This window comes from Pseudomonas sp. 06C 126, from assembly GCF_001855215.1.
GTDB lineage: Bacteria > Pseudomonadota > Gammaproteobacteria > Pseudomonadales > Pseudomonadaceae > Aquipseudomonas > Aquipseudomonas proteolytica.
This window is the reverse complement of sequence record NZ_MIFU01000002.1, coordinates 224,993-281,238: the sequence shown is the minus strand read 5'-3', so window position 1 is coordinate 281,238 and position 56,246 is coordinate 224,993. Positions and strand designations below refer to the sequence as shown.

At 60.9% G+C, this 56,246-nt stretch carries 54 protein-coding genes (1 of these 54 cut by a window edge); 27 read left to right on the top strand and 27 right to left on the bottom strand.

Features of this window, described 5'->3' with window-relative positions; translation table 11 throughout:
• A protein-coding gene (locus BHC62_RS03085; protein WP_070994180.1) for a YciC family protein crosses the window boundary here: on the bottom strand, positions 1 to 296 show its start. 367 nt of this gene lie to the left of the window's left edge; 296 of the gene's 663 nt are visible here — the first part of the coding sequence; it begins with the start codon at positions 294 to 296; its stop codon lies beyond the left edge, outside the window.
• Positions 297 to 465: 169 nt separating this feature from the next.
• Between BHC62_RS03085 and BHC62_RS03080 the strand changes: the two genes are divergently transcribed.
• From BHC62_RS03080 to BHC62_RS03070, 3 genes are all read left to right on the top strand, one after another.
• Positions 466 to 1,182 carry a DUF2076 domain-containing protein gene (locus BHC62_RS03080; protein ID WP_070994179.1) on the top strand — a complete coding sequence of 239 codons (717 nt, stop codon included), beginning with the start codon at positions 466 to 468 and terminating at the stop codon, positions 1,180 to 1,182.
• Positions 1,183 to 1,301: 119 nt separating this feature from the next.
• Positions 1,302 to 1,778 (top strand): NYN domain-containing protein, encoded by a 477-nt coding sequence (locus tag BHC62_RS03075; protein ID WP_029292193.1) that lies wholly within the window; start codon positions 1,302 to 1,304, stop codon positions 1,776 to 1,778.
• Between the two features lie 25 nt (positions 1,779 to 1,803).
• Positions 1,804 to 2,415, top strand: a complete 612-nt coding sequence (locus tag BHC62_RS03070) for a PolC-type DNA polymerase III (RefSeq protein WP_029292191.1) — start codon at positions 1,804 to 1,806, stop codon at positions 2,413 to 2,415.
• A 166-nt stretch (positions 2,416 to 2,581) separates the two neighbouring features.
• Here the strand turns inward: BHC62_RS03070 and BHC62_RS03065 are convergent, their stop codons facing one another.
• Positions 2,582 to 3,040: an Lrp/AsnC family transcriptional regulator gene (locus BHC62_RS03065; protein WP_029292189.1), complete on the bottom strand. Its 459-nt coding sequence runs from the start codon at positions 3,038 to 3,040 to the stop codon at positions 2,582 to 2,584.
• Between the two features lie 159 nt (positions 3,041 to 3,199).
• Here BHC62_RS03065 and yedA point away from each other — a divergent pair, with 159 nt between their 5' ends.
• The gene (gene yedA, locus BHC62_RS03060) at positions 3,200 to 4,096 is read left to right on the top strand and encodes a drug/metabolite exporter YedA (protein ID WP_029292188.1); all 897 of its coding nucleotides are present in this window, start codon (positions 3,200 to 3,202) and stop codon (positions 4,094 to 4,096) included.
• 48 nt (positions 4,097 to 4,144) lie between these two features.
• Complete coding sequence (locus tag BHC62_RS03055; protein ID WP_070994178.1) at positions 4,145 to 5,476, top strand: DEAD/DEAH box helicase; 1,332 nt, start codon at positions 4,145 to 4,147, stop codon at positions 5,474 to 5,476.
• Positions 5,477 to 5,594: 118 nt separating this feature from the next.
• Here the strand turns inward: BHC62_RS03055 and BHC62_RS03050 are convergent, their stop codons facing one another.
• A complete protein-coding gene (locus tag BHC62_RS03050; RefSeq protein WP_256324226.1) occupies positions 5,595 to 6,866 on the bottom strand; it encodes a TIGR03862 family flavoprotein in 1,272 nt (423 codons plus the stop codon).
• A 138-nt stretch (positions 6,867 to 7,004) separates the two neighbouring features.
• Complete coding sequence (locus BHC62_RS03045) at positions 7,005 to 7,925, bottom strand: histone deacetylase (RefSeq protein WP_029292181.1); 921 nt, start codon at positions 7,923 to 7,925, stop codon at positions 7,005 to 7,007.
• A gap of 75 nt (positions 7,926 to 8,000) precedes the next feature.
• Between BHC62_RS03045 and BHC62_RS03040 the strand changes: the two genes are divergently transcribed.
• The 3 genes from BHC62_RS03040 to BHC62_RS03030 all read left to right on the top strand — a co-directional run bounded on the left by BHC62_RS03040 (position 8,001) and on the right by BHC62_RS03030 (position 10,183).
• On the top strand, positions 8,001 to 8,570 hold the full coding sequence (locus BHC62_RS03040) for a GNAT family N-acetyltransferase (RefSeq protein WP_070994176.1): 570 nt from the start codon (positions 8,001 to 8,003) through the stop codon (positions 8,568 to 8,570).
• 159 nt (positions 8,571 to 8,729) lie between these two features.
• Positions 8,730 to 9,599, top strand: a complete 870-nt coding sequence (gene tesB / locus BHC62_RS03035; protein ID WP_029292178.1) for an acyl-CoA thioesterase II — start codon at positions 8,730 to 8,732, stop codon at positions 9,597 to 9,599.
• Entirely contained in the window at positions 9,596 to 10,183 is a 588-nt protein-coding gene (locus BHC62_RS03030; protein ID WP_070994175.1) for an HAD family hydrolase, read from the top strand. Before tesB ends, BHC62_RS03030 begins: the two co-directional genes overlap by 4 nt.
• A 136-nt stretch (positions 10,184 to 10,319) precedes the next feature.
• On the opposite strand, the gene BHC62_RS03025 is transcribed toward BHC62_RS03030, so the two are convergent.
• The 3 genes from BHC62_RS03025 to BHC62_RS03015 all read right to left on the bottom strand — a co-directional run bounded on the left by BHC62_RS03025 (position 10,320) and on the right by BHC62_RS03015 (position 12,756).
• Complete coding sequence (locus BHC62_RS03025; protein ID WP_070994174.1) at positions 10,320 to 11,297, bottom strand: hypothetical protein; 978 nt, start codon at positions 11,295 to 11,297, stop codon at positions 10,320 to 10,322.
• Positions 11,298 to 12,185: a neutral zinc metallopeptidase gene (locus tag BHC62_RS03020; protein WP_070994173.1), complete on the bottom strand. Its 888-nt coding sequence runs from the start codon at positions 12,183 to 12,185 to the stop codon at positions 11,298 to 11,300.
• Between the two features lie 157 nt (positions 12,186 to 12,342).
• Positions 12,343 to 12,756 (bottom strand): hypothetical protein, encoded by a 414-nt coding sequence (locus BHC62_RS03015; protein WP_070994172.1) that lies wholly within the window; start codon positions 12,754 to 12,756, stop codon positions 12,343 to 12,345.
• 193 nt (positions 12,757 to 12,949) lie between these two features.
• Between BHC62_RS03015 and BHC62_RS03010 the strand changes: the two genes are divergently transcribed.
• Positions 12,950 to 13,828, top strand: coding sequence for a DMT family transporter (locus BHC62_RS03010; protein ID WP_032861818.1), 879 nt, complete (start codon positions 12,950 to 12,952; stop codon positions 13,826 to 13,828).
• A 1-nt stretch (position 13,829) separates the two neighbouring features.
• Here BHC62_RS03010 and BHC62_RS03005 read toward each other — a convergent pair whose 3' ends face one another.
• Entirely contained in the window at positions 13,830 to 15,164 is a 1,335-nt protein-coding gene (locus tag BHC62_RS03005; protein WP_032861820.1) for an MFS transporter, read from the bottom strand.
• Between the two features lie 253 nt (positions 15,165 to 15,417).
• On the opposite strand from BHC62_RS03005, the gene quiC reads away from it, so the two are divergent.
• A complete protein-coding gene (gene quiC / locus BHC62_RS03000) occupies positions 15,418 to 17,313 on the top strand; it encodes a 3-dehydroshikimate dehydratase QuiC (RefSeq protein WP_070994171.1) in 1,896 nt (631 codons plus the stop codon).
• 71 nt (positions 17,314 to 17,384) lie between these two features.
• On the top strand, positions 17,385 to 18,050 hold the full coding sequence (locus tag BHC62_RS02995) for a TetR/AcrR family transcriptional regulator (RefSeq protein WP_029292164.1): 666 nt from the start codon (positions 17,385 to 17,387) through the stop codon (positions 18,048 to 18,050).
• 74 nt (positions 18,051 to 18,124) lie between these two features.
• Here BHC62_RS02995 and BHC62_RS02990 read toward each other — a convergent pair whose 3' ends face one another.
• Together BHC62_RS02990 and aroQ are read right to left on the bottom strand one after the other, a co-directional pair.
• The gene (locus BHC62_RS02990; protein ID WP_029292162.1) at positions 18,125 to 18,979 is read right to left on the bottom strand and encodes a shikimate dehydrogenase; all 855 of its coding nucleotides are present in this window, start codon (positions 18,977 to 18,979) and stop codon (positions 18,125 to 18,127) included.
• Positions 18,976 to 19,413 carry a type II 3-dehydroquinate dehydratase gene (gene aroQ, locus BHC62_RS02985; RefSeq protein ID WP_029292159.1) on the bottom strand — a complete coding sequence of 146 codons (438 nt, stop codon included), beginning with the start codon at positions 19,411 to 19,413 and terminating at the stop codon, positions 18,976 to 18,978. The genes BHC62_RS02990 and aroQ overlap by 4 nt, the downstream gene beginning before the upstream one ends.
• A gap of 216 nt (positions 19,414 to 19,629) precedes the next feature.
• Between aroQ and BHC62_RS02980 the strand changes: the two genes are divergently transcribed.
• The 5 genes from BHC62_RS02980 (at position 19,630) to BHC62_RS02960 (ending at position 25,226) form a co-directional block, all read left to right on the top strand.
• On the top strand, positions 19,630 to 20,151 hold the full coding sequence (locus tag BHC62_RS02980; RefSeq protein WP_029292158.1) for an RNA polymerase sigma factor: 522 nt from the start codon (positions 19,630 to 19,632) through the stop codon (positions 20,149 to 20,151).
• Between the two features lie 62 nt (positions 20,152 to 20,213).
• Entirely contained in the window at positions 20,214 to 21,200 is a 987-nt protein-coding gene (locus BHC62_RS02975; RefSeq protein WP_029292157.1) for a FecR family protein, read from the top strand.
• A gap of 250 nt (positions 21,201 to 21,450) precedes the next feature.
• Complete coding sequence (locus BHC62_RS02970) at positions 21,451 to 24,201, top strand: TonB-dependent receptor (RefSeq protein ID WP_070994170.1); 2,751 nt, start codon at positions 21,451 to 21,453, stop codon at positions 24,199 to 24,201.
• A 162-nt stretch (positions 24,202 to 24,363) separates the two neighbouring features.
• Positions 24,364 to 24,792 carry a DUF4160 domain-containing protein gene (locus tag BHC62_RS02965; protein WP_070994169.1) on the top strand — a complete coding sequence of 143 codons (429 nt, stop codon included), beginning with the start codon at positions 24,364 to 24,366 and terminating at the stop codon, positions 24,790 to 24,792.
• The gene (locus BHC62_RS02960) at positions 24,789 to 25,226 is read left to right on the top strand and encodes a DUF2442 domain-containing protein (RefSeq protein WP_029292151.1); all 438 of its coding nucleotides are present in this window, start codon (positions 24,789 to 24,791) and stop codon (positions 25,224 to 25,226) included. The genes BHC62_RS02965 and BHC62_RS02960 overlap by 4 nt, the downstream gene beginning before the upstream one ends.
• Before the next feature lie 139 nt (positions 25,227 to 25,365).
• Here the strand turns inward: BHC62_RS02960 and trmA are convergent, their stop codons facing one another.
• Together trmA and BHC62_RS02950 are read right to left on the bottom strand one after the other, a co-directional pair.
• On the bottom strand, positions 25,366 to 26,445 hold the full coding sequence (trmA, locus tag BHC62_RS02955) for a tRNA (uridine(54)-C5)-methyltransferase TrmA (protein WP_029292149.1): 1,080 nt from the start codon (positions 26,443 to 26,445) through the stop codon (positions 25,366 to 25,368).
• On the bottom strand, positions 26,442 to 27,737 hold the full coding sequence (locus tag BHC62_RS02950) for an NCS2 family permease (protein ID WP_029292147.1): 1,296 nt from the start codon (positions 27,735 to 27,737) through the stop codon (positions 26,442 to 26,444). The genes trmA and BHC62_RS02950 overlap by 4 nt, the downstream gene beginning before the upstream one ends.
• A 211-nt stretch (positions 27,738 to 27,948) precedes the next feature.
• On the opposite strand from BHC62_RS02950, the gene BHC62_RS02945 reads away from it, so the two are divergent.
• A complete protein-coding gene (locus BHC62_RS02945; RefSeq protein WP_070994168.1) occupies positions 27,949 to 28,395 on the top strand; it encodes a DUF4879 domain-containing protein in 447 nt (148 codons plus the stop codon).
• 39 nt (positions 28,396 to 28,434) lie between these two features.
• On the opposite strand, the gene BHC62_RS02940 is transcribed toward BHC62_RS02945, so the two are convergent.
• Positions 28,435 to 29,667 carry an MFS transporter gene (locus tag BHC62_RS02940; protein WP_070994167.1) on the bottom strand — a complete coding sequence of 411 codons (1,233 nt, stop codon included), beginning with the start codon at positions 29,665 to 29,667 and terminating at the stop codon, positions 28,435 to 28,437.
• 343 nt (positions 29,668 to 30,010) lie between these two features.
• Between BHC62_RS02940 and BHC62_RS02935 the strand changes: the two genes are divergently transcribed.
• The 3 genes from BHC62_RS02935 to BHC62_RS02925 are packed head-to-tail and all read left to right on the top strand — an operon-like array spanning position 30,011 to position 32,641.
• The gene (locus BHC62_RS02935; RefSeq protein WP_070994166.1) at positions 30,011 to 31,450 is read left to right on the top strand and encodes a cytochrome ubiquinol oxidase subunit I; all 1,440 of its coding nucleotides are present in this window, start codon (positions 30,011 to 30,013) and stop codon (positions 31,448 to 31,450) included.
• A 3-nt stretch (positions 31,451 to 31,453) separates the two neighbouring features.
• Entirely contained in the window at positions 31,454 to 32,461 is a 1,008-nt protein-coding gene (gene cydB / locus BHC62_RS02930) for a cytochrome d ubiquinol oxidase subunit II (protein WP_070994165.1), read from the top strand.
• A gap of 12 nt (positions 32,462 to 32,473) precedes the next feature.
• The gene (locus tag BHC62_RS02925; RefSeq protein ID WP_065942821.1) at positions 32,474 to 32,641 is read left to right on the top strand and encodes a DUF2474 domain-containing protein; all 168 of its coding nucleotides are present in this window, start codon (positions 32,474 to 32,476) and stop codon (positions 32,639 to 32,641) included.
• A 48-nt stretch (positions 32,642 to 32,689) separates the two neighbouring features.
• Here BHC62_RS02925 and BHC62_RS02920 read toward each other — a convergent pair whose 3' ends face one another.
• A complete protein-coding gene (locus BHC62_RS02920; RefSeq protein WP_070994164.1) occupies positions 32,690 to 33,814 on the bottom strand; it encodes a methyltransferase in 1,125 nt (374 codons plus the stop codon).
• Positions 33,815 to 33,979: 165 nt separating this feature from the next.
• Complete coding sequence (locus BHC62_RS02915) at positions 33,980 to 34,690, bottom strand: LuxR family transcriptional regulator (protein WP_070994163.1); 711 nt, start codon at positions 34,688 to 34,690, stop codon at positions 33,980 to 33,982.
• A gap of 429 nt (positions 34,691 to 35,119) precedes the next feature.
• Here BHC62_RS02915 and BHC62_RS02910 point away from each other — a divergent pair, with 429 nt between their 5' ends.
• On the top strand, positions 35,120 to 35,896 hold the full coding sequence (locus BHC62_RS02910) for a ferredoxin--NADP reductase (RefSeq protein ID WP_070994162.1): 777 nt from the start codon (positions 35,120 to 35,122) through the stop codon (positions 35,894 to 35,896).
• A 59-nt stretch (positions 35,897 to 35,955) separates the two neighbouring features.
• On the opposite strand, the gene mscL is transcribed toward BHC62_RS02910, so the two are convergent.
• Complete coding sequence (gene mscL, locus BHC62_RS02905; RefSeq protein ID WP_029292131.1) at positions 35,956 to 36,372, bottom strand: large-conductance mechanosensitive channel protein MscL; 417 nt, start codon at positions 36,370 to 36,372, stop codon at positions 35,956 to 35,958.
• Between the two features lie 287 nt (positions 36,373 to 36,659).
• On the opposite strand from mscL, the gene BHC62_RS02900 reads away from it, so the two are divergent.
• From BHC62_RS02900 to radA, 3 genes are all read left to right on the top strand, one after another.
• A complete protein-coding gene (locus BHC62_RS02900) occupies positions 36,660 to 38,201 on the top strand; it encodes a catalase (RefSeq protein WP_029292130.1) in 1,542 nt (513 codons plus the stop codon).
• A 137-nt stretch (positions 38,202 to 38,338) separates the two neighbouring features.
• Positions 38,339 to 38,869, top strand: a complete 531-nt coding sequence (locus BHC62_RS02895; protein WP_029292128.1) for an ankyrin repeat domain-containing protein — start codon at positions 38,339 to 38,341, stop codon at positions 38,867 to 38,869.
• Between the two features lie 35 nt (positions 38,870 to 38,904).
• The gene (radA, locus tag BHC62_RS02890; RefSeq protein ID WP_029292126.1) at positions 38,905 to 40,272 is read left to right on the top strand and encodes a DNA repair protein RadA; all 1,368 of its coding nucleotides are present in this window, start codon (positions 38,905 to 38,907) and stop codon (positions 40,270 to 40,272) included.
• Positions 40,273 to 40,361: 89 nt separating this feature from the next.
• On the opposite strand, the gene BHC62_RS02885 is transcribed toward radA, so the two are convergent.
• Positions 40,362 to 40,730, bottom strand: a complete 369-nt coding sequence (locus BHC62_RS02885; protein WP_029292124.1) for a PilZ domain-containing protein — start codon at positions 40,728 to 40,730, stop codon at positions 40,362 to 40,364.
• Between the two features lie 173 nt (positions 40,731 to 40,903).
• On the opposite strand from BHC62_RS02885, the gene BHC62_RS02880 reads away from it, so the two are divergent.
• From BHC62_RS02880 to yjiA, 3 genes are all read left to right on the top strand, one after another.
• Positions 40,904 to 42,970, top strand: coding sequence for a carbon starvation CstA family protein (locus BHC62_RS02880; protein WP_029292122.1), 2,067 nt, complete (start codon positions 40,904 to 40,906; stop codon positions 42,968 to 42,970).
• Positions 42,971 to 42,985: 15 nt separating this feature from the next.
• A complete protein-coding gene (locus BHC62_RS02875) occupies positions 42,986 to 43,183 on the top strand; it encodes a YbdD/YjiX family protein (RefSeq protein ID WP_029292120.1) in 198 nt (65 codons plus the stop codon).
• 150 nt (positions 43,184 to 43,333) lie between these two features.
• On the top strand, positions 43,334 to 44,293 hold the full coding sequence (gene yjiA, locus BHC62_RS02870) for a GTPase (RefSeq protein WP_070994161.1): 960 nt from the start codon (positions 43,334 to 43,336) through the stop codon (positions 44,291 to 44,293).
• A gap of 177 nt (positions 44,294 to 44,470) precedes the next feature.
• Here the strand turns inward: yjiA and glyA are convergent, their stop codons facing one another.
• The 10 genes from glyA to BHC62_RS02820 all read right to left on the bottom strand — a co-directional run bounded on the left by glyA (position 44,471) and on the right by BHC62_RS02820 (position 56,216).
• Positions 44,471 to 45,724, bottom strand: coding sequence for a serine hydroxymethyltransferase (gene glyA / locus BHC62_RS02865; protein WP_029292115.1), 1,254 nt, complete (start codon positions 45,722 to 45,724; stop codon positions 44,471 to 44,473).
• A gap of 224 nt (positions 45,725 to 45,948) precedes the next feature.
• Positions 45,949 to 49,800: a bifunctional diguanylate cyclase/phosphodiesterase gene (locus tag BHC62_RS02860; RefSeq protein ID WP_029292114.1), complete on the bottom strand. Its 3,852-nt coding sequence runs from the start codon at positions 49,798 to 49,800 to the stop codon at positions 45,949 to 45,951.
• Between the two features lie 115 nt (positions 49,801 to 49,915).
• Positions 49,916 to 50,527, bottom strand: coding sequence for a LysE family translocator (locus BHC62_RS02855; RefSeq protein WP_070994160.1), 612 nt, complete (start codon positions 50,525 to 50,527; stop codon positions 49,916 to 49,918).
• A 37-nt stretch (positions 50,528 to 50,564) separates the two neighbouring features.
• The gene (locus tag BHC62_RS02850; protein WP_070994159.1) at positions 50,565 to 51,203 is read right to left on the bottom strand and encodes an alanyl-tRNA editing protein; all 639 of its coding nucleotides are present in this window, start codon (positions 51,201 to 51,203) and stop codon (positions 50,565 to 50,567) included.
• Positions 51,204 to 51,208: 5 nt separating this feature from the next.
• On the bottom strand, positions 51,209 to 51,973 hold the full coding sequence (locus BHC62_RS02845) for a thioesterase II family protein (RefSeq protein WP_070994158.1): 765 nt from the start codon (positions 51,971 to 51,973) through the stop codon (positions 51,209 to 51,211).
• A gap of 10 nt (positions 51,974 to 51,983) precedes the next feature.
• Complete coding sequence (locus BHC62_RS02840) at positions 51,984 to 52,406, bottom strand: VOC family protein (protein ID WP_070994157.1); 423 nt, start codon at positions 52,404 to 52,406, stop codon at positions 51,984 to 51,986.
• Positions 52,407 to 52,418: 12 nt separating this feature from the next.
• Positions 52,419 to 53,345 carry a chlorinating enzyme gene (locus tag BHC62_RS02835; protein WP_070994156.1) on the bottom strand — a complete coding sequence of 309 codons (927 nt, stop codon included), beginning with the start codon at positions 53,343 to 53,345 and terminating at the stop codon, positions 52,419 to 52,421.
• Positions 53,346 to 53,353: 8 nt separating this feature from the next.
• A complete protein-coding gene (locus tag BHC62_RS02830) occupies positions 53,354 to 55,129 on the bottom strand; it encodes a non-ribosomal peptide synthetase (protein WP_143007474.1) in 1,776 nt (591 codons plus the stop codon).
• Complete coding sequence (locus BHC62_RS02825; protein ID WP_070994155.1) at positions 55,126 to 55,974, bottom strand: alpha/beta fold hydrolase; 849 nt, start codon at positions 55,972 to 55,974, stop codon at positions 55,126 to 55,128. Before BHC62_RS02825 ends, BHC62_RS02830 begins: the two co-directional genes overlap by 4 nt.
• A gap of 11 nt (positions 55,975 to 55,985) precedes the next feature.
• Entirely contained in the window at positions 55,986 to 56,216 is a 231-nt protein-coding gene (locus BHC62_RS02820; protein WP_070994154.1) for an acyl carrier protein, read from the bottom strand.
• Between the last annotated feature and the right edge of the window lie 30 nt (positions 56,217 to 56,246).

The window sequence follows — 56,246 nt, the reverse complement described above, 5'->3', positions numbered from 1 at the left end:
AGTAGCGCATAGCGAGGCCACAGGGTCAGCGCCATGGCCAGCACGTCGGCGGTGCGCGGCGACTCGCCACGGCTGCGGGCGTCGAGGAACAGGATCAACGCGGCGGTGTACAGCGGATACACCAGCAGCCCGACGATCATGCTGTAGCCGGTGAACGCCTCCGGGCCCAGCGTGCGATCGAGCACTTGTTGCAGTACGGCTTCCAGGATCACCAAGGGCAGGCACAACTGCACGATGGCGCCCAGGTTGCGCTGGAAGAAATAGAAAGAGTCGCGCAGAACGGTCAACGGATTCATCAAAGTCATCACAGGCCAAAAAAGCAGCAGACACTTTAACTGATCACCGACAAACGTAAACCTTGGGTAAAGACCATTGAAACGCCGCGGCCCAGCCCCATTACTGGTGGCGTACCTTGCCCATTGCGGGCGGGACGCAGATTTTTACCGGCAATCTAACGAGGTCGCCATGAACAGCGAAGAGCAAACCCTGATCGATGGACTGTTTTCACGGTTGCAGCAAGCCGAAACGGATTCAGCCCCCCGCGACGCCCAGGCAGAAGCGCGGATCAAGGAGCACATCACTCGCCAACCAGCCGCCGGGTACTTCATGACCCAGGCGATTCTGGTGCAGGAAGCCGCGATCAAGAGCCTGGATGCGCAGAACAAGCAGCAGGCGCAGCAAATTCAGCAGTTGCAGGATGAGTTGCAACGCACCCGGACAGCACCGCCGGCCGCGAGCGGTGGTGGTTTTCTGTCGAGCATCTTTGGTGGCAGCTCCCGCGAACCGCAGCCTGCGCCCAGCGCGCCGGCCTCTGGCGCGGGCGGTTGGCGCGAGCCGAGCCGGCCGGGCTTCAATAGCGCGCCTGCGCCACAACAGAATTATCAGCAACCCCAGCCGGCAGCGCCCGCCGGTGGCGGCTTTCTCGGCGGCGCCCTGAAAACCGCAGCCGGCGTGGCCGGTGGTGTGATGCTGGCCCAAGGCATCAGCAGCCTGTTCAGCCATAACCAGCAGCCGCAGGTGGTGGAAGAGATCATCCGCGAAGAGCCGGCACCGGCCAGTGACAACAGTGGTTGGGGCAATGACGAGCAACGTTTCGCGGGCAATGACAGCACTGACAGCTTCGCCGACAGTGGTTATGCCGATGATTCTTCCTACTTTGGCGACGACGACTCCTTCGTCTGACACTCACTGAATCGGGGCGCGTTGTCGCCCCGGTCTGATTTTTCTCGGAAACCTCCTCTTGGCTGGCATACTGAGCGCCTTTGCGGGCCATCACGTCCCCGGTGCCATGAGGATATGCGGTGAAAAAAATAGCAGTGTTCGCCGATGTGCAGAACCTCTACTACACCGTGCGCCAGGCTTATGGCTGCCACTTCAACTACGCCGCCCTGTGGGCTGATATCAGCCAGCGCGGGCAGATCGTCGAGGCGTATGCCTACGCCATCGACCGTGGCGACAGCAAGCAGCAGCAGTTCCAGCAGATCCTGCGCAACCTGGGCTTTACCGTGAAGCTCAAGCCTTACATCCAGCGCAGCGATGGCTCGGCCAAAGGCGATTGGGACGTGGGCATCACCATCGACATCATGGACGCTGCCGACCATGTCGACGAAATAGTGCTGGCCTCGGGTGATGGCGATTTCGACATGTTGCTCGATCGCATCATTCATAAACATGGCGTCGAAGCCGTGGCCTACGGCGTGCCGGGGCTGACGGCCAACTCGTTGATCCGCGCGGCCAGCCGCTACGTGCCTATCGAAGGCGCGTTGTTGCTCAAATAGATTTTCAGATGGGGTTGGAACAGGTTTGGAACGTATAGCGGTCATCGACTTTGAAACCACCGGCATTTCGCCGAGCAGCAGTTGCCGGGCCACGGAAATTGCCGTGGTCATCCTGGAGCAGGGCCAGATCGTGGACCGCTACCAGAGCCTGATGAACGCCGGCGTGCGCGTGCCGGGGTTTATCGAGCAACTGACCGGCATCAGCAACGCCATGCTGCGCAGCGCGCCGCCGGCGGAGCGGGTGATGAACGAGGTCAATGAGTTTGTCGGCACCACGCCGCTGCTGGCGCACAACGCCGCGTTCGACCAGAAGTTCTGGGACTTCGAACTGGGCCTGATCCGCCGCACCCGCCTGCAAAAATTCGCCTGTTCGCTACTGTTGGCGCGCCGGCTGATGCCTGCAGCACCGAACCACAAGCTTGGCACCCTGACCTCCTACGCTCAGTTGCCCCACACCGGCAAGGCTCACCGGGCCATGGCCGACGCGGAAATGGCAGCCAACCTCACCGCCCACCTGGCGCAGGAACTGCGCCGTGCCCATGGCTTGCGCGAGTTGTCCCATGACCTGCTGTGCAGTTTGCAGAAAGTGCCGGCGGCGAAGATCAATGATCATCTGAAGAAACATCGCGGGTTCTGATAGCAATCCCGAGCCCAACCAAGATCAAACTGTGGGAGTGGGCTTGCCCGCGATGGCGGTGGGTCAGTTTAGCCATTCGGGCCAGACACACCGCTATCGCGGGCAAGCCCGCTCCTACACTTATTCGCATCCAGCCCCGGCAACCCGATCAACAGTAGGCCTGCGCTCAGGCACCGCCATTCTTCCCTTCCAAATGCCCCAACGGCACCCGCCGCTCTATGGCGCTCGACAGGATGATCGAGGTCTTGCTGAAGCCAAACTTCGCCACCCGGTTGATCAGGTTCTCCAATTCCGGCATCGACCCCACCGCCGCTTGCATGATCACGCAGGGGTCGCCGGTGACCCGGTGGCATTCGGTCAGTTCGGGGATTTCTGCCAGGGCGTCGTACACCTTCTGGCTGCCGTTGTTGGTCAAGCGCAGTTCGATTGTGCATTGGATCGGCAAGCCGATCTTGGACAGGTCGACCTTGGCCTGGTAGCCGGTGATTACGCCGCTGGCCTCCAGCTTGGCCACGCGTTCGGCCACGGCGGGGGCGGAGAGGTTAACGGTACGGGCCAGTTGCGCGTAGGTGGCGCGGCCATCCTCCAGCAGGGCGCTGAGGAGCATGCGGTCGTATTTGTCCATGATAAGGCTCTGCCGGTAGGGGGCTTTCGAATACAAGGCTTATAGCCTTGATAACCATGATTTGAAAAGTGTATGGGCGCTTTAAACAGGTTTTGTAACTTATGTTTACTGGCGCGGATTCCTAAAATAGCGATCCCTTGTCTTGCCGCAGAGCTGCCCATGCCTGGCCCACGTCGTTTTCCGTTACCGTTGATCGCCGCTTTTTTTGCGTTGTACGTGATCTGGGGTTCTACCTACCTGGTTATCCGCATTGGCGTGGAGTACTGGCCGCCGTTGATGCTGGCGGGGATTCGCTTTTGTACGGCGGGGGCGCTGATGTATGGCTACTTGCGCTGGCGCGGGGTGCCGGCGCCGACCTGGGCGCAGTGGAAAGCCGCGGGCATGATCGGCATTTTGCTGCTGACGTTCGGCAATGGCGCCGTGAGTGTGGCTGAACACACCGGCGTGACCTCCGGCGTCGCCGCGCTGGCCGTGGCGACGGTGCCGCTGTTTACCTTGCTCTGTGGCTATTTCTGGGGCGCGCGTAATACCCGTCTGGAATGGGCCGGGGTGATTCTGGGGATGATCGGCATCGCCATGCTCAACATGGGCTCCAACCTGCAGTCGAGCCCCCTGGGCGCTGGGCTGCTGTTGTTCGCCGCCGCTTCCTGGGCGTTTGGTTCGGTCTGGAGCCGGCACTTGCCGTTGCCTCAGGGCGCCATGGCCAGCGCCGCCGAAATGTTGATCGCCGGTGTGGTGCTGTTGATCGGCAGCGCACTCAAGGGCGAACACCTGGAGGCGATGCCGCCGGTGGAAGGTTGGCTGGCCCTGGCTTACCTGACCGTGTTTGGCTCGATCATCGCCTTCAACGCTTATATGTACCTGCTCAAGCATGTGCGTCCGGCAGCGGCCACCAGCTATGCCTACGTCAACCCGGCCGTGGCGGTATTGCTGGGGATTGTGTTTGTCGGCGAGACCATCGGCCTGGAAGAAGCCCTGGCGATGCTCGTGATCATCAGCGCTGTGCTGTTGATCAGCCTGCCCCAGTGGCGTAAGCCGAAGCCGGAAATAAGGTAAACTGCCGCGCATTACGCCCTTGCGCTGAATTTTTCCTACGGTAAACACATGACTTTCGCCACACTTGGCCTGATCGAACCCTTGCTGCGCGCCCTTGAGGCGCTTGGCTACCAGACCCCGACGCCGGTGCAGGCGCAAGCCATTCCGGCGGTGCTGGCCGGTCGCGACCTGATGGCCGCGGCCCAGACCGGTACCGGCAAGACTGCCGGCTTTGCCGTGCCGCTCCTGCAACTGCTGACCATGGAAGGGCCGAAGGTCACCGCTAACTCGGTGCGTGCGCTGATCCTGTGCCCCACCCGCGAGTTGGCCGAGCAGGTTCACGCCAGCGTTGCCCAATACGCCGAACATCTGCCCCTGACCACCTACGCGGTGTATGGCGGGGTGAGCATCAACCCGCAGATGATGAAGCTGCGCAAGGGCGTCGACATTCTGGTTGCCACCCCTGGGCGCTTGATCGACCTGTTCCGCCAGAACGCGCTGAAACTCAATCAGCTGCAAACCCTGGTGCTGGATGAAGCCGACCGCATGCTCGACCTGGGCTTCTCGGAAGAACTGGCGAACATTTACCGCATGCTGCCGAAAAAGCGCCAGACCCTGCTGTTTTCCGCGACCTTCTCCGACGATATCCGCCTGCTGGCCGGGCAGATGCTCAATGACCCTTTGAGCATTGAAGTCAGCCCGCGCAACGTCGCTGCCAACACCGTCAAGCAATGGGTGGTGCCGGTGGACAAGAAGCGCAAGGCCGAGCTGTTTGTGCACCTGATGCGCAAGGGCAAGTGGAAGCAGGTACTGGTGTTCGCCAAGACCCGCAATGGCGTGGATGCGTTGGTAGATAAGCTACAAGGCCTGGGGATCAATGCCGACGGCATCCACGGCGACAAGCCACAAGCTACGCGCCAACGTGCCCTGGACCGCTTCAAGGCCAGCGATGTGCAGATCCTGGTGGCCACCGATGTGGCGGCCCGTGGCCTGGATATCGAAGATTTGCCGATGGTGGTCAACTTTGACCTGCCGATTGTCGCCGAGGATTACATCCACCGCATCGGCCGTACTGGCCGGGCGGGCAACACCGGCGAGGCGATTTCCCTGGTGTGTGCCGATGAAGTGAATATGCTCTCGGCCATCGAGATGCTGACCCGCCAAACCCTGACCCGCAAAATGGAACAGGACTTCGAACCGGAGCACCGCGTGCCGGATACCGATGCCAGTGGCCAGGTAGTGAAGAAGCCGAAAAAGCCGAAGAAGCCCAAGACCTCGGGTGGTGGCGGCAAGCGCAACCTGGGCAAGTGGGTAGAAAGCGGGGAAGTGGCGGCAGAGCCGTCGATCAAGCCGGTGCGCAAGGTGCCGGTTTTTAATACCGGGCCGCGTAAGAAGAAGTAATTTCTTTGCTGCCTGTCAGGGCCTCATCGCAGGCAAGCCAGCTCCCACATTTGAACTGTGAACCCATTCAAATGTGGGAGCTGGCTTGCCTGCGATGGCGGACCTGAGCCCACGGCGACTACCGGTGCTTTAGCCATTCCAACATCCCGCGCCCCGCAGCCCGCCCACTGGCAAAACACCCCGTCAGCAAATACCCGCCCGTCGGCGCTTCCCAGTCCAGCATCTCTCCGGCACAGAACACTCCCGGCAATTGCTTGAGCATCAAGCGCTCATCCAGCGCCTCAAACGGCACGCCACCTGCGGTGCTGATGGCTTCGTCCATTGGCCGGGTTTTCACCAGGGTCAGCGGCAGAGCCTTGATATCGACGGCCAATTGCTGCGGGTCGCTGAAATGCTCGGCAGGCGCCAACTCGCGCAACAGCGCGGCCTTGACCCCATCCAACCCCAACTGACTGTGCAAATGCTTGCTCATCGAACGTGAGCCACGGGGCTTGGCCAATGCAGCCTGCACCTTGTCCAGTGGCTTGCCCGGCAGCAGGTCGATATGCAGGGTGGCTGAGCCGTCGCGGTTGATGGCTTCGCGAATCGGCGCCGACAGGGCGTAGATCAAACTGCCCTCGATACCGGTCGCGGTGATCACGCATTCGCCCAACCGGGGTTTGTCATCTGCCAAACCGATGGCGACGTTTTTCAGCGGCGCTCCGGCGAATTTGCTCACCATCAAGTCGCTCCAGGCCGTTACCTCGAAGCCACAGTTGCTCGGTTGCAGCGGGGCGTAAGGCACGCCTTGGGCTTCCAGCAACTTGAGCCAGGCGCCGTCGGAACCCAGGCGCGACCAACTGCCGCCGCCGAGGGCCAGGAGCACGGCATCGCTGTGGACAGTTTTCTCGCCATCCGGGCTGTGGATAATTAATCCGCCATCGGCATTCCAGCCCAGCCAGCGGTGGCGGGTGTGGATAACTACCCCTTGGTCGCGCAAGCGCTTGAGCCAGGCGCGCAGCAGCGGCGCGGCTTTCATATCGGTCGGAAACACCCGGCCAGAGCTGCCGACAAAGGTTTCTATCCCCAGCCCATGGATCCATTCGCACAACGCCTCGGCGCCAAACTGGCGCAGCAAGGGGGCGATGTCGGGTGCGCGCTCGGCGTACCGTGAGAGAAATGCCGGGTAGGCCTCGGAATGGGTGATGTTCATGCCGCCAACCCCGGCCAGCAGGAACTTGCGACCCACCGATGGCATGCCGTCATACAGGTCCACTCGGACCCCGGCCTGGCTCAATACTTCGGCGGCCATCAGCCCGGCGGGGCCGCCACCGATGATCGTGACGTGAGGGGGCTGGGCTGGAATCTGGGGCATGGCGGTGACTGCGGTTCGGCGAAGTAGGCCGAGCATTCTACCCGAGCACCGCGAAACTGCCTGATCAAAAAACGTACACGTTCCTACACCCTATGTGGCGTGTGCCTTGCAGGCGCTTACGCTCAACTTATCCACAGGCCGTTCCACAGGCATTGTGGGTAACGCACCCACACTTCAATGACAGCCTGATGATGTCCACACCCGTTGGGCACTGTGATGCAGGATGCCATGGCGACGGGCCAGGGCAGGGCGATCCTTGCTGTAGCCGCCGCCAATTACGCCCACCACCGGGATGTCGCGGCCCAGGCAATGGCGCATCACGCTTTCATCACGGGCGGCGACGCCTGCGTCTGTCAGCTTGAGATAACCCAGGGCGTCGTCCTTGTGCACATCGACACCCGCGTCATACAGCACCAGGTCGGGCTGGTAGAGCGGCAGCAGGTAGTTGAGGGCGTCGTCCACCACCTTGAGGTAGTCGGCATCGCCCATGCCCATGGGCAGCGGGATGTCCCAGTCGCTGGTGGCCTTGCGCGCCGGGAAGTTCTTTTCGCAGTGCAGGGACACGGTAATAGCATCCGGCGTGTCGTGGAGGATGCGCGCGGTGCCATCGCCTTGATGCACGTCGCAGTCGAAGATCAGCACGCGGTTGACCCGCCCGCTGGCCAGCAGGTAGTGGCTGATCACCGCCAGGTCATTGAAGATGCAAAAGCCCGCCGGGTAGTCGTAGTGGGCATGGTGGGTGCCGCCCGCCAGGTGGCAGGCCAGGCCGTGTTCCAGGGCCTGTTCGGCCGCCAGCAACGAGCCGCCGACTGCGCGCACGGTGCGCCGGGCCAGGGCTTCGCTCCAGGGCAGGCCCAGGCGCCGTTGGTCTTCGCGGGACAACTCACCGCTCATATAGCGTTCGATATAGCCAGGGTCATGGGCCAGGGCGAGGACCTCGGCCGGGCATAATTGTGGGCGCAGCAGTTGGCTGTCCTGGGTCAGGCCGCTGTCGACCAGGTGATCGCGCAGCAGCCGGAACTTGTCCATGGGGAAGCGATGATCCGCCGGGAACTCGGGGCTGTAGTCGTCGTGGTAGATCAGTGGCAAAGGCATGGCAATTTCTGACAGGAACCAACGACGGATCTTAACAGCGCTGTACACTCACGCACATGGCAAGGGAGGGGAACGATGGAGCCGATACTTGAGTTGGAAAGCGCGCGCCTGGTGCTGCGCCAGTGGCGCGACAGCGATCTGCCGGCGTTTGCCCGGATGTGCGCCGATCCGCAGGTGATGCGCTATTTCCCGGCCCCCTTGGATCGCCTGGAAAGCGCGGCATTGATCGGGCGAATACGTGGGCATTTTGCCGAGTACGGCTTTGGCCTGTGGGCCCTGGAACGCAAGGACAGCGGCGAGTTTATCGGACTGACAGGGTTGCTGAATGTCGGCTTTGACGCCGACTTCACTCCGGCGGTGGAAATAGGCTGGCGCCTGGCCCGCGAGCACTGGGGCCTGGGGTTTGCCAGTGAGGCGGCCTGGACCGCATTGCGCTGTGGTTTTGACCGTTTGCAGCTGGACGAGATCGTGGCCTTCACCACCGAGGCCAACTTGCCGTCGCAGAAAGTCATGCAGGCCATCGGCATGCATTACGATCCGGCCGCAGATTTTCAGCACCCCAGGCTCGCGGCGGACGATCCCCTGCGCCATCATGTGTTGTATCGCATCACCCGCGCCCAATGGTTGGACACGCTGCACGGATAAGCAGGCGGTAATACTTGTAGGAGCGAGCTTGCTCGCGAAAAACGTCAACGATAACGCGCAGGGCCTGATACCCGGCGTCGTCCCTGGTTTTTTCGCGAGCAAGCTCGCACCTACAGTAGAAAATAGAAGGTAGAAACCGTTTTGCTCTGAGGAGAGTGTATGAGCCAAGTGTTGGAAGATCTGGTCGACTTGCTGACCCTGGAACCGATTGAAGAAAACCTCTTTCGCGGCCGCAGCCAGGACTTGGGCTTTCGCCAACTGTTCGGCGGCCAGGTATTGGGCCAGTCGCTGTCGGCGGCCAGCCAGACCGTCGAAGAAGCGCGGCATGTGCATTCGTTGCACGGCTATTTCCTGCGTCCTGGGGATGCCGGCCTGCCGGTGGTCTATCAAGTGGACCGGGTACGCGATGGCGGCAGCTTCAGCACGCGCCGGGTCACGGCGATCCAGAAGGGCAACCCGATCTTCACCTGCAGCGCCTCGTTCCAGTACGACGAGGAAGGCTTCGAGCATCAGACCACCATGCCGGTGGTGGTGGGGCCGGAGAACTTGCCGTCGGAGTTGGAATTGACCCAGCAGCGGGCGCACCTGATTCCCGAAGCCATGCGCGAAAAACTGCTGTGCCCCAAGCCGATCGAAGTGCGGCCGGTGACCGAAAAAGACCCGTTCAACCCGCAGCCCACCGATCCGGTCAAATACGTGTGGTTTCGCGCCGATGGCGCCCTGGCCGACTTACCGGCGCTGCATAAATACCTGCTGGCCTATGCCTCGGACTTCGGCCTGCTGACCACCTCGTTGCTGCCCCATGGCAAGACGGTGTGGCAGAAGGATATGCAAGTGGCCAGCCTCGACCACGCGTTGTGGTTCCACGCCGATCTGCGCGCCGACGACTGGTTGCTGTACGCCATGGACAGCCCATGGGCCGGCAATTCCCGTGGCTTCTCCCGTGGCAGCGTGTATAACCGCGCCGGTCAACTGGTGGCCTCGGTGACTCAGGAAGGCTTGATCCGGCATCGCAAGGATTGGGCATGAGCCTGGCGCAGGTTAAACACTGGGTGTTTGATATGGACGGCACCCTGACTGTGGCTGTGCATGACTTCGCGGCGATCCGCGTGGCCCTGGACATTCCGCCTGCCGACGACATCCTCACCCATTTGGCGGCGTTGCCGGCGGCTGAAGCGGCGGCCAAGCATGCCTGGTTGCTGGAGCATGAACGCGAGCTGGCGCTGGGCTCGGTGGCAGCTGCGGGCGCGGTGGAATTGGTGCGGGACTTGGCGGCCCGAGGCTATCGCCTGGGGATCCTGACGCGCAATGCCCAAGAGCTGGCTCACATTACCTTGCAGGCCATCGGCCTGGCGGACTGTTTTGCCGTGGAAGATGTGTTGGGCCGCGACGACGCCCCGCCCAAGCCGGACCCCGGTGGCCTGCTGAAACTGGCGCAGGCCTGGGACGTGGCCCCCGGCGAGATGGTGATGGTGGGTGACTATCGCTTCGACCTCGATTGCGGGCGGGCGGCGGGGACGCGGACGGTGTTGGTGAACGTGCCGGAAAACCCATGGCCGGAATTGGCCGATTGGCACGCCAAAGACTGCGCGGCATTACGCCAGATGATCTAAAGCAAGCATCAAAAATCAAATGTGGGAGCGGGCTTGCTCGCGAAAGCGGTGTGTCAGTCGGCACATGCATCAACTGACAGGCTGCTTTCGCGAGCAAGCCCGCTCCCACATTTTTGATTGGGTTTTGTCTGACGGATTAGTGGAACAGGACCGCCTGCCCCTGCGGCGAGGTGAACATCTTGTCGCCGTCATGCCCCACCCCTGGCACTTCAACCAACCGCTGGCTCAACTGCGGATGGCGTTGCTTGAGGTAGTTGAAATAGTTGTGCCCGCGAATCAGCCGGTAGGCGCCCTGGGTCTCGGCTGCGCAGCTTTTGTCCAGGGCCGGATGGTTGGGGTCTGTGTCCTGCTGGCCGAGCAGGTAGGTGATTTCGCGCGCGGCGTAGGCTTTTTCCAGTTGCTCGGGGCTTTGGCCGTTGGCGTAGGCCGGCAGCTTTTGCATGCCGTACTTCCAGTCGTTGAATCCTGAGCAACTGGCCGACGCGAATTGCACCGGGCGTTGCGGGCTGAAGTAGGCATAGGACGACGGGTTGGCGATCACATAGCGCAGGCTGATCCCCGCCGCTTGCAGGGCCGGGTGGTCATGGCCGGTCAGGGCAAAGCGTTGCACCACCTGGCCACCCCCGGAATGCCCGGCGATCACTATTTCTTTGAGGGCCGGGAATAGTTTGCGGTTGCCCAGATGCTTGATGATTTGGTCCAGGGCACCGTAGGAACTGATCTGGCCATGGCCGATTGACGACTCGCCCGCCATCCAGGCATTACCGTGCCAGCGCAGTACGCTGTCGCCCAAGTGATGGCGCTGGACATCGGCGTCGTTGAGGAACTGCGGCGCGATCACCAGGGTATTGGCACTTTGTCCGGCGTGGGCGGCGGCGTCTTTGGCGCTTTTGAGGTAGGTCTGGGCGTTGCGCAGCCGGCCATGCACGATAATCAATGCGCGGGTGACCTGTGGCAGCGGCTGGCGCCAGTCCTGGCTAAGGCCCAGGCTCAGGTCGCCGGCTTGCAGGGTGAATCGATCGGGGCTGATCACCTTGACCGCCTGCCCGGCGGCCAGGGTGGCGGTCGAGCAGGTGATCAGCAGGCCCAGCAGCCATCCGCAGCGTTTATTCATTTACAGACTCTTGGCCGAAAACGTGTCGCATTGGCTGATCTGGCCCTGGGCAAACCCGGTCTTGAACCAGCGCACGCGCTGTTGCGAAGTGCCATGGGTGAACGAGTCCGGTACTACGCGGCCTTGGCCCTGCTGCTGCAAGCGGTCATCGCCGATGGCGTTGGCAGCGTTCAGCGCCTCTTCGATATCACCCGGCTCCAGCCAGTTCAGGCGTTTTTGCGCACGGTTGGCCCAGACCCCGGCAAAGCAGTCGGCTTGCAGTTCCTGGCGGACCAGCAGGCCACCATCGCCTTGCATCTGCCGGCCTTGCTGGCGCGCGACCTGGATTTTCGACGAAATCCCCAGCAGGGTTTGCACGTGGTGACCCACTTCGTGGGCGATCACATAAGCCTGGGCAAAATCGCCGGCCGCCTGGAAGCGTTGGGACATTTCCCGGAAGAAGTCCAGGTCCAGGTAGACCTGCTGGTCGGCCGGGCAATAGAACGGGCCGCTGGCGGAGGTGGCGCCGCCGCAGGCGGAATTCACTCGGCCACGGAACAGGATCAGCTTGGGATTCTTGTAGGCCAGGCCGTTTTCCTGGAACACCTGGCCCCAGGTGTCTTCGGTATCGCCCAGCACGGCACGCACGAAGTCCGCCTGTTCATCGTTGGCCGGTGGTGCCTGGCGTGTTTGCGGGCTGACCGAGGGGGCTTGCTCGGTCATCTGGCCGCTCAGTTGCCCGAGGATCTGCATCGGGTCCTGGCCGGTCAGCAGGCCGATGCCGACGATCAGCACGATAGCGGTCAGGCTCAGGCCCTTGCCGCCGCCAAAGCGCATGCCGCCGCCACCGCCGCCGTCACTACGCGCGTCGACCACGTTGTCGCTGCGCCGACCCTTTTTCCATAGCATGTGGCAATCCTCTTGATGATCGTTATGTAGGAGCGAGCTTGCTCGCGAAAAACGCAAAGGCGCCGCGTTAAACCAGGCATGCGGCGTTAGCGTTAACGACTTTCGCGAGCAAGCTCGCTCCTACAGTAATCGGGGTTGTGATGATTGAGTATGGCCGTTATTCGCGGCAATACCCTTCGCCCGTATTGACCACCAGGCAATCTTTTTTATCAGCCAGCCATTTCAAACCGGTCGCCGCACCGTCGCCGGCGCGCAGCACTTGCGGGCCGTCGGGGCGGTTGAAGATGATGCCGTCTTCGCCGGCCTCGCCCTTGAAGGTGCCGGAGGCATCTGCATCAAGGCCGTATTGCATGGTCAGTAGGTAGTGCCCGCGGCCAATGCTGTCGTCTTTGCTGACCGTCAGGTGCAGGCCTTCGACGCCGATCCATTTGCCGACCCATTTGTCGGTGGGCGGGGTTTCCGGAACCAGGGTCGCTTGCACCGAGGGCGGCGCCGGCTTCGGCGCCTCGGGGGCTTTATCGCAGGCGCTGAGCAGGGCGAGGGTCGAAAGGAGCAACAGGGATTTTTTCATGGAGTGGGCCTTGGTTAAAAAGCGTGCAATGGCAGGCTGGCGTGCAGCGTTGGACTGGGTTTGGGCAATTTAGTGCGCTGATCGCCCGCTGTTTGGTTATGCTCTTGAGACCGATGCACCACCCGCTCTAGATTAGCGCGTTGAGTGCCACTGCTTGCGGCGGTCATTTCAGCCTGTCACGCACGAGAATTCAATGACCCTCAGCACCCCTCTTTCCGGCGTCAACCATCCCTTCAAGGGCATCGCGCTGATTGTACTGGCGACGCTCCTGTTTTCCAGCCATGACGCCTTGTCCAAGTACCTGGCCGGGTTCTATCCCATCGTGATGGTGGTGTGGGCCCGCTACATGGTGCATACGCTGCTGATGGCGGGGATTTTCCTGCCGCAATCGGGCTTGCGCGTGCTGCGCAGCAAACGCCCGTTGTTGCAGGTCGCCAGGGCCCTGTGCCTGCTGGGTACCAGCCTGTTTTTTACCGCAGCCTTGCATTACATCCCGCTGGCGGAAGCCACGGCGGTGAACTTTCTCGCGCCGATCCTGGTGACGGCCCTGTCGGTGCCGCTGCTGGGCGAGCATGTGACGCGGGGCCAATGGCTGGCGGTGATCTGCGGGTTTGTCGGGGTGATCATCATCGTGCATCCCGGCGGTGAGTTGTTCACCCCGGCAGTGTTGTTGCCCTTGGTCTCGGCGTTGTTCTTCTGCTTCTACCAACTGCTGACCCGCATCCTCAGCCAGTACGACAGCCCGACCACCAGCAACTTCTTCGCCGGCCTGTGCAACACCCTGGTGATGAGCGCGCTGGTGCCGTTCTTCTGGGAGGTGCCAACCCTGGGTCATGGCCTGTTGATGCTGGCGCTGGGCAGTTGCGGGATGACCGCGCACTTGATGCTGACCCAGGCCTTCCGCTTCGCTGCGCCGGCCTTGCTGGCGCCGTTCGGCTATTGCCAGATCGTGTTTGCGGGGTTGTTGGGCTGGCTGGTGTTCAACCACACCCCGGACCTGACCACGGTGGTCGGGATCGGGGTGATCTGCCTGAGCGGGTTGGCCGCTGCCTGGCAGCAGCGGCGGCGGTGAATCAGACCTCGACCGTCGGAATCTTGCGCGGCGCCATGAAGTACATCCAGGTCAGGGCGAGGAAGTACATCGCCGGGATCAGGGTGAACAGCACGGTGTAGTTGTTGTTGGTCACGGTCAGGATATGGCCGACGATCTGCGTCATGAACATCCCGCCGATGGCCGCGCACATCCCGCCAAAACCGAACACCGTGCTCATCATGTGCTTGGGCGTGTAGTCCATCACCAGGCTCCAGATATTGGCGGTCCAGGCCTGGTGTGCGCCGATGGCCAGGGAGATGGCAAACACCGCGACCCATAGCTGGCTGGAGCCTGCAGCCATGATCACGCCGACGATGCAGCAGGCAAACAGCAGCATCGACAGCAAGCGCGCCTTGATCGGTTGCATGCCGCGACCGATGAGGAACGAGGACAGGATGCCGCCGCCCACGCTGCCGAAGTCCGCCGTCAGGTAGATGATGATCAGCGGGATGCCCATCTGGGTCACGTTGATCCCCAGGTTGTATTGCTGGTTGAGAAACGGCGGCAGCCAGTACAGGTAGAACCAGAACACTGGTGCGGTCAGGGCGTAGGCAATGGCGAAGGCCCATGTGCCGCGCATGCGCAGGATACGGCTGAAGGGCACGCGCGGTTGTTCCGGCTCGACTTCCTGTTGCACGTAGTCCAGTTCCGATTGCTTCACGCTCGGATGGTCTTCGGGGTTGTAGTACTTCAGGCCCCAGAACACCAGCCAGATCCCACCCAGCGCAGCCATGCACAGGAAGGCAGCCTGCCAACCCCACACATGCAGCACCAGCGGCAACAGCATCGGGGTCATCATGGCGCCGACGTTGGTGCCGGCGTTGAAGATGCCGGTGGCCACTGCGCGCTCACCGGCGGGGAACCACAGGCGGGTGGTCTTGACGCAGGCGGGGTAGTTGGCCGCTTCGGTCAGGCCGAGGATAAAGCGGCAAACCATAAAGCCCACCGCCGAGGTCGCCAGGCCGTGGGCGCCGGTGGCGATGCTCCACAGCAGCACCGCACAGAAGAACACGCGCTTGACGCCGACCCGGTCGATCAACCGGCCTTGCAAGACAAAACCAATGGCGTAGCCGACCTGGAACCAGAAGTTGATGTTGGCGTAGTCCATCGCCGTCCAGCTCATCTCCTTGGCCAGGATCGGCTGCATCACGCCCAGGGCGGCACGGTCGATGTAGTTCAGGGTGGTGGCGAAAAACACCAGGGCCAGCATGCCCCAGCGGGTTTTGCCGACGGCGAGGGCGCCGCGAATCTTGTCGCCAATGGCCGCTTGCGGGTTGCCGGGGCGCGGGGCCACGGCGGAATTTTGCGAAGGCATGAGAGGTACCCGTTTTTGAAATTTTTATGGTGTGTTCTGGGTCGTGATCACAGGTGCGCGCCAACAAAAAACGGCCCTGGATGCGCAATCGATGGTGCGCAGCGGCTAAAAAATCGTCAATTCACCAATCGCCATTGTGTTCGATAATCGCCCATAAAACTAACCGGTTGGTACATTTTAAATTGCTGCTTTATCGCGCGCGGCCAATAATTTGCCGCAAATAAGACCAGCCTTCATTGCCGGGAGTCACCCCATGCAACGTTCCATCGCCACTGTTTCCCTGAGCGGCACCCTGCCGGAAAAGCTCGAAGCCATTGCTGCGGCCGGGTTTGATGGGGTGGAAATCTTCGAGAACGACTTGCTGTATTACGACGGCAGCCCCCGTGAGGTGCGGCAGATGTGTGCCGACCTGGGCATTGCCATCACGTTGTTCCAGCCGTTTCGTGACTTTGAAGGATGCCGCCGCGATCGCCTGGCGCGCAACCTGGAGCGCGCCGAGCGCAAGTTCGACCTGATGCAGGAGCTGGGCACTGACCTGGTGCTGGTGTGCAGCAATGCCTCGGCAGACTCGACGGGTGAGCATTCGATCCTGCGTGATGACCTCGGCCTGCTGGCCGAACACGCCGGCCGCCGTGGCTTGCGCATTGGCTATGAAGCCTTGGCCTGGGGGCGGCACGTCAACACCTGGCAACAGGTCTGGCAACTGGTGCGCGAGATCGATCACCCCAGCCTCGGGGTGTTGCTGGACAGTTTTCATACCTTGTCGCTCAAGGGCGATCCGACGGCGATCGCCCAGATCCCTGGCGACAAGATCTTCTTTGTGCAAATGGCCGACGCGCCGATCCTGGCCATGGACGTGCTGGAGTGGAGCCGGCACTTTCGCTGCTTCCCCGGCCAGGGCGAGTTCGACCTGCCGGGTTTTCTCGCGCCGATCATCCAGAGTGGCTACACCGGGCCGCTGTCCCTGGAGATTTTCAACGATGGCTTTCGCGCCGCGCCCACCCGGGCCAACGCGGCGGATGGTTTGCGGTCGTTGCTGTACCTGGAAGAGAAGACCCGTCAACGCCTGGAACAACAGGCCACGCCGGTGGATATCCTGTTTGAGACCCCAGCCGCCAGCGAGTACGACGGTATCGAGTTCCTGGAATTCGCGGTGGATGAAAACCTTGGCGCCCGGTTGACCCAGTGGCTGCAACGCCTGGGCTTCGTCAAGGCTGGGCAGCACCGCTCCAAGAGCGTCAGCCTGCTGCGCCAGGGCGATATCAACCTGATCCTCAACTGCGAGCCTTACTCCTTTGCCCATAACTTTTTCGAGGCCCATGGCCCGTCGTTGTGCGCCACGGCGATGCGCGTCAAGGACAGCGCCAAGGCCCTGGAACGGGCGGTGGCCTACAAGGGCCAACCTTATCGCGGCCTGGTCGGGCCCAATGAACTGGAGCTGGCGGCGGTCCGCGCGCCGGATGGCAGCCTGATCTACCTGGTGGACCAGCACGCGGGCGGGATCTACGACACCGATTTCAACCTGCAGGCCGCCAACACCAGCGGCGGCGGCTTGCTGCGCATCGACCATATGGCCATGGCCCTGCCGGCCGACAGTCTCGACAGTTGGGTGCTGTTCTACAAGAGCCTGTTGGATTTCGAGGCCGACGACGAGGTGGTGCTGCCGGACCCCTACGGCCTGGTCAAGAGCCGGGCGCTGCGCAGCCGCTGCAGTTCGATCCGCCTGCCGCTGAATATTTCCGAGAACCGCAATACGGCGATTTCCCACGCGCTATCGAGCTACCGTGGCTCCGGGGTGCATCACATTGCCTTCGATTGTGCGGATATTTTTGCCGAGGTCAGCCGGGCCAAGGAGGCGGGCGTGCCGCTGCTGGATATCCCGCTCAACTACTACGATGACCTGGCGGCGCGGTTTGATTTCGACGATCAGTTCCTCAGCGAACTGGCGTACTACAACGTGTTGTACGACCGTGACGCCCAGGGCGGTGAGCTGTTTCATGTGTACACCGAGCCCTTTGAAGGACGGTTTTTCTTCGAGATTATCCAGCGCAAGAACGGGTACGCCGGCTATGGCGCCGCCAACGTGGCGGTACGCCTGGCGGCGATGGCCAAGTCGCGCAGTGGGGCGTTGCGCCAAGCCAAGTTGTAGGGTGTTGGCGCTTCCTTCGTGAGACCTGGCGGCCCATAATCACGGCCTGCATAAATGGCCGTGAGCGCACCATGACCCCGACGTCCGAACTGCCCGTCGCCCCCGTGGCGCCGCGCAAGAGTCGCAAGAACAACCCGGAAAAGACCCGCGAGAACATTTTGCAAGAGGCCATTGCAGAGTTCGTGCAGCAGGGGCTTTCCGGAGCGCGGGTGGACGCTATCGCCGAGCGCATCCACACCTCCAAACGCATGATCTATTACTACTTCGGCAGTAAGGAGCAGTTGTACGTCGAGGTCCTGGAAAAACTCTACGGTGATATCCGCAACACCGAGACCCGGATGAACCTCACCGCGCTGGAGCCGCGGGAAGCGATTCGGCGCCTGGTGGAGTTCACCTTCGACCACCATGACCAGAATGTGGATTTTGTGCGGATCGTCAGCATCGAGAACATTCACAACGCCGAGTATGTGAAACAGTCGGATGCGATCAAGGCGATGAACAGCAATATCCTTGAAGCGCTGGGCGCGACCTTGCGCCGGGGTGCGGAACTGGGAGTATTTCGCGCAGGGCTGGAGCCGCTGGATGTGCATTTACTGATCAATTCGTTCAGCTTTTACCGGGTGTCCAACCGGCATACTTTCAGTGAGATCTTTCAGATCGAATTGTCGGATGACGCGATCAAGCAACGGCATCGCGCGATGATCTGCGAGTCGGTGCTGCGTTACCTGCAGGCCTGATCCACCGCCGAATTCAATGTGGTGCGGGCTTGTGTGGGAGCAGGCAAGCCTGCTCCCACATTAGGAACCGGTTTCTACAGTGAAGTATTCATGCTCTGGAAATGATCGAGCATCCTTTGTGCATCTGCTTTCTTGCCACTGAACAACTCAAACGCCTTCACCGCCTGGAACACGGCCATATTGCCCCCATCCAGCGTGCGACAGCCCAAGGCCCGGGCCGTGCGCAGCAGTTCGGTTTCCAGCGGGAAGTAGACGATTTCCGCGACCCACAGCGCAGCGCGTAGCAACCGCGCTGGCACTGGCATGCCCGGCAGCTTGGCCATGCCCATGGGCGTGGTATTGACCAGGCCGTCAGCCGCCGCCATCGCGCTGTCCAGATCACTGCCGGCCTGCGCGCGGCCGGGGCCGAAATGCTGGTTGAGGTTATCCGCCAGGCTTTGCGCGCGGCCATGGTCCACATCGAAAATACTCAACTGCCCGACACCCTCGGCCAACAGTGCGTGGGCCACTGCTGCGCCCGCGCCACCGGCCCCCATCTGCACCACGCGCTGGCGCGCAGCCTCATGCAGGCCACGGCGAAATCCTTCGGCAAAACCCAGGCAATCGGTGTTGTGGCCGATGCGCTTGCCGTCGCGCCAGATCACGGTGTTGACCGCACCGATGCCCCGCGCTTCGGGCGACAGTTCATCGAGCAGCGCCAGGATCACTTGCTTGCATGGGTAGGTGATGTTCAACCCGGTGAAGTTCATCTGTTCGGCGGCCGTGAGCAAGTCGGGCAAGGCGCTGCTGTCCATGTGCAACTGATCGAGGTCGATCAGGCGATACAGGTAGCGCAAGCCTTGAGCATCGCCTTCCTGCTCATGCAGGGCCGGTGTGCGGGAGGCCTGGATGCCGGCACCGATCAGGCCGGCGAGGATGCGTGGCTTCATTTGAGCACCCGGCTGAAATGCTCAAGTGCCAAGTGATAGCCGTGGCTGCCAAACCCGGCGAGCACGGCCTTGGCGATAGGGGAAACAAAGGAGTGATGGCGGAAGGGTTCACGGGCGTGCACGTTGGAAAGATGCACTTCGATCACCGGTAGTTCACTGGCCACCAAGGCATCGCGGATGGCCACTGAGGTGTGGGTCCAAGCCGCCGGGTTGATCACGATTCCGGCACAACGGGCGCGGGCCCCGTGGATCCAGTCCAGCAGTTCGCCTTCGTGGTTGGTCTGGCGAAACTCCAGTTTCAACCCCAATTGTTCGGCGCTGCGGCCACACAGCGCGGCGACGTCGGCCAGGGTCTCGTGGCCATAGGTGGCCGGTTCGCGGGTGCCAAGCAGGTTCAGGTTAGGGCCGTTGAGGACCAGCACGATAGGTGCCATGGAAATGTCTCCACTGTTGTTTTTATTGATGGGGACAAAATGTACTGAATGGTTAATTTGGTCAATTGGCCAAACGCCGCACTGTGGATAACCGTTCGATTATCGAACGCTGAATAAAAGCTGGCGAGACCGCTCAAGAGTTGATATCAATTGAAAATCATTCTCGACAACGCTTAAGATGCGCGCCTGTTTCCTTTACACCCCCAGGGAGTCGGTTTGTCGGACGTGGATCTCAAGGGCCTGTTTCTCAAGCATGCCGATACCCTGCGTCGGTATCTGCTGCGCAAGGTGCGGGACCCTCAGTTGGCTGCGGACCTGGTGCAGGAGAGCTTCTTGCGCCTGGCACAAAAGCCGTCCAGCGAGCGGATCGACAACTCCCAGGGCTATCTCTACCGCACGGCGAGCAATCTGCTGATCGACCATATCCGCCAGGAAGCACGGCGCAAGACCGACTCCGTGCCCCATGAGGCGTTGGCCGAGATTGAAGATGAAGTGGCCGGGTTGGAGGCTCAGGCAATGGCGCAGCAACAACGACAGGCATTGAAGCAGGCGTTGGCGGAACTGCCGGAGCGCACCCAGCAGATTTTCCGCCTGAACCGCGTCGAAGGCATGACCCATGCCCAGGTCGCGCGGCATCTTGAAATTTCCGACAGTTCAGTGCAAAAGCATCTGGCCAAGGCGCTGGCGCATGTCATACAGCGTTTGCGGGAGGGCGATGTGACGCCATCCGACGAATGAATTACTGAAAAAATGCTGCTCAAACGTCACTGTTTCATACAACGAGAATTCGAGACTCACACGTGAATAGCCAGGAGTCGCAACAGCCCAGCATTACCGAGGTCGCCGCCGATTGGGCGGTGCGCCTGCATGCGGGGGGGCTGGATGTGCAGGAACATGCCGCACTGCAACGCTGGATCGACAGCGACAGTCGCCACGCCGCAGAACTGGAGTTTGCCCAGCAGACCTGGGCGGCCCTGGGTGAACTGCAACTGGATGCGCCGGTGCATCGCCAGCGTCCACCACCTGCTGGCGTGGCACCGCGTCGCGCCCAGCGTCGGCGACCCTGGCGCGTGGCTGCGAGTGTCGCGCTGTTGCTGGTGGTCGCCAGTGTTGGCTGGTTGCAGGGGCCGCAAGCCTTGCTGCAGATGCAGGCCGACTACCTGACCGCCAAGGGCGAAGTGCGCATGGTCCGCCTGATTGACGGCAGCACTGTGGAGCTGGACTCCTCCAGCGCCATCCGCCTGGACTTCGACGGCGAGCAGCGGCGGATCAGCCTGTTGGCCGGCTCGGCGATTTTTGACGTGGCGCCCATGGCCGGGCAGGAAACCCGGCCATTCGTGGTGCAGAGTGCCGGCGGCCAAACCCGGGCGCTGGGCACGCGCTTTGTGGTCGGTCGCGAGGCCGACGACCAGGCGTGGGTGGGCGTGCTGCAACACAGCGTGGCGCTGACCCAACAAGACCGGGCGCAAACCACGGTCCTCCACGAAGGGCAGGCCGCCCGCTACAGGGCGCAGGATGGTGTGAGCGGCCTGCCAGATTTTGACCTGGCGCGGGCCACCAGTTGGCGGCGTGGGGTGCTGGTGTTCGATCGCCAGCCGCTGGCCAAGGTGGTTGAAGAACTCAATCGCTACCGCCCCGGCCGGGTGGTATTGAGCAATGCCGACCTGGCCAATCGTGAAGTCAGCGCGGTGTTCCGCCTCGACATGCTGGACCAGGCGCTGGGCACCTTGACCGAAGAGTTGCAGGTGCGACGCTTTGATCTGGCGGGCGTCAGCCTGATCTACTGACATACCGCAAACCTCCCTGTGAACGGGCGCTTGTGTGTGGGCGCTGGCTTGCCTGCGATAGCATCACCTCGGTCTACCTGGTAGACCGAGTTGCCTGCATCGCCGGCAAGCCAGCTCCTACACAAGCCCGCATTCCTGGCTGATCTTCAAACAATTTTCAGAAACACTTACTGAGTCTCTATCCCTGACGCGTCTTGCTAATCGAGAAGTATTCGCATAAACAAAAACGCTCAGCGAAGGGATCACCACAATGTCTGCAATCACCAAAGGGCGCACCACCGGCAGCCGGTTGGCCCTGGCCATTCACTTGGCTCTGTTTGCCACTGCAGGGCAGGCCTACGCCGCTGCTCCCGTGGCCGGCGCATCGCAGCCTGCGACGCTGATGTTCGATATTCCCGCCCAACCCCTGGGCGGCGCAGTCCTGGCCTTTGCCGACCAGGCCGGCTTGCAGGTGCTGTTCGACAGCCCGCGCCTGCAAGGCCTCAGCAGCACCGCGCTCAAGGGCCAGTACAGTGTCCAGGAAGGCCTGGGACGCTTGTTGGGCAGCGCGCCGGTGGAGTATCGCTTTACCGGCGCACGCCAGGTCACCCTCAATCGCGTGAGTGTCGAACAGGACGGCGCGTTGACTGTCGGTACCACCACCATCCATGCCAATACCAACGGCAAGCCCAGTGACTGGGTGTATGAAACGCCGCGCTCGGTAGCGGTGATCACCCGTGAGCAGATCGACAAGCGCCCACCCCGGCACGCCGCCGACATGCTTGAAGAAACCGCCGGCGTCTACACCGCCGTCAATCAGCGTGACCCTGGCCTGTCGGTGAATATCCGTGGGGTGCAGGACTACGGCCGGGTCAATATGAACATCGATGGCATGCGCCAGAACTTCAACGTCAACGGCCACCAGCAACGCAACGGCACGATGGTGATCGACCCGGAGTTTGTCTCCAGCATCGAGATCGACAAAGGCAGCCAGTCGGGCATGGGCGGTGCGGCGGTGCTCGGCGGGATCGCATCTTTCAAGACCCTGGACGCCAGTGAGTTTTTGGCCGATGGCAAGGAGTACGGCGGGCGTCTGCGCGCGGGTAACGGCATCGGTAAACTGGGTAACGGCACCCACTTCAACGGCAGCGGCGTGTTTGCCTTTGGCGATGAGCGTGGCGATGTGCTGCTGGGTTATAGCGAGCGACACTTTGGCGATTACCGCGCCGGTACCCACAACGATCAGAAACTGGGCACCAACCTGCGCGCGCGCAAATACCAACCCGAAGCGTTTGACGATTGGTTGAACAGCGAAGTCGGCGACATGGGCAGCGTGACCCGCTCGCAGATCGTCAAGCTGGGCCTGAACCTGCCCAACGATCAGCGTGTGCAACTGAGCTACCTGCAAAGCGACAGCGACAGTAACGACGCGTGGGCCTATACCGCCGACGATGCGCAAAGCGTTTACTACCAGCGTGTGAGCAAGAACAACCTCAACGCCAAGAACGTCGCGCTGGACTACAGCTACACCCCGGACAACCCACTGATCGACTTCAAGGCCAAGGCGTACTACGTCACGACGCAATTGGAGCGGACCAATGCGCCGAACCTGGCGACGCCGGGCACGGGCAACGAGGTCGGCGGCTACACCGATCACTTCCAGACCGACACCTGGGGCTTGCAGGCCGACAACACCTCACGCTTCGATTTCAATACGTTGGGGCGAGTCAGCTGGAACTACGGCCTGGAGATGTACCAGGACGAATTCAAACCGCGCAGCAACAAGGTCGAGGCGGTCAACCTCCAGGGCTTGCTGCCGTACGTCGAAGGCGCCACCCCTGGTGGCAAACGCACCATCGCCAGCCTGTTCAATAACCTGCAATACGAATACGACAACTGGCTGACCCTGGATGCCGGCCTGCGGTACGACCGCTACCGGCTTGAAGGCCAGACCGGAATGACCCTCTACAAACGTGACCGTTTCTACAACAGCCTGGTGGGCGCCAAGCGGGTGGCCGAGGTGTTTGATATCGACAATGAAGAGGGGCACTTCTCGCCCACCTTTGGCATCGGTATCAAGCCTGGGCTGGAGTGGATGCAACTCTATGCGCGCTGGGGCAAGGGCTGGCGCCCGCCGGCAGTCACGGAGACCTTCATGACCGGTCGGCCCCATGGCGGCAGCTCGTCAGAGCGGGTGTTTCCCAACCCTTATCTGAAGGCTGAAGAGTCGCGGGATTGGGAAATGGGGGTCAACGTGTTCAAGGAAGGGCTGTTTTTCAACGACGACCGCCTGGGCATCAAGGTCGCCTACTTCGATACCAAGATCGAAAACTTCTCGTTCCTCAACCACAGCGTCAGCTTGCCGGAAACCAGCGTTGGCGGTTTCCTGGGGACCATGGCCTACGTCAACAACACTGCACCGACGCGCTTTCGCGGCATGGAATACCAGCTCAACTACGACATGGGCCGGGCCTACGCCAACCTCAGCTACACCCATATGATCGGCAGTAACGACTTCTGCTCGAAAAACTATTACATGGGCGGAGCCAAGACCAGCGGGCCGAGGACTACGCGTATCGAATCCTACATTCGTCCCGACGGCCGTCCGGGGATCAGGCCCGTCACCACTTATGAGGTGCTGGATGATGAGGTTGCCAACAACAAAGAGAGCTGCGGCCGGATCATGGGCAACGCTACCTATATGCCAGCGGATCGCGGCTCGCTGACGCTGGGCGCGCGGTTTCTGGAAAAACGCCTGGATACCGGGGTGCGGGTGCGCTACAGCTCGGGTAACGGTGCCAACCTCAACCAGCAGGGCTACGACTTCATCGACCAGGCGCTGTGGCCGCAATACACCCTCTACGACCTGTACGCCAGTTACTGGATGACCGACCACCTGAACCTTGGCCTGGCCTTGGAAAACGCCACCGACGAAGCCTATTTCGTGGCCATGGGCGATGCCAACAACCTCAGCCTGGCGCGCGGCCGCACGCTGAGCGGGATGCTTGAATACCGGTTTTGAGCCCCCGCAAGTCCTGGGCATTCGCGGTTACAACCCGGCATTTGAAGCCGTGCCAATCGTTACTAGTCTGTGAGGCAGCCCTGGCATTTGGAAGGAGCCGGCTGTCGGTTGGTGCCCGATCGGGCGCCGGCGGGTAATAAATAACCTAACGGATGGGTTACGATGAGAGTAGGCGCTTACAAGGGACATGTGATTGCAGTGTTGCTCAGGGATGAGCATTGCCCGCCCCACGTACATGTCATGGGCAAGGACTGGGATGCGCGTTTTCGTTTCAGCTTTCTGGATGGGAACGTGGTGTTGTGGGATGTGGATCCTGAGCGGCGGTGCCCCTCCAGTAGCGTTCTGGAGGGCATTCGTCAGACGTTGATGCAGCAGCATTATCTGGCGCGGGCACGAAGGATCTGGTGGGAGAAGCTGCAAACGGTCTGCCTGGACAACCACTCCTGGGATTGGGAGGCCGATGAGGTTGTGCCGGGGCTGGTCATCCGGCCGGGGGTCTACGTGATTGCCAGTGCCCGGCACGATGTTGCGGGGCGGCGAACCATTTTGAATCTGGTGAGGGCGCCAGGATCCGTGGAGATTGAGTTATGAAAAGTGTAAAAGCCAAAATACGGCCCGATGTCCCGATCACTGAGGCCGACATCGATAAGGCTGTAGCCCGTGGGCGCAAGCTCAAGCGGGTGTACGCCAACGCCAGTTCGGTGAGTTACGCAGACGACTGCATTTGCATTGGCTTCAGCGACGGTAGCCGCATCATGTTGCCAGTGGCCGGTCTTACGGAGTTCGAAGGTTTTTCTGTAGAAGACTTTCGGGCACTGGAGGTCGGGTTTGGTGGCAAGGCGCTGTGCTGTGAAGCCCGTGACCTGCATGTATCGATCACAGGCCTGATCGCCACCAGCCAGCCGTTGATGGACCTGGCTGCGAGCATGGTGGCATCGCGTAACGGCCGTAAAACCAGTGCCGCCAAGTCCGAGGCCGCCCGCGCCAATGGCAAGAAGGGCGGTCGGCCGCGTAAGGAAGAATAAACCTGGGAATGCGTATGGGCTTGTGTGGGAGCGGGCTTGCCCGCGATAGCGGTGGGTCAGCCAGATAATTTTTGACTGATACACCCCCATCGCGGGCAAGCCCGCTCCCACATTTTTGGATCTGCTATGGCCTAAAGGGTTAGCGCCGGGTCAGCAGCACGCCCGATTCCATATGGTGGGTCCACGGGAACTGGTCGAACATCGCGCAGCGGGTGATGCGGTGGGTGTCGTGCAGTTGTGCAATGTTCGCCGCCAACGTTTCCGGGTTGCAGGAGATGTACAGGATGTTCTCGAAGCGCCGGGTCAACTCGCAGGTGTCCGGGTCCATGCCGGCACGGGGCGGGTCGACGAAGACGCTGCCAAACTCGTAGCTCTTGAGGTCGATACCGTGCAGGCGTCGGAACGGCCGCACTTCGTTCAGGGCTTCGGTCAGTTCTTCGGCGGACAGGCGTACCAGGGTCACGTTATCCACCGCGTTTTCATCGAGATTGCTCAAGGCAGCATTGACCGACGTCTTGCTGATCTCGGTGGCCAGCACCTTGCGCACGCGGGTCGCCAGGGGCAGGGTGAAGTTGCCGTTACCGCAATACAACTCCAGCAGGTCATCACTGCGATCGCCCAGGGCGTCATAGGCCCAGTTGAGCATCTTCTGGTTCACCGTACCGTTGGGCTGGGTGAAGGCGCCTTCGGGCTGGCGATAGCTGAAGGTGCGACCGCCGACAGCGAGTTTCTCGACCACGTAGTCGTGGCCAATCACATCGCGCTTGCCCTTGGAGCGGCCGATGATGCTGACGTTCAGGTCGGCCGCCAGCTTGTTGGCAGCGGTGTGCCAATGCTCGTCCAGCGGGCGGTGATAGCACAGAGTGATCATCGCGTCGCCGGCCAGGGTGGTGAGGAACTCCACCTGGAACAGCTTGTGGCTCAGGGCGGCGCTGGCTTGCCAGGCGGCCTTGAGTTGCGGCATCAACTGGTTGATACGCAAGCTGGCGATGGGGAATTCTTCGATCAGGATCGGCGTGCGCTTGTCGTCCTGGGAAAACATCGCGTAGTGGCGCTGGCCGTCTTCGCGCCACAGGCGGAACTCGGCGCGCAGGCGGAAGTTCTGCAGGGGCGAATCGAACACCTGCGGCTCGGGCGCGTCGAACGGCGCGAGCAGGTCACGCAAGCGCGTGACCTTTTCTTGCAGTTGCAGGGCGTAACTTGCTGCGTCAAAAGTCATGCGGGGAACCAGCCTAGCTTGATCACGAACAGGATCGACAGGATCACCAGCGCTGGGTTGAGTTCACGGTAGCGGCCCGTAAGCAGCTTGATACCGGTCCAGGCGATGAAGCCGAAGGCGATGCCATTGGCGATGGAGTAAGTGAAGGGCATCGCCAGGGCGGTGATCACCACCGGTGCGGCAACAGTAATATCGTCCCAGTCGATTTCCGCCAGGCCCGAGGTCATCAGCACCGCGACAAACAGCAGCGCGGGAGCGGTGGCAAACGCCGGGACGCTGGCCGCCAGTGGCGAGAAGAACAGCGCCAGCAGGAACATGATCGCCACCACGATGGCGGTCAGGCCAGTGCGGCCACCAGCGCTCACGCCAGCAGCAGACTCGATGTAGCTGGTGGTGGTCGAGGTGCCCAGCAGCGAACCGGCCATGGCCGCGGTGCTGTCGGCGATCAGGGCGCGTCCCATTTTCGGCATGTGCCCGTCCTTGCCCATCAGGCCAGCGCGCTTGGCGACGCCGATCAGGGTGCCGGAGTTGTCGAACAGATCAACGAACAGAAAGGCGAAGATCACGCTGATCAAGCCTACGTCGAGGGCGCCGGCGATATCCAGTTGCAGGAAGGTCGGGGCCAGGGACGGAGGCATCGAAACTACGCCGCCGAATGGGGTCACGCCGAGCGCGATGGCCGCGACGGTCACCGCAAGGATGCCGATCAACACCGCGCCGCGCACCTTCAGGGCTTCCAGGGCCACGATCAGGAAAAAGCCCAGGGTGGCCAGGATCGGTGCAGGTTTGGCCAGGTCGCCCATGCCCAGCATGGTCGCCGGGTTGCTGACCACGATCCCGGCGTTATGCAGGGCGATCAGCGCCAGGAACAGGCCGATACCAGCGGCAATTGCCGAACGCAGGGGCAGGGGGATCGCATTGATGATCCACTCGCGGATGCGGAAGATCGACAGCAGGAAAAACAGCACGGCGGAGATAAACACCGCGCCGAGCGCCACTTGCCAGGTATGCCCCAGATGCAGCACTACGGTGTAGGTAAAGAAGGCGTTCAGGCCCATGCCCGGTGCCAGGGCAATCGGGTAGTTGGCGATCAGGCCCATGATCGTCGAGCCGATGGCCGCTGCCAGGCAGGTGGCGACAAACAGCGCACCCTTGTCCATACCGGTCTCGCCGAGGATGCTCGGGTTGACGAACAGGATGTAGGCCATGGCCAGGAATGTCGTGATACCGGCCAGAATCTCGGTACGCACGTTGGTGTTGTGTGCCTTGAGTTGAAACAGCTTTTCCAGCATGCCTGCTCCCTGTGGCGCGCTTGGCGCCGTGATTTGTTGACCTCAAAGTCAAAGCACAAACTGCGCCAAGCGCCGCGTGTTTTCTACAGAGGATCGGAAAAAGCGGCGCATCATACCAGCAGGTCGACGGCCTGTGGCGCCCGGCCTCGGTTTTGTTGAGTGTGGCCTTGAGGCATACTCCGTCGACGTTCAGTCCGGGGTCATCCAAAGCATGAAAAAAGCCATCGTGTGGAGTCTAGCTCCGTTCGCCTGCATTGGCCTGTGGCTGGCGGCGGCACCGGCGTGGGGCGCGCCTGCACCGGCCTTGAGCGAGGTGCGGGTGTTCCAGGTGCAATCCCAGGCGTGCAAGGAGTCCGTCGCCGAAGGCGTCGACAGCACCCGGCAGTGCCAGCACCGCGGGCCGACGCGGGTCTCGGTGATGGAAGTGGGGCTGGGCAATAACGCCATCGCCACCTTTGATGGGGCGCGGCTTGCGGGGCAAAAGACGGCGATTTGCCAGGTGGGCTCCATCAGCCAGGCCTGCAATGGCGCTGGCACGTTGATGGGCTACATCTATGTATTTGACGTGGATATCCGCGCCGCGGGCTGGTTCGAGTACAGCAACACGTCGATCAATGTGCCGCGCAATACCCTGAAGACTCAGTTGCGCATCCAATGATGACCCCCTGTAAGAGCCGGCAAGCCGGCTCTTACAGGTTCAGGGCGTTTCGGCCGGGGTATGCATGCGGTCCCGCTTGGCCAGCGTCGGGAACAGCTTGATCCACACCCCGGTCACCACCAGCGTGCCGACCCCGCCCAGCACCACGGCGGGCACCGTGCCCAGCCAGTGGGCGGTGACGCCGGACTCGAACTCGCCCAACTGATTGGACGCGCCGATAAACAAGCCATTGACTGCACTGACCCGCCCACGCATTTCATCGGGGGTTTCCAGTTGCACGAATGAGGCGCGGATCACCATGCTGATCATGTCCGCCGCCCCCAGCACCACCAGCACGGCCAACGAGAACCAGAACGAGGTGGACAGGCCAAAGGCAATCGTCGCCACGCCAAACACCCCGACGGCAGTAAACATCACGCGGCCCACATGCCGGTCCACGGCAAACCGCGCCAGCCACAACGACATCAGCAGCGCGCCCACCGCTGGCGCCGAACGCAGCAGCCCCAAGCCCCAGGGGCCGGTCAGCAGGATGTCCTTGGCGAACACCGGCAACAACGCCGTGGCGCCGCCCAGCAGCACCGCAAACAGGTCCAGGGAAATCGCCCCGAGGATGTCCGGGCGGCTGCGGATAAAGCGGATCCCCGCCAGCAACGAATCCAGCGTCGCCTTGCCCTTGTTCAGTGGGGTCTGCCGGGCGGGCAGGTTGAGGGTCAGCAGGCAGGCAATCAGGTACAGCAATACCGTCGGGCCATACACCCATGCGCTGCCGAAGGCATAGAGCAGGCCGCCCAGTGCCGGCGCGACGATGGTTGCCGATTGCTGGGCTGACTGCGCCGCCGCCACCGCCCGTGGGAACAGGGCAGTGGGCACGATGCTTGGCAGCAGGGCCTGGGTGGTGGGCAGCTCGAAGGAGCGGGCCGCGCCCAGCAGGAAGGCCAGGATAAAAATCATCTCGCGGGTGACATTGTCCGTCAGGCTGCCAACGACCAGCGCCAGGGCGATTAACGCCTGCAGCGTCTGGCAGATGGCGGCGACTCTGCGTCGTTCGTAGCGATCGGCCACATGCCCGGTGTGCAGCATGAACAGCACCCGCGGCACAAACTCCACCAGGCCCACCAACCCCAGGTCCAGCACATTGCCGGTCAGTTGGTAGAGGTTCCAGCCGATGGCCACCGTGAGCATCTGGAAGCCACTGGCGGTAAAGATCCGGGCCAGCCAAAACGCAATAAACGGGCGGTGATGACGTAACAGCAGCGGGGTTTCACTGGGCATCGGCAAGCACTGGACTGAACCTGGGAAGCGCCGAGATTAGCATCAAGCTGTAACAAATAGTTGCTGCAAAGGAAATATCCTTAGCAAGGCATCTATTTCGCTGAGTCATCCTGTCACGCGGCAAAAGACCACACAGTCCAAGCCGGAAAATGGGACTACTCTTTCATCGTTGCTTGATCCAGATCAATGCTGATTGGAGCGTTGGTGTGGCGGCCAGAAGGCCAGAATCCCTACGTGGTTGGTAAAAAAAGAACGAATTGCAATTCGCCACACTCCATATCCGTGGGGGCAGTGGGTGCAGGCCCCCAGCCAGCAGCCGGTATTACCTGACAGAGGAAGACTTATGTTCGGTTTGGAGGCGCTAGATCTCGCCCGAATTCAATTCGCATTCACCATCTCGTTCCATATCCTGTTCCCGGCCATCACCATTGGCCTGGCCAGTTACCTCGCGGTGCTGGAAGGCCTGTGGCTCAAGACCCACAACGATACCTACCGTGACCTCTACCACTTCTGGTCGAAGATCTTTGCCGTCAACTTCGGCATGGGTGTGGTCTCGGGCCTGGTCATGGCTTATCAGTTCGGCACCAACTGGAGCCGCTTCTCGGACTTCGCCGGTTCCGTCACGGGGCCCTTGCTGACCTATGAAGTGCTCACCGCATTCTTCCTCGAAGCGGGCTTTCTGGGGGTGATGCTGTTCGGCTGGAACAAGGTCGGGCGCAAGTTGCACTTCTTTGCCACGGTGATGGTGGCCGTCGGTACGTTGATCTCGACCTTCTGGATCCTCGCGTCCAACAGCTGGATGCAGACACCGCAAGGCTTTGAAATCATCGATGGCCGAGTGATCCCCACCGATTGGCTGGCAGTGATCTTCAACCCCTCGTTCCCCTATCGCCTGGCGCACATGGCCACGGCGGCGTTTGTCGCCACCGCGTTCTTCGTCGGTTCCTCGGCGGCCTGGCACTTGTTGCGGGGCAAGGACAACCCGGCGATCCGCACCATGCTGTCGATGGCAATGTGGATGGCGCTGATCGTCGCGCCGATCCAGGCGGTGATCGGTGACTTCCACGGCCTCAACACCCTCAAGCATCAGCCGGCAAAAATTGCCGCGATTGAAGGCCATTGGGAAAATATTGGGAATGAACCGACCCCGCTGATCCTGTTCGGCTGGCCGGACATGAAGGAGGAGCGAACCAAGTACAAGGTGGAAATCCCCTACCTGGGCAGCCTGATCCTCACCCATTCCCTGGACAAGCAAGTGCCGGCCCTCAAGGAGTTCCCGCCCGAGGACCGCGCCAATTCGACCATCGTGTTCTGGTCGTTCCGCATCATGGTCGGCCTGGGCATGCTGATGATCTTCACCGGCCTGTTCGGCCTCTGGCTGCGCAAGGGCGACAGGATGTACACCAACAAACCGTTCCTCTATCTGGCGCTGTGGATGGGCCCGTCGGGGTTGATTGCGATCCTGGCCGGCTGGTTCACCACCGAAATCGGGCGCCAGCCCTGGGTGGTCTACGGCTTGATGCGCACGGCGGATGCCTCCTCCAACCACAGCGTGGTGCAGATGAGCATCACCCTGGCGCTGTTTGTGGTGGTGTACTTCGCCCTGTTCGGCGCGGGCCTGGGCTACATGATGCGCCTGGTGCGCAAAGGCCCGGTCACCCACGAAAGCACCGAGCCGGCCCACGGTGGCCCCGGTCAGCAACGCACCCCGGCGCGTCCATTGTCGGCGGCCGATGACAGCGGCGACGCCGATCACGGCGACACTCTGAACAAGGGGAATTGAGTCATGGGTATTGATCTTCCGCTGATCTGGGCCGTGATCATCATCTTCGGCATCATGATGTACGTGGTCATGGATGGCTTTGACCTGGGGATCGGCATTCTCTTCCCCTTTATCCCGGGCAAGACTGACCGTGACGTGATGATGAACACCGTCGCCCCCGTGTGGGACGGCAACGAGACCTGGCTGGTACTGGGGGGCGCGGCGTTGTTCGGCGCGTTCCCGCTGGCCTACTCGGTGGTGCTCTCGGCGCTGTACCTGCCGCTGATCCTGATGCTGATCGGCCTGATCTTCCGTGGCGTGGCCTTTGAGTTCCGCTTCAAGGCCAAGGATGACAAGCGCCACCTGTGGGACAAGGCGTTTCTCGGTGGCTCGCTCGCGGCGACCTTCTTCCAGGGTGTGGCGCTGGGGGCATTCATTGAAGGCATTCCAGTGGTCGACCGCCAGTTCGCTGGCGGTTCATTGGACTGGTTCTCCCCGTTTGCTTTGTTTTGCGGTGTGGCCTTGATCGTGGCTTATGCGCTGCTGGGCTGCACCTGGCTGATCATGAAGACCGAAGGCAAGTTGCAGGAGCAGATGCACAACCTGGCGCGGCCCCTGGCGTTTGTAGTGTTGGCGGTGATTGGCATTGTCAGCATCTGGACGCCCCTGGCCCACCCGGACATCGCCTCGCGCTGGTTCACCCTGCCGAACCTGTTCTGGTTCCTGCCGGTGCCGATCCTGGTGTTGGTGACCATGTACGCCCTGGTGCGCGCCGTGGCCCGCAATGCCCATTACGCGCCGTTCCTGTTGACGTTGGTGCTGATCTTCCTGGGCTATAGCGGCCTGGGTATCAGCCTGTGGCCAAACATCATCCCGCCGTCGGTCTCGATCTGGGACGCTGCCGCACCGCCACAAAGCCAGGGCTTCATGCTGGTGGGTACGCTGTTCATCATCCCATTCATCCTGGGCTACACCTTCTGGAGCTATTACGTGTTCCGCGGCAAGGTGACCCATGAAGACGGCTATCACTAGGAGGCTTGCACCATGAGCGGTAAACCTTCACTGGATGACATCGAACAGGCCGAGAAAAAGCCGCTCTGGCAGCGCCTGGGTTGGCTGGCGATGATCTGGACCGGCAGCGTCCTGGCCCTGTTCGTGGTGGCCAGCCTGATGCGCATGTTTATGAACGCTGCAGGCCTGAGCACTCACTGATATCCCACGCTTTTGACCCTCCTTGTGGAGGGTTTTTTTTGCCTGGGATTATTTGCGGGCCTTGAGAATCACGAACTTTGGCGTCGCTGCCACCTGCTCCACACCGCGGAACAACCGCGCCAGTTTGCTGTGATAGCCCAGGTGGCGGTTGCCGACGATGTACAAGGCGCCACCGACCACCAGCGCTTCGCGGGCTTGCTGGAACATGCGCCAGGCGAGGAAGTCGCCCACTACCTGTTGTTGGTGGAACGGCGGGTTGCACAGCACCACGTCCAGGGATTGCGGTTCCTGGTCCGCCAGGCCGTCGCCGGGGCGAATGGTCACTGCCCGCTCGCCCAGTGCGGCCTGCCAGTTCTCGGTCGCTGATTGCACGGCCATATAGGACTCGTCGACCAAGGTGTACTGCGCCTCTGGGTTTTGCAGGGCGCTGGCAATGGCCAGTACTCCGTTGCCGCAACCCAGGTCCGCCACCCGGGCGCTGCCCAGGTTTTGCGGCAGGTGCGGGAGGAAGGCGCGGGTGCCGATGTCCAGGCCTTCGCGGCAGAACACATTGGCGTGGTTGAGCAACTCGATGGCCGGGGCGTCGAGGCGATAGCGCGTGGGGTAGGGGGATACGGCCAACGGTCGATCGGCCGGGGTGGCGATCAGCAACCGGGCCTTTTTTACCGCCAGCGAGGCGTGCATCGGGCCGATGTAACGCTCCAGCAGTTCACCGGCGGCCCGGGGCAGATGCTTGACCATCGCGCCAGCGATCACTTCGGCGCCGGGCGCCAATTGGCCTTGCAGACGGATCAACTGTTCTTCCAACAGCGCCAGGGTTTTTGGTACCCGGATCAGGACGCGGTCGAAGGGCCCGCTGAATGCCTGGCTGGCAGGCACGAGCGACAGGGCATCGAAGGCCTTGCCATTGCGTATCAGGTTTTTCTGCAAGGCCTGGTTGCCCAAAAACGAGTCGCCACTGCTGGTGACGTGCACATGCCCCTCAAGGCTGGCTGCCAGCGCGCCAAAGCTGTCATTGAGCACCAGCACCCGGGTATTGCTGGCCGGTTGCTGCTCGGCCAAGTGGGCAAGCAGGTATTCGTCTGCCGCATCGAATGCTTGCAGCGGCTCATTTGGCTGCTCGGGCTGGCGGATCAGGTCGAGTTGGGCGAAGGGGCTATCGAGCAGGGGCATGGCGGGGGGAACTCTGGCTAATCGGCGGGTGTTCCTCGCGGGGCGAGGAACCTTCTGAGTGGACTGCGACGCGGGCGGCGTCATCACCCAGAACTGGCCGTAAATGTTACGTTTTTTTCAAAGGGAATACATTCAGTGTTTTCAGGGGACTCGTGCCGGTTGCGTTTAAAAAAGGCCTTGTCTGACTGCGGTAAATACGGCAGCAATCTTGTTGGTGACGCCCAGTTTTTTCATCGAACTGCTGATATGAAAGCCGACGGTGCGTTCTGACAGGCACAGAATCGTCGCAATATCGGCAGCTGTCTTGCCCATGGCTGACCATTGCAGAATCTCGGTCTCACGGCTGGTAAGTTTGCTGGGCTTCTGGAAAGACGGCTCCTGGGTATAGGACTGGACGGCAACGGTATGCAGTGCATGGCATATCCACAGGACCTGGCCGGCCTTTTCGTAAAGCTCATGGGCTTTCACCGCACCCTTGCTGCGGCCCAGGCTGATCATGCTGAAAAGACCACGGAAGTCATGCACTGACTGGGCCCAGCCATGGTTCAAGCCATGGGCTTGTGCGTGAACCCACATGTCCGGCACTGCAGCGAAGGTTTTTTCGTCCCAGACGATCGGCAAGACATCGCGTTTGCAATGGCCGACCAAGGGATCCATTTCGAAGTAATTCTCTGTCTTGTAGATGTTGTTCCATTCATCTGGATAGTTGTTGATACGAACGTTCTTATTGGGGCGGTAAAGAGCATTGGAACCCATTACATAACCACAGTACTCAAAACCCAGCTCATAGGTAATGTTCAGAGCCGCCTCGAACATCGTATTCACCTCATCCTCGCCCTCTAGCTTGGGTAGACGTGTGTTGCGCCATTTGACCATCGGTAACTCTCCATGAGTCGCACACTGACACTTCGTAACGCGGGTCCCCATAACCGGTATCGATCGAGTGTAGGACAGCTTCTAAGGTGGGCATGGGAATTTTCGTACTTAGCGCCATGCTTTTTAGTCGGATTGCGAGATGGGCAACTGGCTACGTTTTCTTGCGGTAGACGATTTTCCTTCTCTTTTAGAGGGTTAGCCACTTGCCATTAACTGCGCGCTCAACAGTGGCTGTTTAGATGTGCAGTCAAGGGGCCTGGTTAATCGCCAAATAGTTTAGTTTGCGCAATTAGAGCTATTACTCAAGTACCGTTACAGCAGTGATACATGCCGGTTGTCGCCGGCCGGGCGGATGTCACTACAAACCAACGGTGTTTGCCGGCGCCACTTTGGGCGACACTAGGGGTTACCTGTCGCCCGGAGCCCGCTATGACGGCCAGTGCTGAAAAATTCACACGCCAGACCCTGGTCAATGTGCAGTCATTGACCCTCAGTCTGTTTACCCTGCGGACCACCCGCGACCCGGGGTTTCGTTTCGTCGCCGGGCAGTTTGTCCGCCTGGGTGTGACCAAACCCGATGGCAGCCTGGTGTGGCGCGCCTACTCGGTGGTGTCGTCGCCCTTCGATGAGTTCCTGGAGTTCTTCTCGATTGTGGTGCCCGGCGGAGAGTTCACCAGTGAGCTGAGCCGCTTGCGTGCCGGCGACGAACTGCTGGTGGAGCGCCAAGCCACGGGCTTCCTGACCCTGGACCGGTTTGTCGATGGCCGGGACCTGTGGTTGCTGGGGACCGGCACCGGTATTGCGCCGTTTCTGTCGATCCTGCAGGACTTTGAAGTCTGGGAAAAATTCGAGCGCATCATTCTGGTCTACAGCGCCCGGGAGGCTCGCGAGCTGGCCTACCAGACACTGATCCAGCAGTTGGGCGAGCGTGAGTACCTTAAGGAGTACGCCCATAAACTCACCTACCTGCCCATCGTGACCCGTGAGCAGCACCCGGGCGCATTGAACGGGCGTATCACCACCCTGATCGAAAATGGTGAGCTGGAACGTGCGGCGGGTGTGGCCCTGACGCCAGAGCATTCGCGGGTGATGATTTGCGGCAACCCACAGATGATCGACGACACCCGGCAATTGCTTAAACAGCGCGATATGCAATTGAGCCTGACGCGTCGGCCAGGGCAGGTGGCGGTAGAAAACTACTGGTAGCAAAAAGGCGCCCGATCAGAGGCGCCTTTTTTCAGTGGCCGACAGGTGTTGCAGGTCGGCTACAGGGGCTTGTTGTTCTGAGCCTTGAGCAGGTCGCGGATCTCGCCCAGCAGTTCTTCTTCCTTGGTCGGCACCGGCGGCAGGCTTGGCGCGGCGGCTTCTTCACGCTTGAGGCGGTTGATGGCCTTGACGCCCATGAAGATCGCGAACGCGACGATCACGAAGTCAATCACGCTCTGGATGAATTTGCCGTAGGCCAGGACCACTGCTGGGACATCGCCCTGGGCGGCCTTGAGCGTTACCGCCAGATCACCGAAATCCACACCACCGATCAGCAGACCGATAGGAGGCATCACCACGTCGCCTACAAAGGACGAAACAATTTTGCCGAAGGCAGCGCCGATGATAATACCGACCGCCATGTCGACCACATTACCTTTGACCGCGAAGGCCTTGAACTCACTGATCACGCCCATAGGTTATTCCTTGTTACAGTTGAGAGGAGAGGAACTCAGTGTAAGTCAGTCTGCAGTGACTTGCTCGACACAACTGTTAACACTGTTCGTTGTAATCGACACATTAAAACGCAAATAGTTTGCAAAGTGCCACCAATCGCGCGCGAAATACCCGCCATTTCAGTGGTTTACCACACTATTTTCTCAATCGGGCTGGTGTGAGTTTTCTATTTATCTTCTGGCGCCAGGATCACTAGCCTCTGGCGAGCACTTGTAAAAGTGCATTAAAAAAACCAGAGGATTGCATGATGAAAAACCTTATTAGCCGCAGGTCTATTGCTGCGCGCAATCTGCTGTTGATTGCCAGTACCAGCCTATTATCGCTGTCGGTCAGCGCCGCCAACTTGACGCGCGATAACGGCGCGGCAGTGGGCGACAACCAGAACTCGCAGACCGCCGGCGCCAACGGCCCGGTCCTGCTGCAGGACGTTCAACTGATCCAGAAGCTGCAACGCTTTGACCGTGAGCGCATCCCCGAGCGTGTGGTGCATGCCCGTGGCACTGGTGCCCACGGCACCTTCACCGTCACCGATAACCTCAGCGACCTGACCAAGGCCAAAGTATTTGCCGCAGGTGAGGCCACGCCGGTATTCGTCCGGTTTTCTGCCGTAGTCCACGGCAACCATTCCCCGGAAACCCTGCGCGACCCTCGCGGCTTCGCCACCAAGTTCTATACCGCCGAAGGTAACTGGGACCTGGTAGGTAATAATTTCCCGACGTTCTTTATTCGCGATGCCATCAAGTTCCCGGACATGGTGCATGCGTTCAAACCTGACCCACGCACTAACCTGGATGACGACTCCCGTCGTTTTGACTTCTTCTCCCATGTTCCCGAGTCCACCCGCACACTCACCGAGTTGTATTCGGACTCCGGCACCCCGGCCAGTTACCGCGAGATGGATGGTAATGGCGTACATGCCTACAAGTTGATCAATGCCAAGGGTGAAGTGCACTACGTCAAGTTCCATTGGAAGAGCCTGCAGGGCATCAAGAACCTGGATCCAAAACAAGTTGTCGAGGTCCAGGGCCGTGACTACAGCCATATGACTAACGACCTAGTCACCCATATCAACAAGGGCGACTTCCCCAAGTGGGATCTGTACGTACAAGTGCTCAAGCCGGAAGAACTGGCCAAGTTTGATTTCGATCCTCTGGACGCCACTAAGATCTGGCCCGACGTTCCCCAGCGCAAAGTCGGGCAGATGGTGCTAAACCGCAACCCGGCCAACGTCTTCCAGGAAACCGAGCAAGTGGCCATGGCCCCGGCGAACCTGGTGCCGGGTATCGAGCCGTCGGAAGATCGCCTGCTGCAAGGCCGAGTGTTCTCCTATGCGGATACGCAAATGTACCGCCTGGGCGCCAATGCCCTGCAATTGCCGATCAACGCACCACGGGTCACCGTCAACAACGGTAACCAGGACGGCACGATGAACTTCGGCAAGACCAGCAGCGGCGTGAACTACCAGCCAAGCCGCCTGGAACCGCGGGAAGAGCCGCAAAGTGCGCGCTACAGCCAGATGCCCCTGGCCGGCAGCACCCAGCAGGCGAAGATCCAGCGTGAGCAGAACTTCAAGCAGGCAGGCGACTTGTACCGCTCCTTCAGCAAGAAGGAGCGCCAGGACTTGATCGACAACTTCGGTGGCTCCCTGGCGACCACGGATGACGTCAGCAAGCACATTATCCTGTCGTTCCTGTACAAGGCCGACCCGGAATATGGCACTGGCGTGGCCAAAGTGGCCAAGGGTGATCTGGCGCGGGTCAAGGCATTGGCTGAAAAACTGAACGACTGATCTTAATACCCACTTCTGTAGGAGCGGGCTTGCTCGAGAAGCTCTCAAAGGCACCGCGTACATTCAGGATTAACGCGGTGCCCTTACGTTTTTCGCGAACAAGCTCGTTCCCACAGGAGCCTTGGAGGATGTCGCTTATGCGTAGCTTTATTGGAGCGCTTTTGGCCTGCTGGTCCTTGAGCGTATTGGCCGACCCGCAGGCCCTCAAGGCGCAATTGCAGGACTACTACTTCGACGCCGCCCGGCGTGGCGATGTGGAGATGCTCAACACCTTTATCGAGTCCGGCTATTCCCTGAATACCGTCGATGACAAGGGCTACACCGCGCTGATCCTGGCCGCCTATCACGGGCAGGGACCGGCCGTGGAGCAACTGCTGGCGGCGGGTGCCGATGCTTGCGTGCAGGACAAACGCGGCAACACGGCGTTGATGGGGGCGATTTTCAAGGGTGAGCTGAGCATTGCCCGGCGTTTGCTGGGCACCGCCTGCAACCCTGACCAACGCAACGGTGCCGGACAGACGGCGGCCATGTACGCCGGGCTGTTCAAGCGCGTGGAACTGCTCGATGCACTCAAGGCCCAGGGCGCCGACCTGAACGCCGAGGACCCGCTGGGCAACAGCGCTACACGATTGGCCAACGGTGAAATCCGTACCGCGCCGCCGCGCTGAGCTATCATCGCGGTTTTTCGGTTGGAGGTTCTCAGATGGCAAAGGCCAAGCGCATGTACGGCTGCACGGAGTGCGGCGCGACCTTTCCCAAATGGGCGGGCCAGTGTGGCGAATGCGGAGCGTGGAACACCCTCACTGAAACCATGATCGAAAGTGGCGGCGCCGCAGCGCCCACCGGTCGCGCAGGCTGGACCGGCCAGCAAGCCCAGATCAAGACCCTGGCTGAAGTCAGCGTCGAAGAAATCCCGCGCTTTTCTACCGCTTCCGGCGAGCTTGACCGAGTGCTCGGTGGCGGCCTGGTGGACGGCTCGGTGGTGTTGATCGGCGGCGATCCGGGGATCGGCAAATCGACCATCCTCCTGCAAACCCTGTGCAGCATCGCCAGCCGTATGCCGGCCTTGTATGTCACCGGCGAAGAATCCCAGCAGCAAGTGGCCATGCGCGCCCGTCGCCTGGGCCTGCCCCAGGACCAGTTGCGGGTCATGACCGAGACCTGTATCGAAAGCATCATCGCCACCGCCCGTGTGGAAAAACCCAAGGTGATGGTGATCGACTCGATCCAGACGATCTTCACCGAGCAGCTGCAATCGGCGCCGGGTGGGGTGTCCCAGGTGCGGGAGAGCGCGGCGTTGCTGGTGCGCTATGCCAAGCAAAGCGGTACGGCGATTTTCCTGGTGGGTCATGTCACCAAGGAAGGCGCGTTGGCCGGCCCGCGGGTGCTGGAGCATATGGTCGATACGGTGCTGTATTTCGAGGGCGAGTCCGATGGGCGCCTGCGCCTGTTGCGCGCGGTGAAAAACCGTTTTGGTGCGGTCAACGAGCTGGGTGTGTTCGCCATGACGGACCGGGGGCTCAAAGAAGTCTCCAACCCCTCGGCGATCTTTCTGACCCGCGCCCAGGAAGAAGTACCGGGCAGTGTGGTAATGGCAACGTGGGAGGGCACCCGGCCGATGCTCGTGGAAGTCCAGGCCCTGGTGGACGACAGCCACCTGGCCAACCCGCGCCGCGTGACCCTGGGCCTGGATCAGAACCGCCTGGCGATGCTGCTGGCGGTGCTGCATCGCCACGGCGGGATTCCGACCCATGACCAGGACGTGTTCCTCAACGTGGTCGGCGGTGTAAAGGTGCTGGAAACCGCGTCGGACCTGGCGTTGATGGCGGCGGTGATGTCCAGCCTGCGCAATCGGCCGTTGCCCCATGACCTGCTGGTATTTGGTGAGGTGGGCTTGTCGGGCGAAGTGCGTCCGGTGCCCAGCGGCCAGGAGCGTCTGAAGGAAGCGGCCAAGCATGGCTTCAAGCGTGCCATCGTGCCCAAGGGCAATGCACCGAAGGAGGCGCCACCGGGGTTGCAGGTGATTGCGGTGACGCGTCTGGAGCAGGCCCTGGACGCCTTGTTCGAATAACCCAAAACCCTGTAGGTGCTGGCTTGCCAGCGATGACGTCGAATCAGTCGCTACATCCCTGACTGACACGCCGCCATCGCCGGCAAAGGTCAAATGTTCAGCAACTCGCCCAGCTCCCGATGCAATTCCTCCTCATCCCCCAGATTCAGCTCGATCAACCTGCGCAAATGGCTGATCGAGTCCAGATCGATATGCTCACAGACAAACCCCAGTTGCCCCTGGTCATCATGGGTCAGCCGCACCTGCATGCTGACGTCGGTCTGGGCGTCCAGGTGAATGTCCACGTCAAACGGCTCATCACCCTTGCCCAACCACGGCGCGGGCTTTTGCACCAGCAGCCCCTTGAGCGATAAATCCACCAGTTGCACCGGCCATTGCTGGCCGTTCTGCTTGAGTTCGGTCCTGGCATCGAAGGCAATCCGCCGAAAACGGCGGCGATCTGACGGCTGGTCGCTCATGATGAAACCCTCTGTAGGTACAGGGATTGTAGCCTTGCGCCATTATCGGGCATTTATTTCTGTTTTTTTCGCCCCGGCAAGGCTCTAGACCAACGTAGGGGGCTGGTCTTTAGGGCGCAGCGCGCTAAACTCCGGATGGCTGTCTTTCTGTCCAACCTGGCTGGAATAAAAAAATGAAAAATAATAATAGCCTGCTCCGCCATCTACCCTGGCTGTTGCTGGCAATCGTAGGAGCGTGCGCCCTGGGCGTAGTGGCTTTGCGTCGCGGCGAGGCGATCAACGCCTTGTGGATTGTAGTCGCGGCAGTCGCCATCTATCTGGTGGCTTATCGTTACTACAGCCTGTTCATTGCAAATAATGTGATGCAACTCGATCCACGGCGGGCCACCCCCGCAGTGATCAACAACGACGGTCTGGACTATGTGCCGACCAACAAACATATCCTGTTCGGTCACCACTTCGCCGCCATTGCCGGTGCAGGGCCTTTGGTCGGCCCGGTCTTGGCCGCGCAGATGGGCTACCTGCCAGGTACCCTGTGGCTGATTGCCGGTGTGGTGCTGGCGGGTGCGGTGCAGGACTTCATGATCCTGTTCCTGTCCACCCGTCGCAACGGCCGTTCCCTGGGGGATATGGTTCGCGAAGAGATGGGCCGCATTCCCGGGACCATCGCGCTGTTTGGCTGCTTCCTGATCATGATCATCATCCTCGCGGTGTTGTCGCTGATCGTGGTCAAGGCCCTGGCCGAAAGCCCGTGGGGCATCTTCACGGTGATGGCGACCATCCCGATTGCGATGTTCATGGGCGTGTACATGCGCTACATCCGGCCGGGCCGCATTGGCGAGATCTCGATCATCGGCGTGCTGTTGCTGCTGGGTTCGATCTGGCTGGGCGGGCAGATTGCCGCTGATCCGGTCTGGGCCAAGGCCTTCACCTTCACCGGGATCCAGATCACCTGGATGCTGGTCGGCTACGGCTTCGTGGCGGCGGTATTGCCGGTGTGGCTGATCCTGGCTCCCCGTGACTACCTGTCGACGTTTCTGAAAATCGGCACGATCATCGCCCTGGCGATCGGCATCCTGGTCACCATGCCTGACCTGAAAATGCCAGCACTGACCCAGTTTATCGATGGCACTGGCCCGGTGTGGAAGGGCGGCCTGTTCCCGTTCCTGTTCATCACCATCGCCTGTGGTGCGGTGTCCGGCTTCCATGCGCTGATCTCCTCGGGCACCACGCCCAAGTTGTTGGCCAATGAAGCCCACTCGCGCTACATCGGCTATGGCGGCATGTTGATGGAGTCGTTCGTCGCCATCATGGCCATGGTTGCCGCTTCGGTGATCGAGCCAGGCGTGTACTTCGCCATGAACAGCCCTGCGGCGATTGTCGGCACTGATGTGGTGACCGTTGCCCAGACCGTCAGCAGCTGGGGCTTTGCAATTACCCCGGAAGCGCTGCAGGCAGTGGCCAACGATATCGGTGAAACCACCATCCTGGCCCGTGCCGGCGGTGCGCCGACCCTGGCGGTCGGTATCGCGCAGATCCTGCACAGTGTCCTGCCGGGTGAAAACACCATGGCATTCTGGTACCACTTTGCGATCCTGTTCGAAGCGCTGTTCATCCTGACTGCAGTTGACGCCGGTACCCGTGCCGGTCGCTTCATGCTCCAGGACCTGCTCGGCTCCTTCGTCCCGGCGCTCAAGCGTACCGAGTCCTGGACCGCCAACCTGATCGCGACCGCAGGCTGTGTGGCGATGTGGGGTTACTTGCTGTACCAAGGCGTGATCGATCCGCTGGGTGGCATCAACACCTTGTGGCCGCTGTTCGGCATCTCCAACCAGATGCTGGCCGGTATCGCGCTGATGCTCGCCACTGTTGTGCTGATCAAAATGAAGCGCCAGCGCTACATCTGGGTCACGCTGCTGCCGGCTGTCTGGCTGCTGATCTGCACCACCACCGCAGGCTTTATCAAGCTGTTCGACGCCAACCCGGCAATCGGCTTCCTGTCGCTGGCCAAGAAGTACAGCGATGCGTTGGCCAACGGTCAGATCCTTGCCCCGGCGAAGAACATCGACCAGATGCAGCATGTGATCTGGAACGCCTACACCAACGCGACGCTGACGGTACTGTTCCTGTTCGTGGTCTTCAGCATCCTGTTCTATGCGATCAAAGTCGGCGTAGCCGCCTGGGGTACCAAGGAACGTACGGATAAAGAAGCGCCATTCCAAGCCATGCCGGACGCGTGATAGAGGGTTGCAAACATGTTCAATGACATTGGTCGCCTCGGTAAATACCTCGGTCAGGCCGCGCGCCTGATGGTCGGCATGCCCGACTACGACACCTACGTCGAGCATATGCAAACCAAGCACCCGGACAAGCCGATGATGGACTACAAGGCGTTCTTCCGGGAACGCCAGGAAGCCCGTTACGGCGGCAAGGGCGGGCCCAAGTGCTGTTGAACCCATAGGCTTGGGCCTATGTGATCCCTTGTGGGAGCGGGCTTGCCCGCGATGGCGGACTGTCAGTCAGCAGCGATGTTGAATGTGAGATCGCAATCGCGGGCAAGCCCGCTCCCACATTTGTTTTAAGTTTCCTCAAGGAGAATATTTTTGTCCTCTCCCATCCCCGTCACCGTCCTCAGCGGCTTCCTCGGCGCTGGCAAGACCACCTTGTTGCGTCATCTGCTCAAGGCCGAACACGGCTTGAAAATCGCCGTGATCGAAAACGAATTCAGCGACGCCGGTATCGACACCCAGTTGCTGGGCGATGAGCCGGTGCAAGTCATGACCCTGTCCAACGGTTGCGTGTGCTGCACCATCCACACCGACCTGACCAAAGCCCTGTACCTGCTGCTCGAACGCCTGGACAGCGGCGAGATCGCCTTCGACCGCCTGGTGATCGAATGCACCGGCCTGGCCGACCCGGCGCCGGTGGCCCAGACTTTTTTCATCGATGAAGAACTGCGCGAGCGCTACATCCTCGACGGCATCATCACCCTGGTGGACGCCGCCCACGCCGAACACCACCTGAGCCAGACCATCGCCCAGGCGCAGATCGGCTTTGCCGACCGCCTGTTGGTGAGCAAGCGTGACCTGGTGGACGACGCCAGCTTCGACGCCCTTTCCGAGCGCCTGACCCGCATCAACCGCCGTGCGCCGATCCGGGTGGTGGAGCACGGCAAGATTGACCTCGCCGAGTTGCTGGACGTGCGTGGCTTCAACCTCAACGCCGGCATGACCTTGCGCCCGGTCAGCCAGGCACCGTCCATCGACCGTATCTCCAGCCTGGTATTGCGTACCGACCAGCCGCTGGATATCGACCGCCTCAGTGAGTTCATGAACGAGCTGCTGGAGGAGCACGGCAAGCAACTGCTGCGCTACAAGGGCGTGCTGAACATCGCCGGGGAAGACCGGCGCATGGTGTTCCAGGGCGTGCTCAAGCTCTACGGTTTCGATTGGGATACCGAATGGGCCGAGGGCGAGGCGCGGGAGAGTGTGATTGTGTTTATTGCCGACGAATTGCCCGAAGAGAAGATTCGCGCGGGCTTCCAGCGGGTCTACCAACCCTGACCTGAAACACGATCAATGTAGGAGCTGGCTTGCCTGCGATAGCGGTCTGTCAGCCACCACATCATTGACTGACCCTCCGCTATCGCAGGCAAGCCAGCTCCCACATTTTTGACCGCGTTCCAACAGGCATAAAAAAGCCCGGCTCAAGAGCCGGGCTTTTCATTCAAGCAACTGCAATCAAGCGCCGTACACCGGCAGCTTCTTGCAGATGGCCTTGACCTTCTCACGTACCGCGTCGATCACGGCTTCGTTGGACAGGTCTGCCAGGATGTCGCAGATCCAGCCAGCCAGTTCCTTGCACTCTGCTTCCTTGAAGCCACGAGTGGTCACGGCCGGGGTGCCGAAGCGCAGGCCCGAGGTGACGAACGGCGAACGTGGGTCGTTCGGTACCGAGTTCTTGTTCACGGTGATGAAGGCTTTGCCCAGGGCAGCGTCAGCATCTTTACCGGAGATGTCTTGCTTGATCAGCGACAGCAGGAACAGGTGGTTTTCAGTACCGCCGGAAACCACGTCAAAACCGCGCTCGATGAACACACTGGCCATGGCCTGGGCGTTTTTCACCACTTGTTGCTGGTAAGTCTTGAACTCAGGCTGCAACGCTTCCTTGAAGCAGATCGCTTTAGCGGCGATCACGTGCTCCAGCGGGCCACCCTGGGCGCCCGGGAATACCGCGGAGTTGAGCTTCTTCTCGATCTCGGCGTTGGCGCGCGCCAGGATCAGGCCACCACGTGGACCGCGCAGGGTCTTGTGGGTCGTGGTGGTCACGACGTCAGCGTAAGGCACTGGGTTCGGGTAGACGCCAGCGGCGACCAGACCGGCCACGTGGGCCATGTCGACGAACAGGTAGGCGCCAACCTTGTCGGCGATTTCACGGAAGCGTGGGAAGTCGAGGATCTGCGAGTAGGCAGAGAAACCGGCCACGATCATTTTTGGCTTGTGCTCGACCGCCAGGCGCTCGACTTCGTCGTAGTCGATCAGGCCATTGCCGTCGATGCCGTACTGCACAGCGTTGTACAGCTTGCCGGAGGACGAAACGCTGGCGCCGTGGGTCAGGTGACCGCCGTGGGCCAGGCTCATGCCCAGGATGGTGTCGCCGCCTTGCAGCAGGGCCAGGTAAACGGCCGCGTTGGCTTGGGAGCCGGCGTGTGGCTGGACGTTGGCGTAATCGGCGCCGAACAGTTCCTTGGCACGGTCGATGGCCAGTTGCTCAACCACGTCGACGAACTCGCAACCGCCGTAGTAGCGCTTGCCTGGGTAGCCTTCGGCGTACTTGTTGGTCAGAACCGAACCTTGAGCCTCCATCACCGCAGGGCTGGTGTAGTTTTCCGAAGCGATCAGCTCAATGTGCTCTTCCTGGCGCACAGCTTCTTGCTCCATGGCGGCAAAGAGATCGGCGTCGTACTTGGCAATAGTCAAATCACGGCTGAACATGGCGGTCCTCAAGGATCGGGGGCAGAAAAGAGGGGCATTCTAACCCAATGGGTTTTAGATGGCATATGAAAGGACATCATGTCGCGGACAAGTGGCGCTCATCCAGAGATGGATGGCGTATTTGAGGGCCTCATCGCGGGCAAGCCCGCTCCCACATGGGAACGCATTTCAACTGTGGGAGCGGGCTTGCCCGCGATGAGGCCGTCTGCCTCACCACATGATTTTCAGTCAAACATGAACAGCGCATCATTGCTGAACTGCGCCTCAAACCGATTGGCCGGCATCGGCCGTCCAAACAGGTAACCCTGCACCTCGTCGCACCCGTGTTCACGAAGGAAGTCCAGTTGCTCATGGGTTTCCACGCCTTCGGCGATCACCGCCAGGTTCAGGCTGTGGGCCATGGCGATGATTGCGCGGGCGATCTGCGCGTCCTGCTCGCCGGACGGCAGGCCGTCGACGAAGGTGCGGTCGATCTTGAGCACGTCGATGGGGAATTGCTTGAGGTAGTTGAGCGATGAATAACCCGTGCCGAAGTCGTCTACGGCGATGCTCAGGCCGAGGTTTTTCAGGCTGGCGAGGATCTGCAGGGCCTCGTTGACCTCGCGCATCAGGATACTTTCGGTCAGCTCCAGTTCCAGGCACGCCGGTGGCAGCCCGGTTTCCTTGAGGATGGTAGCGATCCGCGTACCCAACTGCCCGTCCGAGAACTGCCGGGCCGAAATGTTCACCGAAACCTTGGGTACCCGCACCTTGTTCTGGTGCCAGGTCTTGAGTTGGCGGCAGGCCTCGTCGATCACCCAGTCGCCCACATCCACCACCAGGCCCAATTCTTCCAGTACCGGGATGAAATCCCCCGGCGGTACCAGCCCGCGCCGTGGGTGGCGCCAGCGCAGCAGGGCTTCGGCACCGGTCAAGCGTTTGCCATCGCCACTGAACTGCGGTTGGTAATACAGCACGAATTCGTTCTGGTCCAAGGCATGGCGCAGGTCGCTCTCCAGTTCCAGGCGCTCCAGGGCGCTGGCGTTCATGTCGGCCTGGTAGAACTGGAAGTTGTTCTTGCCGCGCTCCTTGGCGTGGTACATCGCCGTGTCGGCGTTTTTCATCAGTTGGCTCAGTTCGTTGCCGTCCTGAGGGCTCAGGGCGATACCGATGCTGGCGGTGACAAAAAACTCGCGGCCTTCGAGCACAAACGGCTTCACCAGGCTGGCGAGGATCTGCTCGGCCACATGAATAGCCCGGTTCAGCGCCATTTCGCGGCTGACCCGCGGTTGCAGGAGCAAGGTGAACTCGTCACCGCCCATGCGCGCCACGGTGTCGTCTTCGGCCACACAGCCGAGCAGGCGGGTGGCCATTTCCTTGAGCATGCGATCGCCGGCGGCGTGGCCCAGGGAGTCGTTGATTGGCTTGAAACGGTCGAGGTCGAGGAACATCAGCACCACCCACGACTTCTGCCGTTCGGCCGACTGCAACGCGGTGTGCAAGCGATCCTGGAACAGGGTGCGGTTGGGCAGGTGGGTCAGGGCGTCGTAGTAGGCCAGGCGGTGGATGCGTTGTTCGCTGGCCTTGCGCTCGCTGATATCACTGAAGAAGCACACATAACTGGCCAGGTCGCCTTCATCATCGAGTACGGCGGTAATGCCGACCCAGGCCGGGTAATGTTCGCCGCTGCGGCGCTTGAGCCACACTTCGCCTTCCCAGGTGCTGTGCTGGTGCAACTGCTTGAGCACGTAGCGCAGGTGCGCTTCCTGCTGTTCGTCGACGGTGAGCATGTTCGGCAACTGGTCGAGGACGTCGGCCACCGCATAACCGCTGACCCGGCTGAACGCTTCGTTGGCCTGCACGATATAGCCGGCCGGGTCGGTGATCAGGATTGCCGAGGTGGAATGCTCGAATACCGTGGCCGCCATGCGCAGGTCTTTCTCGGCGCGGCGTTGCTGGCTGATATCGCGACCCACGCCGAGGATGCCTTCGAACGCGCCGTGCTCGTCCCACACCAGCACCAGGCGCAGCTCGATCGGCACCTTGCGCCCATCGGCCCGCAGGCAGTCGAACAGGAACAGTTGGGTCTGCACGTCATCGCGCAGCAGGGCCAGGGCTTCGGGCTGGTCGAGGGAGCGGCTGACCCGTTCCACCAGGGTGTAGATGCCGGTCAGTTGTTGCGGGTTGGCGATGGTCGATTGCCAGCCGTTCTTGAAGATCCAGTCGACTTCATAGCCCAGCACTGCATTCACCGACGGGCTGACATAGTTGAGGGCCAGCTTGCTGTCGGTGGAGAAAATCACGTCGCTGATGCTTTCGGCCAACATCCGGTAGCGCTGCTCGCTGTCGCGCAGGGACTCGCTGGCTTCGATCTGGTCGGTGATGTCCTTGGCCACGCCGATGATCCGCGTGACCTGGTCGGTCTTGTCCCGGGCCAGGGCCTGTTCGCGGATCTCGAAGCGCCGCCACTGGTTGTTGCGGTGCCTAAAGCGCAGCTGGCACTGCAACTGTGCCAGGTACCCGGCGGCGCGCTGTTGCTGGCGCAGTTCGTGGTAGTACTCGGCGTCTTCGGGGTGCAAAAGGATCTCCCAGAAGTACTCGCCCATCTGTTGCAGTTCGTGCCGGTTGTAGCCCAGGGTATGGCCCAGGTGGTGGTTGCTGAAGATCATCCGCTGGCTGATCACATCCTGCACATACAGGTGATCCGGCACGGTACGCACCACGTCCGACCAGAAGCCTTCGCGCTCCACCAGCGACAGTTCGATCAGCTTGCGGCTGGTGATATCGCTGATGCTGAGGATCACTGCCTTATAGTCGTGCTGTGCTTCCGGCAGGCGCATCACCAGCCACAGGTACTGGTCGTTGCCGTCGATGTCGCTGAGTTGAATCTCCAGCTCCAGCTGTTTTTGCTGGGTCAGCACGGCTTCCAGCACTTGGTAGCCAATGGCGCTGGTGTTCAGCGCGCAGCCGTCGATCAAACGGTCCCAGGCCTGTTCGCAGGACGCCACATTCAGCAGGCGCACCGCCACCTGGTTGACTTCAGTGATGCGCAGTTCCTTGAGCAGATGCTGGCGTTGCTCGGGGCTGTTTTGCAGCCAGTCCTGCAACTGCTCGCGGGTGTGCAACTGGGCCTTGTCGAAGAACCCCCGCAGGCCCGACAGGTCGAGCACGCACAAGGCCACGCCGGTGCCGTCGAAGATATCCTGATAGCGGCGCCGGCCTTCGTTTACCTGGCGCTGGCGGCGGCGCATGTTCAGCAGCACCAGCACCGGGATCAGCGAAAAGGCCAGGCCCAGCAGGCACTTGCCGATAAACGCCGGCAGCAGTTGCTCCAGCACGGCAGCGCGGTCGAACAGGCCGCGCAGTTGCCAGTCGCTTTTGCTCAAGGGGGTGATCAGTACGGTTTTATTCAGTTCTTCCGGGGTCAGCCCGGACGACCATTGGCTGGGCATGCCGCTGTCGCGACTGACAATCCGATGGTTCAACTGGTTTTCAATCGCCCACATCGGGCGCGGCCCCTGGCCGTCCTGGCGCGTCAGGTTGGCCAGGTAATTGGGGGCCAGGCGCAACGCCCAGTACATTTTTGCGCCGCCACTGGGTTGGTGCAGCAGCAAGTAGATGACGGAGCCGTCGCTGTTGTTGCTCAGGTAATAGGACTGGGCATGGCTGCGCTTGACCAGCTCTTCGAGCCAGGCACCGTCCTGGCTGTTGTCGGCGGTGTCACTGATGATCGCGCCGCTGGGGGCGAGCAGGGCGACGCTGCGTAGTTCCGGCAGCGAGCGTTGCAAGCTGCGCACCAGGGCCTGGTGCTGTTCTTCGTTGCGTGGGGGTTCGACAATCGGCAGTAGGTTGAGGGCGATTTGCGCGCTCAGGGCCATGTTCAGGCTGATCTGTTCGGCCAAGTCGGCGCTGTAGTTGATGGTGTATTGCTGCTGGTTCTTCTGGTTTTGCTGCAGTTGGTCCAGCAGTTGCCAGAACAATAGCGCGAGCAGCAACAGGACCAGCGTCGCCAACGCGCCCTTGAGGGTTCCGTGCAGGGGGGCGCCCGGCGCAATATGGGCTGCGCGCAACGGGCTTGGCTTTGTTACGTTGGTCAAGCTGTGATCCTGCGGTTTGGCTGTACTGGCGCGCGACGTGCACTATAAGCCGGACGCCCGAAGGGCGGCTAGCATGCCTTGAGTTGTGGCAAAGTGCCAGCGCCGCCTGGCAGGACTATAAGGCCGGGCCGGTACGGATCAACGCATCCGCCAGTTTGAATAGAATTGCCAGTGCAAAGCAACTAATAACCACAGACGCTGTGCGGTTTATGTTTTGCGGGGTCAACCAGGCATGCCCGCTGCGCTTGATACGCGCACCGAAGAGCACCCAGGCGCAGCCTACCGGGATCACTACCGCGGTGAATTGCATGACGAACTGCCCATACAAGGCGGTATCGGCAAAGGTTTGCACGGGCACGATGAACGACACCACCAGCAAGCCCTTGGGATTGATCAGCGTCAGCAAAAAGAACTGCCGGCGCGATACCCGCGCGCCCGGCATGGCGGGCAGGCCGGCGGTGGGCTCGCGCCACAGGCAGTACGAGGTCTTGGCCAGGTAACAGATCGAGACAAACTGCATCACTTTCAGGCACCAGGGCGCATTGGCGCCAATGTGGCTGAGCAGGTAGCCCCAAAATGAAATCTGCAGCAGGTAAGCCAGGCATTCCAACAAGCTCAAGGTCCAGGCCCGCCTGAAACCAGAAAGCACCCCAGAGCGCAATAACAGGGTATTGGTCGGCCCCGGCATTAATAGCAGCAACCCAAGTGCAGACATGACGTTGAGCATGAAGGCTGTCTCCCAGGACAGTCAGGGGGTAGGGCGGTTAGTCCAGCAGGTAGATTTCGACACGCTCTTTTTGCGCCCCGATGTTATTGCGCTTGAGGCGGATCTTGCCGATTTCGCCGGTGGTGTTCAGGTGCGTACCGCCACAGGGCACTTGGGAAAACCCGTCGATGTGCCAGCAGCGGCGCAAGCGCGCGGTGTCGGTGAAGCGGCTTTCAATGGGCAGATCGGCCGCGACCAGCGTTTCGACTTCCTGCAGGATTTCGGGAAAGTACTGGCTGACATTCTCTGCCAGGGTAAAGTCGATCCGCGCCTTGGTCTGGCCTATGTGGGCGCCGATTTTCTGCAGGTCGGGGAATTTCTTGTAGAACAGTTCCAGCACGATTTCCGCGGCGAAGTGTAACCGCATCAATGCGTAGCGCCGAGGCCAGTCGATCGTTACGTTGACCTGGTCGCCAACGGCAAAGTCCGGGTCCTGGGCCAGGGCATAGATGATCCGCTCACCCTCCACCGTGGCCTGGCTGACCTCAATGCGGTTGATCGTACCGTGATCAGACTCCTGGCCGCCCGACTCGGCAAAAAAAATCGTCGGGCTGATCTCCACGTTACGCCCCTCGATACTCAGCACACGAGCGTCCAGGGTCGAAAGGTAAGGGGTGCTCCAGAATGCGCGTTCCATATGACTTAGCTGCCTTGTTCACTGAGGGCGGTTAAAAAAAACGAGTAAAAGCGTGGAAAGTCGTCTTCGAAAAAAAAGTGCCCGCCTGGTACGCACTGGCTCTGAAAGGTGGCACTGGTGTAGCAACCCCACTCGTCGAGGCGATGGGGGTCGATCAACGGGTCGTCATAGCCATTGAGGGTATGCAGGGGGACCGGCAAGGGTCGCAGGAAGCGGTAGGTCAGTTGTTGGTTGAGCGCCAGGTCGGCCTTGAGTTTCTTCACGGCGGTACGGGCGAAACTGCACGCAGGGTCCGGTGGCAACGGCAGGGTGCTTTGCGCTCGGATGTGCGCCCATAACTGCTGATCGTTCATCGCTCCCAGCAGCGAGGAATAGCCGGTATGGGGTGGCATGCGCCCGGAAAGAAGCAGGTGGGTGGGTAAAGGGTGGCCCCGTTCGGCCAGGGCATGGGCGATATCCAGTGCCAGGCCGGCGCCGAAGCTGTGGCCATAGAAGGCAAACGGAAGCGTCAGCTCTTGCAGTTCGGTAACTATGGCATTGATCATTTGCTCGACACTGAGCGCTGGCGCCTCCTGGATACGTTCCTCACGTCCAGGCAGCCTGACCCCCCAGGCCGCGATGTCGATGCTGTGTAAGGCGTTCAACCCGAGGAACGGCGCCATGCCTCCACCGCCATAGGGGAAGCACAGCAATATGCGTCGCTGGACGGTGGCGTGCCCTGTGTGGAACGGTGCGAGCCAGCGGGGCTGCGCCAGGGTTGTGTGGTTCATGGCGTCCCTCTCATCCAGTGATCTCGAACAGGCCGACCGCCGGATGAAACATGTGTGACGTCGTCAGTGAACGGTGTTCTGGTGTGGCGGGATAGGGAATCGTCATGGCATTGGTCACGGTCACCCCCCCGATTTTTGCCAGTGACGCCTGGGTGGTGTGCAGGTCACCGACCTTGAAGGCCACGTGATAGATACACGCCTCCACGTCCACCAGCAGTCGGCTGACCACGCTGTCGGCGCGAAAGGGTTCGACCACTTCGACGATCTCACCCGCCGGAGAACGCAATTTGGTGATGAATACGCCAAAGGTCTCGATCGGTTGCCGATGAAACAGCACCTCGAACCCCAGGGTCTTGAAGAACGCTGAGGTTTTTTCCGTGGATCGGGTGGCGTAGGCGATATGGTCGATCGCCAGGTACGAGGGCTGTTCCATGGGCGATCCTTGTCAACTGGCCAGAGGCTTGAGGTCCAGGCCGCTGAGGCTCCTGTTCGCCACGCGGTTTTGCTGGTCGGTACAGGTCCCGGCAACTTGCACCACGCCGAATTTGTCGAGGCGATACTCGCCACCAAACTCTTTCACATAGTCGGTGCCGGGGTAGACCTTCACCCGCCCTGGAACATAGCGCGCCACATACCCCAGGCGGGTTTTGTCCGACGTCGAGTTGGGCAGCGAGGAGTGCATCAGCATCGAGCGGAAGATCACAAACTGCCCGGCTTTCATCACGATCGGCACCGCTGCGGCTTCGTCCGGTTGCCAGGATTTGTCTTTTTGCAGGGTGCTGTAGTCGTAGCCGTTGAAGCCGCGGGCGTATTGGCCCTTGACCACATCTTTATTGGCGACCGGGTCGAACGTCATGCCGATGGACTCGTCGTAGTTCATTTTTTTGTGGGTGCCTGGAATAAACAGCATGCAGCCGTTTTCCGGGGTGGCGTCGGTAAAACCGGTCCACACGTTGATGGCGCCGCCGAATGCTTCATCCTCGGGCCAGACCAGTTGGGGTTCCCCGGAGGCATGGCCGAACGTGTCCGCCTGGTGCCAATCGGTGCCTTCATTGCCGGGATATTTGGGAATGAACTCGCTGCGCCAGCAGATTACGTCCGGGCCCAGGATGCTTTTGAGGCGGTGCACGATCTCTTTGCGAAAGACATGACGGGTCAGCAATTCAACGTCCAGGTGCCGGTCGTAATTGGTGATCGCCACATCCAGGGGCGCGTCATAGGGCGCGTGCGTACGGTTGAACAATTGCGCCCGTACGGTTTTATGCAGTTGCATCATTTCTTCAGGCTCGTAGAGCGTGAAGGGCCCGATAAAGCCGTCCCGGTCGAATTGCTGATGCTCCTGTTCCGTCAACGAAAAGTCAGTGATATCCATGTCGGCTCCTAAGAGAGGTTACTGAGGTTTTCATGCGCTACGTAGTACTGCACCCATTCCTGCAAGGTGTTCAGCCGGGCGACTTCATCGAATGGGGTTTTTCTGCCAAGGGTCTGGTTGATTCGCGTGTGGGCCATGACGACGCTCAGGGATGAGGCGCCATAGGTATAAATGGAGTTTTCAGGCCGCAAGTCGCGGGTGCCCAGGATGCTGGACCAGGCTTCCAGCACCGCGGAGCCTGCAGGGTGGGGCGCAATATGAACGGCCTGTTCGTCCGCCAGTGATTGCAGCGCGCGTTTATCCACCTTGCCATTGGCCGTCACCGGCAGTTCGAACAACCGATGGATGCGCGATGGCAGCATATAGGGGGGAAGCCGGCTGGATAGCAGGCTCAGTAACTTGCCTTCGTCGGTATCCGGCCAGCCATGCTGGAACACAATGAAGGCATGCAGGCAGCTTTCCAGAGGATTCATGGCGCGGGCCAGCACCACCGCTTGGGCGATGCCCGGTAACTGCATCAGCCCCTGTTCGACCTCGGCGAGCTCGACGCGGTAGCCGTGGATCTTGACCTGTTCGTCGATGCGGCCCTGATAGCGGAAAACCCCATGTTCGTCCTCGATCACATAGTCGCCGGTACGGTAATAGATACCTTCTGGCAGGCGCAGGAAACGCTTGCGGGTCAGTTCGACGTCCAGATAGCCGAGGGCCAGGTTTCGTCCGCCTAGGAGCAACTCGCCGGACGTGCCGGGTGTGACCTCCCGAAGGTCGGCATCGACGACTTTGGCGTAAACCTGGCCGAGCAGATGGCCAATCGGTATGACCTGCGCCTGGGCATCCTTGAGTGTGCCCAGGCTATGCCAGGTGGAAAACACGGTGTTCTCGGTCGGGCCGTAGCCGTTGATGAGGGTGATGCCTGGATTGGCCGCCAGCAGCGCACTGGCATGCACCGGCTTGAGTACTTCGCCACCGACGTACAGCACCCGCACTGCGGCGAGCATGTGCAGGCGGTGCTGCGCCACCAGATGAAACAGCGAGGTGGTCAACAGCAGCACGTCGCACCGGGCTTTTTGCACCGCCTCGCAAAGGGTCTCGATATTGAAAGCGGGTTTGTGCAAGGTGACGCAGGCACCTGTCAGCAAAGGGACCCAGACCTCAAACAACGCGGCGTCAAAGCCGATCGAGGAGTGATGAACATAGTTGCGCGCCAGGCCTTGAACTTGCCGCTGTACGTTCTCCACCAGGTTCAGCAGCCCATCCTGGCCAATCAGCACGCCTTTGGGGACGCCAGTGGTGCCGGAGGTGAACATCACCGTGAGCGGATCGATGTCCATTGGATACGGCCGGGTGGCCCGGCGAAAGGCTGGACCTTGGGCGCTAAGGGCGCCGCTTTCGTCAAGACGCAAGTGGGTCAGGCGTGGATCTAAATTGACTGCTTCGGGCTGGTCGAGCAGCAAAACATGCTTGCAGCCCAGTTGATCAAGCTGCGCGACAATGCGCTTGGCGGGGGTGCCGGGATCGATGGCAACATAGGCCAGCCCCAGCTTGGCGCAAGCCAGCAGCGTCACCAGATAGTCCAGGCAACGATTGGCGACCAGTGGCAGGCATGGGGTATCGGCCAGGCCCCGCTGGGTCAATTGCTCGCACAGCCCCAGTACTCGCTCATGCAATTGTTGATAGGTAATCGACGCGTCTCCAGCGACAACCGCGACCGCGTCGGGCGTCACCGTGCAAATCGATTGGAACTTGCGAAACACCCGGGTCGTGGACCGATTATGTGCGTTCATCGGCTGGCCTGCGTTGTGGCGTGGGTCAGAAAACAGCTCATGGCCTGGTACAGCTGTTCATGGCCGTCGACAAAGTCGTGATGATGTCCGGCCGGGTCTTCGATCAGTTGGCAGTCAGGCAGCCACTGCGCCACGTATTTTGAAGACGCAGTGTCGGTGTAGCGATCGTTGCTGCCACACCAGACCAGGGTGGGTGTCTTGACGGCCTGGGCGGTGCTCGCCACTTCCAGGCTCGCCAAGTGGTTGAGGAAGGTCAGGTATTGGTGAAAGGCCTGTAGCTCGCGCAAAGGCCGGACCTGTTGGTAGCGGTAGTCGCTGGGGGTATAGCTGCACGCGGTGTGGATCAGGCTGACGGCTTCATACACTTGGGCCCAGTTCCCCTGCGCGATCGATTGCATCATGCGTTCGACGTCGCGTTCATACTGGCTCTTGGCAATTTCATCGCCCCTGAGAAAGTAGGCGCCGTTGAGCAATAGCAATTTGCGGCAGGCACCCTGGGTCGCGGCCAACAGCGCCAAAGGTGCGGAAGAGCAGTAACCCACCAGAGCATCCAGGCATACGCCCTCAGGCAGCGCAGTGCGCAGCTGCGTGAAAAAATCGCTGACCCCCGCGCTCGGTGTCAGTTGCGCTGTGGAGGCATAGGACAGCAGAGCGTCACTTTCCAGAATGATCACATTGAAGCGGCTGATGAAAAACAATGCGGCGTTCTTCATGTAGAAACACTGCGTGCCGACTGGCGATAACAGCAGCAAGGTCTCCCGGGCCGGATCAATTGGCAGGCTCTGTACACAGATCACCTTGCCGGCGCGCGGCAGGTTCAGGGTCAAGGGGAACAGGCTGTGCATGGCATACCTCATCAGGCGTAATGGGCCGCCGTTGCCGGCTGCAACTGATCGATGATGGTTTGTTTGCACGGTTTGAGGAAAAACTGCTCCATGTTGATATTCGCGCCAAACGCCTCATTGACCCGGCCGATCAATTGAATGGCCGTCAAGGAGTTCGCGCCCAGGTCAAATATGTCCTCGGCATTGGCGACGGGCCTGCGGAAGAACTCTTCGAAGAGGGTGTTGAGTGCTTGTAGGTTCATGGTTCACCTGTGGTTTGGTCGGTGAAAGGG

Coding starts and splice junctions, on each gene's coding strand:
- BHC62_RS02995 (WP_029292164.1), top strand. CDS start 17,385: ATGACCCCGACGTCCGAACTGCCCGTCGCCCCCGTGGCGCCGCGCAAG.
- BHC62_RS02945 (WP_070994168.1), top strand. CDS start 27,949: ATGAAAAAAGCCATCGTGTGGAGTCTAGCTCCGTTCGCCTGCATTGGC.
- BHC62_RS02885 (WP_029292124.1), bottom strand. CDS start 40,730: ATGAGCGACCAGCCGTCAGATCGCCGCCGTTTTCGGCGGATTGCCTTC.
- BHC62_RS02880 (WP_029292122.1), top strand. CDS start 40,904: ATGAAAAATAATAATAGCCTGCTCCGCCATCTACCCTGGCTGTTGCTG.
- yedA (WP_029292188.1), top strand. CDS start 3,200: ATGCCTGGCCCACGTCGTTTTCCGTTACCGTTGATCGCCGCTTTTTTT.
- BHC62_RS02915 (WP_070994163.1), bottom strand. CDS start 34,690: ATGGTCAAATGGCGCAACACACGTCTACCCAAGCTAGAGGGCGAGGAT.
- trmA (WP_029292149.1), bottom strand. CDS start 26,445: ATGACTTTTGACGCAGCAAGTTACGCCCTGCAACTGCAAGAAAAGGTC.
- BHC62_RS02940 (WP_070994167.1), bottom strand. CDS start 29,667: ATGCCCAGTGAAACCCCGCTGCTGTTACGTCATCACCGCCCGTTTATT.
- BHC62_RS02855 (WP_070994160.1), bottom strand. CDS start 50,527: ATGCTCAACGTCATGTCTGCACTTGGGTTGCTGCTATTAATGCCGGGG.
- BHC62_RS02970 (WP_070994170.1), top strand. CDS start 21,451: ATGTCTGCAATCACCAAAGGGCGCACCACCGGCAGCCGGTTGGCCCTG.
- BHC62_RS03055 (WP_070994178.1), top strand. CDS start 4,145: ATGACTTTCGCCACACTTGGCCTGATCGAACCCTTGCTGCGCGCCCTT.
- quiC (WP_070994171.1), top strand. CDS start 15,418: ATGCAACGTTCCATCGCCACTGTTTCCCTGAGCGGCACCCTGCCGGAA.
- aroQ (WP_029292159.1), bottom strand. CDS start 19,413: ATGGCACCTATCGTGCTGGTCCTCAACGGCCCTAACCTGAACCTGCTT.
- BHC62_RS02830 (WP_143007474.1), bottom strand. CDS start 55,129: ATGAACGCACATAATCGGTCCACGACCCGGGTGTTTCGCAAGTTCCAA.
- BHC62_RS03030 (WP_070994175.1), top strand. CDS start 9,596: ATGAGCCTGGCGCAGGTTAAACACTGGGTGTTTGATATGGACGGCACC.
- BHC62_RS02850 (WP_070994159.1), bottom strand. CDS start 51,203: ATGGAACGCGCATTCTGGAGCACCCCTTACCTTTCGACCCTGGACGCT.
- BHC62_RS03015 (WP_070994172.1), bottom strand. CDS start 12,756: ATGAAAAAATCCCTGTTGCTCCTTTCGACCCTCGCCCTGCTCAGCGCC.
- BHC62_RS03020 (WP_070994173.1), bottom strand. CDS start 12,185: ATGCTATGGAAAAAGGGTCGGCGCAGCGACAACGTGGTCGACGCGCGT.
- mscL (WP_029292131.1), bottom strand. CDS start 36,372: ATGGGCGTGATCAGTGAGTTCAAGGCCTTCGCGGTCAAAGGTAATGTG.
- BHC62_RS03010 (WP_032861818.1), top strand. CDS start 12,950: ATGACCCTCAGCACCCCTCTTTCCGGCGTCAACCATCCCTTCAAGGGC.
- BHC62_RS02835 (WP_070994156.1), bottom strand. CDS start 53,345: ATGGATATCACTGACTTTTCGTTGACGGAACAGGAGCATCAGCAATTC.
- glyA (WP_029292115.1), bottom strand. CDS start 45,724: ATGTTCAGCCGTGATTTGACTATTGCCAAGTACGACGCCGATCTCTTT.
- BHC62_RS03025 (WP_070994174.1), bottom strand. CDS start 11,297: ATGAATAAACGCTGCGGATGGCTGCTGGGCCTGCTGATCACCTGCTCG.
- BHC62_RS02950 (WP_029292147.1), bottom strand. CDS start 27,737: ATGCTGGAAAAGCTGTTTCAACTCAAGGCACACAACACCAACGTGCGT.
- BHC62_RS02900 (WP_029292130.1), top strand. CDS start 36,660: ATGAAAAACCTTATTAGCCGCAGGTCTATTGCTGCGCGCAATCTGCTG.
- BHC62_RS02965 (WP_070994169.1), top strand. CDS start 24,364: ATGAGAGTAGGCGCTTACAAGGGACATGTGATTGCAGTGTTGCTCAGG.
- cydB (WP_070994165.1), top strand. CDS start 31,454: ATGGGTATTGATCTTCCGCTGATCTGGGCCGTGATCATCATCTTCGGC.
- BHC62_RS02960 (WP_029292151.1), top strand. CDS start 24,789: ATGAAAAGTGTAAAAGCCAAAATACGGCCCGATGTCCCGATCACTGAG.
- BHC62_RS03005 (WP_032861820.1), bottom strand. CDS start 15,164: ATGCCTTCGCAAAATTCCGCCGTGGCCCCGCGCCCCGGCAACCCGCAA.
- BHC62_RS02925 (WP_065942821.1), top strand. CDS start 32,474: ATGAGCGGTAAACCTTCACTGGATGACATCGAACAGGCCGAGAAAAAG.
- BHC62_RS03045 (WP_029292181.1), bottom strand. CDS start 7,925: ATGCCTTTGCCACTGATCTACCACGACGACTACAGCCCCGAGTTCCCG.
- radA (WP_029292126.1), top strand. CDS start 38,905: ATGGCAAAGGCCAAGCGCATGTACGGCTGCACGGAGTGCGGCGCGACC.
- BHC62_RS03080 (WP_070994179.1), top strand. CDS start 466: ATGAACAGCGAAGAGCAAACCCTGATCGATGGACTGTTTTCACGGTTG.
- BHC62_RS02875 (WP_029292120.1), top strand. CDS start 42,986: ATGTTCAATGACATTGGTCGCCTCGGTAAATACCTCGGTCAGGCCGCG.
- tesB (WP_029292178.1), top strand. CDS start 8,730: ATGAGCCAAGTGTTGGAAGATCTGGTCGACTTGCTGACCCTGGAACCG.
- BHC62_RS03065 (WP_029292189.1), bottom strand. CDS start 3,040: ATGGACAAATACGACCGCATGCTCCTCAGCGCCCTGCTGGAGGATGGC.
- BHC62_RS02895 (WP_029292128.1), top strand. CDS start 38,339: ATGCGTAGCTTTATTGGAGCGCTTTTGGCCTGCTGGTCCTTGAGCGTA.
- BHC62_RS02845 (WP_070994158.1), bottom strand. CDS start 51,973: ATGAACCACACAACCCTGGCGCAGCCCCGCTGGCTCGCACCGTTCCAC.
- BHC62_RS03040 (WP_070994176.1), top strand. CDS start 8,001: ATGGAGCCGATACTTGAGTTGGAAAGCGCGCGCCTGGTGCTGCGCCAG.
- BHC62_RS02935 (WP_070994166.1), top strand. CDS start 30,011: ATGTTCGGTTTGGAGGCGCTAGATCTCGCCCGAATTCAATTCGCATTC.
- BHC62_RS03050 (WP_256324226.1), bottom strand. CDS start 6,866: ATGCTCGGCCTACTTCGCCGAACCGCAGTCACCGCCATGCCCCAGATT.
- BHC62_RS02910 (WP_070994162.1), top strand. CDS start 35,120: ATGACGGCCAGTGCTGAAAAATTCACACGCCAGACCCTGGTCAATGTG.
- BHC62_RS02840 (WP_070994157.1), bottom strand. CDS start 52,406: ATGGAACAGCCCTCGTACCTGGCGATCGACCATATCGCCTACGCCACC.
- BHC62_RS02920 (WP_070994164.1), bottom strand. CDS start 33,814: ATGCCCCTGCTCGATAGCCCCTTCGCCCAACTCGACCTGATCCGCCAG.
- BHC62_RS02825 (WP_070994155.1), bottom strand. CDS start 55,974: ATGCACAGCCTGTTCCCCTTGACCCTGAACCTGCCGCGCGCCGGCAAG.
- BHC62_RS02820 (WP_070994154.1), bottom strand. CDS start 56,216: ATGAACCTACAAGCACTCAACACCCTCTTCGAAGAGTTCTTCCGCAGG.
- BHC62_RS02990 (WP_029292162.1), bottom strand. CDS start 18,979: ATGAAGCCACGCATCCTCGCCGGCCTGATCGGTGCCGGCATCCAGGCC.